This is a genomic window from Streptomyces sp. NBC_01012 (assembly GCF_045162755.1).
Classification (GTDB): Bacteria; Actinomycetota; Actinomycetes; order Streptomycetales; family Streptomycetaceae; genus Streptomyces.
The window spans coordinates 4,620,084-4,677,754 of the sequence record NZ_CP108688.1; the positions used below are offsets into that span (position 1 = coordinate 4,620,084).

The following is a 57,671-nucleotide window of genomic DNA, read 5'->3' on the forward strand; positions in this document are numbered from 1 at the left end:
CACCGTCCTTGAGAGAGGACAGCGAGCCGGAGACCGTCTTCAGGTTGAAGACCTTCTCGACGTCGCCGGGGGTGACCGCGGAGGCCGAGATGTCCTCGCCCTCGCTGCCGCCGGTGAACCAGACGGCTCGCTGGGGGGTGATCGCGGCGACACCGTCGGCCTTGCGCAGCGCGGTGAGGGCCGACGCGTCGAGCGAGTCGCCGCCGGCCATCGAGACCATGTAGTCGGCCTTGATGTTGTCCGTCGTCATCTTGTCGACGGCCTGGCCGAGCGTGACGCCGAGCACCGAGATGCCGGTGACCAGGGTGAGGCCGATCGCCAGGGCGGATGCGGTGGCCCCGGTGCGGCGCGGGTTGCGGACGGCGTTCTGCGCGGCCAGCTTGCCGGAGATCCCGAACATCCCGCTCAGCAGCGGACGTGCCAGGGCGATCACCGGACGCGAGAGCAGCGGGATGAGCACGATGATGCCGACCAGGGCGAAGAAGGCCCCGACACCGAGGATCGTGCGGCCGTCGGAGCCTTCGACGGCCCCGGCCACGATCGCGGCGGACCCGAGCAGGGTGAGCACCCCGCCGATGGAGTTCCGCACGATCAGCGACTTGGTGGTGGCCACCGCGTGCACGCTGCTCATCGCCGCAACCGGTGGGATCTTGGCGGCACGACGGGCGGGCAGCCACGCGGCGAACATGGTGATCAGCACGCCGACGGCGAATGCGGAGCCGACCGCGGTGGGGGAGACGATCAGCGGTCCTGCCGGGATCTTCCCGCCGAACAGGCCCATCGCGGAGCGCAGACCCGTCGCCAGGCCCACGCCGAGGAGGAAACCGGCCACCGATGCGATCAGACCGACCACACCGGCCTCCATCAGGATGGCCCACTTGACCTGCTTGCGGGTGGCGCCGACGGCGCGCATCAGGGCGAGTTCCCTGGTGCGCTGGGCGACGAGCATGGTGAACGTGTTGGTGATCAGGAACACACCGACGAAGAGCGCGATGCCCGCGAAGACCAGCAGCATCGTGGTGAGCGCCGTGAGGCCGGACTCCGTCGACTTGGCGTCGGCGGCCGCGAGGGCCGCGCCCGTCTGCGCCTCGGCGTCCTCGGGGAGCAGGGGCTTCACCGCGTCCAGCAGCTTCTGGTCGGACGTGCCGGCCGCGGCGGTCACGGTGGCGTCCGAGAACTCGCCGGGCCGCAGGTAGAGCTGCTGGGCGACATCGGTGTCGAAGAGGACCAGGCTGCCGCCGGCGTTCACGGCGCCGTCCTCGGTGGTGAAGATGCCGGAGAGGGTGTACTCCTTCACCGGCCCGTTGGTCGCGACCCGCACCGGGCCGCCCACGTGGTAGTCGCCCTTGCTCGCGCTCTCCTTGTCGAGGGCGATCTGGCCGTCCTTCACCGGGCCCGTGCCGTCGGTGAACGTGTACTGCGCGTCCTTGCCGTCGTCGTCGGGGGCGAAGTTGGCACCGGTGTTGGACCAGCCGTTGCCGATGAGCTTTCCGTCGGTGTCGGCGACGCCGGCGAATCCGGAGACCCGTCCGGTGGCCTCTGCCACGCCGTCGAGCGCCCGGATCTTCTCGAGGGTGGCCTCGTCGATGGAGGCGCTGTCCTTGTCGCTCGGGTCGGCCCAGGTCTTGATGGCGACAGCGACGTCGTCGTAGCTCTTGGCGGACTGGTTGCGGAAGGCGTTGCCGAGGGTGTCGGTGAAGACCAGGGTGCCCGAGACGAAGGCGACGCCGAGCATCACGGCGAGCACGGTCATCAGCAGCCTGGCCTTGTGCGCAAGCACATTGCGCACAGCGGTACGGAACATGTCGTCAATTCCTGGGGGGAGTGCGGGAAGCGGAAGGGCGGTGCGGAAGCCTCCGGGGCGTCAGCTGGTGCGGCCCTTCGCGTCGAACGCCTTCATCCGGTCGAGGACTCCGTCGGCGGTGGGGTGCAGCATCTGGTCGACGACCGCGCCGTCCGCGAGGAAGACCACGCGGTCCGCGTAGGAGGCGGCCACCGGGTCGTGGGTCACCATCACCACGGTCTGGCCGAGCTCACGCACCGAGTTGCGCAGGAAGCCGAGCACCTCGGCGCCGGAGCGGGAGTCGAGGTTCCCGGTCGGCTCGTCACCGAACATGATCTCCGGCTTCGAGGCCAGGGCGCGGGCCACCGCGACGCGCTGCTGCTGGCCACCGGAGAGCTCCGTGGGGCGGTGCTTCAGCCGCTCGGAGAGGCCCACCATGTCGATGACCTGCTGGAGCCAGGCGGCATCGGGCTTACGGCCGGCGATGTCCATCGGCAGGGTGATGTTCTCCAGGGCGGTCAGCGTGGGCAGCAGGTTGAACGCCTGGAAGATGAAGCCGATCTTGTCCCGGCGCAGCTGCGTCAGCTGCTTGTCCTTCAGCGTCCCGAGCTCGGTCTCACCGATGCGTACGGAGCCGCTGCTGAAGCTGTCGAGACCGGCCACGCAGTGCATCAGCGTGGACTTGCCCGAACCGGAGGGGCCCATGATCGCGGTGAACTCACCCTGCGGGAAGTCCACGCTCACGCGGTCGAGGGCGACCACCTGGGTCTCACCCTCGCCGTAGACCTTCGACAGCTCCGTCGCGCGGGCGGCGACGGTGGTGGTGCGGTGCACGGTGGTGGTCACAGGGGTACTCCTGGTTCGACAGTTCATGGGGACCCCTTAATCCTCGCCGTCCGGTGCCGCCGAAGCGTCAGTCCCCGTGGCGGTTCCCGGGGCCCTCTTGAGTCGCATCCACCAGCCGGTGGCGTAGTCCTGAGGTAGGAGAGGACCCCGAGAGAGCCGTCGGGCGCTCAGCGGGGCGGGGCGGTGGAGCCGCGGGGCACCAGGCGGGCCGCCGCGTCCTCGAAGCCGGGCGCCGAGCCCTCGGACACCATGGCCAGCAGGGTGCGGGCCGCATGGCTGCCGTACGCGGGGATGTCCCTGCTCAGCGCGGTCAGCGGGGGACGTACGACGCGGGACAGCTGGGAGTCGTCCCAGGCGACGAGCGACAGGTCGGCGGGCACGTCGAGCCCCATCTCCTGGGCGACCGAGAGCCCGGCGACGGCCATGATGTCGTTGTCGTAGATGACGGCGGTCGGCCGCTCGGCCGAGCTGATCAGCCGCCGGGTGGCGTGCGCGCCCTCCTCGCCCGAGTAGTCGGTGTGCACCACCACCGGCTCGCCCAGTCCGAGTCCGGCGCTGATCTCACGCTGGGCGCGGTCGCGCAGCTGTGTGTGGATCAGCTCGGGCAGTCCGGCGACCCGGGCGACGGAGCGATGACCGAGCGCGGCCAGATACGTCAGGGTGTCCCGCAGGGCGGCCGAGTCGTCCGACCACACGGGGGTGAGGGATCCGGCCGCCGACGGATGGCCGATCACCACGGCGGGCATGCCCAGCTCGGCGATGCCCTCGATACGGGGATCGGGGGAGCGCACATCGGCGAGGAACACCCCGTCCACCCGGCCCTCGCCCCACCAGCGGCGGTACATCTCCAGCTCCTGCGCCGGGTCGGTGACGACCTGGAGGAGCAGGGCGCAGCCGCGGGCGGAGAGCTCGGTCTCGATGCCGCTGATCAGCTCCATGAAGAACGGCTCGACCCCGAGCATCCTGGCGGGCCGGGACAGCGCGAGCCCCACGGTGTCGGCGCGCGCGTGGGTGAGGGCGCGGGCCGCGCTGTTGGGCCGCCAGCCGATCTCCTGCGCGATGGCCTTGATGGAGGCGCGGGTCGCGGGGGAGACCCCTGGGCGGTCGTTCAGGGCGTAGGACACCGCGACCTTCGATACCCCGGCGCGGCGCGCGATGTCGGCGATCGTGGGGCGGTGCTTGGACATACGACCTCGCTTAACCGGTTCCTTTTCCATGAGCATCCTAGCCGCAAGCGCCTGACCACAGTCTTCCCCCGCGCGGTCCAGACCTCTCCGGGCACTCACGAGAAAACTGGGAATGGGAGCGCTCCCGCACCCTTGACACGGCTTCGGGGCGCCCATACCTTCACGGCACTTACCCGGTTCAGTAACTCCGCTCGGCAGGGACGGCGCGGGGAAAAAGGAGGGGCTATGGGTACGCGTACCCGGCTGCGGGTCACGACCGCGCTGGCCGTGTTCACACTCGCCGCCACGGCGTGCACGGGAGGCGGCTCGGGGACGGGCGGCGCCGGCGGCCAGGCAGGCAAGGGCGGTTCGCTGCCGCGCGACGAGACGCTCTACACGACCGGCACCCAGTGGGGACCTCCGGCCAACTACAACCCGCTGCGCAACTGGGACCACGCGACCGGCACGAAGGGACTGGTCTACGAGACCCTGTTCCACTTCGACCCGAACGAGGGCAAGCTGACGCCCTGGCTCGCCGAGTCGGGCAGCTGGACCGACGACACGACGTACGAGGTGAAGCTGCGCAAGGGCATCACCTGGGCCGACGGGAAGCCGCTGACCGCCAAGGACGTGGCGTACTCCTACGGCCTCGGCAAGATCGAGGCCTCCTCCTTCCACTCGCTGTGGAGCTGGCTGTCCGACGCGAAGGCGGTCGACGACACCACGGTCCGCTTCACCTTCAAGGACGCCCGCTACCAGGAGTGGGACTACACCCTCTACGGCCAGCCGGTCGTCCCCGAGCACATCTGGAACTCGCGCAGCGACGAGGACATCCTCAACGGAGTCAACGACAAGCCGGTCGGCACCGGGGCGTACAAGCTGAAGAGCAAGACCCAGGACCGGGTCGTGTGGGAGCGTCGCGACGACTGGTGGGGTACGAAGGCGCTCTCCATGACGCCCGCGCCCCGTTACATCGTGGACGTCTCCAACCCGAGCAACGAAGTGGTCATCGGCCAGCTGGGCCAGGGCCAGCTGGACCTCAGCAACAACTTCTTGCCCGGCGCCTCCTCGCTGATCAAGAGCAAGAAGGTCGTGTCGTACTACGACAAGGCCCCGTACATGCTCTCGGCCAACACCGCGTGGCTGGTGCCCAACACCACCAAGAAGCCGATGGACGACGCCGCCTTCCGCCGTGCGCTGGCCGCGTCCGTCGACACCGGGAAGATCGTCAAGGGCGTGTACGGCGATCTGGTCAAGCCCGCGTCCCCGACCGGTCTGCTGCCGCAGTGGGAGCAGTTCGACGACAAGGCCCTCATCGGGGAGAAGGGCTTCACGCACGATGTCGCCGCGGCGAAGAAGGAGCTGGCCCAGGCGGGCTTCAAGGACACGAACGGCGACGGCTTCGTCGAGAACAAGGACGGCTCCGCCATCAGCCTGAAGCTGGCCGTGCCCTCGGGCTGGACCGACTGGATGGAGGCGGCCAAGGTCATCGCCGCCGGGGCCAAGGACGTCGGCATCAAGATCAGCACGGAGTTCCCCGACCAGAACGCCCTCAACGAGCAGCGCTCCAAGGGCGACTTCGACCTGGTCCTCAACAACGAGCGCCAGCTGTCCAACACCCCCTGGACGTACTACGAGTACATGTTCAAGCTGCCGGTCCAGAAGCAGCAGAACACCGTCAACTTCGGGCGCTACGAGAACAAGGAGGCCTGGAAGCTGGTGGAGGAGCTCGGCGGGGTCAAGACCGACGACACCGCGGGCATGAAGGCCGCGGTCTCCGAGCTCCAGGACATCCAGCTGACCGAGATGCCTCTCATCCCCCTTTGGTACAACGGCCTCTGGGCGCAGTCCACCACCGGGACCTGGACGAACTGGCCCTCGGACGCCGAGGGCGCCCCGAAGACGGCGCCTGCCCTGTGGCGCAACTGGCTGGAGATGGGCGGCTTCGAGACGCTCACGCAGATCAAGCCCGCCAAGTGACGCGGCCGCCGCCGACTCCATGACCGCCCCGCTGTGCGCGTGCACCTGACCGCGCGCGCACGGCGGGGCTCTCCACCAGGGGAGCACCCTTGCGCCGCTATTTCGCCCGCAAACTTCTCATCTACGGACTGACGTTCGTCGTCGCCGTCACCGTCAACTGGATGATCCCGCGCTTCATGCCCGGCGACCCGGTCTCCGCCATGGTCGCCCGCGCCCGCGTCTCCCAGCCGGAGGCGGCCGAGGCGATGCGCACCTACTACAACAACCTCTTCGGCTTCGACGAACCGCTGTGGCAGCAGTACCTCCACTTCTGGGGCTCGCTGCTCCAGGGCGACTTCGGGATCTCCATCTTCGTCTTCCCCACGCCCGTCGGAGACGTCCTGCTCGACGCGCTCCCGTACACGCTCGGCCTGATGATCCCTGCCGTCCTGCTCAGCTGGTTCGTGGGCAACTGGATCGGCGCGCTGTCCGCCCGCCGCAAGGTCCTGGACAACACCGTGCTGCCGGCCGGCTATCTGCTGACGGCCATGCCCTACATGTGGATCGCCGTCATCCTCGCCTGGGCGCTGGGTGCGAAGGCCGGCTGGTTCCCCATATCGGGGGGCTACAGCCTGGACATCCAGCCCGGCTGGAACGCCGACTTCGTGCTGGACGCGCTGCACCACTGGGTGCTGCCGTTCCTGTCGCTGTTCCTCGTCGCGCTCGGCGGCTGGGCCATCGGGATGCGCAACATGATCATCTACGAGCTGGAGTCCGACTACTCCTCGTACCTGTCGGCCCTCGGCGCGCCCCAGCGGCTCATCCGCCGCTACGCGTTCCGCAACGCCGTCCTGCCCCAGGTCACGGGGCTGGCACTCCAGCTGGGTGTGCTGGTCGCCGGAGCACTCGTCACCGAGATCGTGTTCGCGTATCCGGGGCTCGGCTCACTGATCCTGTCCGCGATCCAGAACCAGGACTTCTTCCTGCTCCAGGGCGCGTTCCTGTTCATCGTCATCGGCGTACTGATCGCCAACTTCCTCATCGACATCGTGTACGTCGTCGTCGACCCCCGCACCCGTACGGGCATGGCAGGAGGCACGTCATGAGCACACTGCCCGACCCGGCGCCCGAGGCCCCGTCCGCCGAGGTTCCCGCGGCCGAGCCGGGACGCGAGTCGCTGCACTACGCGGTGCGCAACCCCAAGCTGATCATCGGCGTGACCCTGGTCGTCGTCCTGCTCGCGATCGGCGTCGTCGGACCGATGCTGCTCGACAGCGGCAACCCCAACGAATACGTGGGCCCGCAGGCGTCGGCCCCGGACGGCACGTACTGGATGGGCACCACCACCTTCGGCCAGGACGTGTACGCCCAGTTCGTGCACGGGCTGCGCGCCACCTTCCTGGTGGGCGTCGTCGGCGGAGCCATCGCCGCCGTCATCGCCATGGTCGTCGGCTTCCTCGCCGGCTACCGGGGCGGAGTGGTCGACGAGATCCTCAACATGCTCACCAACGTCGTCCTGGTGATCCCCGCCCTCGCGGTCCTGCTGATCATCAACGCCTACATGGGGGTGCGCAGCGTCGCCGTGCAGGGCCTGTTCATCGGCCTGACCTCATGGCCCTGGGCGGCCCGCGCGATCAGGGCGCAGACGTTCTCGCTGCGCACCCGGGAGTTCGTGGACCTGGCCAGGCTCAGCGGGAGCGGCACCTGGCGGATCGTGTTCCGCGAGATCGCGCCCAACATGAGCTCGTACCTCTTCATGATGTTCATCCTGCTCTTCGGCGGGTCCATCCTCATCGCCTCCTCGCTGGACTTCATCGGGCTCGGCCCGACCGAGGGCGTCTCGCTCGGCCTGATGCTCCAGAGCGCCCAGCAGTGGAGCGCGCTCCAACTCGGCATGTGGTGGTGGTTCGTTCCCCCGGGCGCCGGGATCACCGCGATCGTCGGCGCGCTCTACGTCGCCAACGTGGGCCTCGACGAGGTCTTCAACCCGAAGCTGAGGGAGTCCTGAGGACATGACCCTGACCGTCAACGATCTGCGGGTCCACTACCGCACGCTGCGCGGCGACGTCCGGGCCCTGGACGGCGTCGGCTTCGACCTGGCGGACGGCGAGATCCTGGGCCTGGCCGGCGAGTCCGGCTGCGGCAAGACCACCCTGGGCAAGTCCCTCATCAGGCTCGACGGGCGGATGAAGCACGTGGGCGGCACCGTGACGCTGGACGGCGACGAACTGCCGCTGTCCGACGACCGCGCGATGAACGCCTACCGCTTCCACAAGATCTCGCTCGTGCCCCAGTACTCGATGAGCGCGCTCAACCCGACCCGCCGCATCGGACGCATGATCCGCGAGCTCCTCGCCTCGCGCGGCGTCACGGTGGACACCGGCGAACTGCACCGCAGGCTCGACCTGGTGGGCCTCGAACCCGCCGTCCTCGACCGCTATCCGATCGAGCTCTCCGGGGGCATGAAACAGCGTGCCGTCATGGTGATCTCCACGCTGCTCGACCCGTCCGTCCTCATCGCCGACGAGGTCACATCGGCCCTGGACGTCTCCAACCAGCAGGCCGTCGTGGGCGCCCTCACCGGGCTCCGCGACAAGGGCCTGGTCACCAGCATGATCTTCGTGACCCACGACCTCGGGCTCACCTCGCACATCGCCGACTCGATCATGGTGATGTACGCGGGCAAGCTCGCCGAGAAGGCCCCCACGAAGGTGCTGACCACCGCACCCCGCCACCCGTACACCAAGATGCTGATCGGCTCGCTGCCCCAGGTCGGCGCCCGCTACAAGGACAAGCCGCTCAGCGGCATCGAGGGCTCCCCGCCCTCCCTGCTGAATCCCCCGGCCGGCTGCCGCTTCCGGGACCGCTGCCCGCTCGCCGACACCGGGTGCGCCGAGGAGCCGCCGGTCGTCGAGGTCGCCCCCCGCCACACCGTCGCATGCTGGAAGGCGGCCTGATGCTGACCCTCGACCGCGTCACCAAGACCTTCCGGGCCGGCGCCTTCGGCGGCGGCTCCACCACCGCCGTCGACCGGGTCTCCTTCGAGGCGGCCCCCGGCGAACTGGTCTCGCTCATCGGCGAGAGCGGCAGCGGGAAGTCCACCATCGGCCGCATGGTCCTCGGCCTCACCCGGGCCACCTCCGGCAGCCTCACCCTGGACGGCGAACAGGTCCGTCCCGGCAAGGACTTCTACCGCCGCGTCCAGGGCGTCTTCCAGGACCCCTTCAGCTGCTACAACCCCGTCTTCAAGGCGGACAGGGTCTTCGCCCTGGTCCGCCGCGCCTACCACCCGGGTGTCCCGGACAAGGAGTGGGCGGACCGCGTGGAGAAGGCCGTACGGGACGTACGCCTGGACCCCGGGCAGGTGCTCGGCCGCTACCCGCACCAGCTCAGCGGCGGCCAGCTGCAACGCCTGCTCATCGCCCGCGCGCTCCTGCTCGATCTGCGTTTCCTGGTCGCCGACGAGATCACCAGCATGCTCGACGCCTCCACCCGTATCGATGTCCTCAACCTCCTCGCCGGCCTGAAGGAACGCGGCCTCGGTGTCCTCTACATCACCCACGACCTCTCGCTCGGCACCTATCTCGCCGAGAAGACCGTGGTGCTGAGGAACGGCCGTGTCGTCGAACGCGGCGACACCCAGAAGGTCTTCGGCACCCCCCTCCACCCCTACACCCGCACGCTGCTGGCCGCCGTGCCCCGGCTCAACGAGCCCTGGACGTCCGCCGAACCCGTGGAGGCCTGCGCCTACCACGAGGGCGGCGCACGGGACACCGACCTGTACGAGACCGAGCCCGACCACTTCGTCGCCTGTGCCGGACTCCCCGACTGCGGAAGGACCTCCGCGTGACCCCTCGCCACCTGCCCCTGCACGACGGCTGGACGCTCAGTGCCGACAGCGCCGTCCCCGTGGGGCTCCCCACAGGCGGCGTCCCGGCCACCGTCCCCGGCTGTGTCCACACCGACCTGCTGGCCGCCGGGCTGATCGACGACCCCTACCTGGACGACAACGAGACCCGGCTCGGCTGGATCGGCCGCACCGACTGGACGTACAGCACCACGTTCGAGTGGTCCGACGACGGCCACGCCTTCACCGACCTGTGCTTCGACGGCCTCGACACCGTCGCCGCGGTCCGGCTCAACGGCACCGAGGTCGGCACCACGGCCAACCAGCACCGCGGCTACCGCTTCCCCGTCCGGCAGCTGCTGCACGAGGGCCCCAACACCCTCGCCGTACGCTTCACCGCCCCGTACACCTACGCCGAGGCGCTGCGCGACAAGCTCGGCGACCGGCCGGGCGCGTACACCGAGCCGTACAACTTCATCCGCAAGATGGCCTGCAACTTCGGCTGGGACTGGGGGCCGACGCTGGTCACCTCCGGAATCTGGCGGCCCGTCGCGCTGGAGTCCTGGACCGGCCCGCGGCTCGCCTCCGTCAAGGTGCTGGGCGACGTCGACGACGCCGGGGCGCCGCGCCTGGCCGTCACCCTGGATGTGGAGCGCGACGCCCCCGGGGAACTGTCCGGCTCGGTCGAGGTGCTCGGCGCGAGCGCCGTCTTCATCACCTCGCGGGACGAACACCACGTCTCGGTGACCCTCCCCGTCCCCGACGCCGAGCCCTGGTGGCCGCACAGCCACGGTGAACAGCCGCTGTACGACGTCACCGTCCGCCTCGGCGACGAGGTCGCCTGGACCGGCAGGACCGGCTTCCGTGCGGTCACCCTGGAACGCGAGGCGTTCCGCATCTCCGTCAACGGCGAGCCCGTCTTCGTACGGGGCGTGAACTGGATCCCCGACGACTGCTTCCCCGCCCGCATCACCCGGCAGCGGGTCGCCGACCGCCTCGACCAGGCACTCGCGGCGGGCGTCAACCTGATCCGCGTCTGGGGCGGAGGCCTCTACGAGAGCGACGACTTCTACGAACTGTGCGACGAGAAGGGGCTGCTGGTCTGGCAGGACTTCCCGTTCGCCTGCGCGGCCTACCCGGAGGAGCAGCCGCTGTACGACGAGGTGGCCGCCGAGGTCCGCGAGAACCTCGTCCGGCTCGCCCCCCACCCCTCGCTGGTCCTGTGGTGCGGCAACAACGAGAACCTGGAGGGCCACGCCGACTGGGGCTGGCAGGAGAAGCTGGAGGGCCGCACCTGGGGCCACGGCTACTACCACGAGCTGCTCCCCGCCCTGTGCGCCGAGACCGACCCCACCCGCCCGTACTGGCCGGGCTCGCCGTACTCCGCATCCCCCGAACTGCCCCCGAACGACCCGGCCCTGGGCACGGTCCACCTCTGGGAGGTCTGGAACCGGGTCGACTACCGCCACTACGCCGACACCGCCCACCGCTTCGTCGCGGAGTTCGGCTTCCAGGGCCCGCCCGCGTACGCCACACTGCGCCGCGCGGTCAGCGGGGAGCTCGCCCCGGACGCCCCGCTGCTCGCCCACCACCAGAAGGCGGATGACGGCGCCACCAAGCTGCTGCGAGGCCTGGGCGACCACCTGCCACAGCCTGGGGACTTCGACGACTGGCACTGGCTCACCCAGCTCAACCAGGCCCGCGCCGTGGCCTTCGGCATCCGCCACTTCCGCTCGCACACGCCGTACTGCATGGGTGCGATCGTGTGGCAGCTCAACGACTGCTGGCCCGTGGTGTCCTGGGCGGCCGTGGACGGCGACGGCCGCCGCAAGCCCCTCTGGTACGCCCTGCGCGAGGCGTACGCGGACCGGCTGATGGCCGTACGCGACGGAGCCCTGCACCTGGTCAACGACTCCGCCCACGCGTGGGACGGCACCCTGCGGCTGACCCGCCGCTCCCTGGACGGCACGGTCCTGGCCGAGGAGACGGCCGAGGTCACCACGGCCCCCCGTGACATCACCCGGGTCCCCCTGCCGGCCTCGGTCGCCGAGCCGGACGACAGCACCCGCGAGGTGCTGGTGGCGGAGCTGGGCGAGCAGCGGAGGATCGAGTTCTACGAGGAGGACACCCGCGTCGAGCTTCCACCGGCACGCTACGAGGCCACGGTCACCCAGGGTGATGAATCGGGCATCGGCTACCGGGTCACGGTGACGGCACGAACGCTGCTGCGGGACCTCGCGCTCTTCCCCGACCGGCTGGATCCGGCGGCCGAGGTGGACGACCTGCTGATCACTCTGCTGCCAGGCGAGAGCGCCGTCCTCCATGTCACGGGCGCGGTGCTGGAGGCCCCGGAGGCCCTGTGTTCACAGCCCGTTCTCCGGTGTGTCAACGACGCCGTCCACGCTTGAACGGTCGGCCTCCGGCGAACGACGGCGCGGCCCACGGCGGATGGGCCGCGCGAGTGCGGCGACTTTCCGTCATTCCGGTTTGCCGGGGTTCGTACCCCCTGGCCGGGCGGGGCGTGTGCTGATGCGGTACCGGGTGTCTGACGGACCCTCACATGGTCAATAAAATAAGACAACATCGAGTGGATGTTCCGCTGTTCGAGGGATGCCCCCGGATAGGGTCTTGTGCCAAACGCGGAGCCGCGCGCCCACGCCCGGGTGGTGGAATGCAGACACGGCGAGCTTAAACCTCGCTGCCTCCTCGGGGGCGTGCCGGTTCGAGTCCGGCTCCGGGCACCACCGCGCAGCCGGTGGAGCCCGGGACGGCCGCACGGTACTTTAGCCATCAACTTCCTGTGACGCCTTTCGCGCGGGATGAACCCCGGTGTCCATGCGTCACTGTGCGTAGGCCTGCATGTGGCAGGGGCGACTGTCGGCCGCTCCCGGACCTGACGCGGGGAACGTGGGGGGACGTGGGGATGAGACTCCTCGTAAAGATCCTCCCCTGGCAGTAGGGTCATTGTTTTGCCTACCCATTACTCTTGACGCAAGGCCGCGCAGGGTGGCCATGAAGGAGTGAAATGAGGAGCAGCAACCCGGTCTTCTCGCGACGGGGGTTCAGCCGCGACAACGGCAGCGCGGGCTTCAGCGCGGCGCCGCAGGCCGGGGCCGCCGCCGCGGGTGCCAACCCGTACGCGCAGGGCGCCGCCGCCAACCCGTACGCCACGAACCCTTACGCCCAGCAGGGCACCCAGTACGGCGCCCCGCAGGCGCCCGCGCGCTCCGGCGCGATGACGATCGACGACGTCGTCACGCGTACGGCGATGACGCTGGGCACCGTGGTGCTCACCGCCGCGCTGTCCTGGGCCCTGCTGCCGGTCGACGAGGCCAATCTCGGCAAGTCCTACGGCATCGGCATCGGCGCCGCCCTGGTGGCGTTCGTCTTCGCGATCATCCAGTCCTTCAAGCGCAAGGCCTCGCCCGCGCTGATCCTGGCCTACGCGGCCTTCGAGGGTGTCTTCCTCGGGGTGATCTCCAGCACGGTCAGCACCTACATCAGCCCCGGCACGGTGATGCAGGCGGTGATGGGCACCATGTGTGTCTTCGCCGGTGTCCTCTTCGCGTACAAGATGCGCTGGATCCGCGTCACCCGCCGTTTCTACGGCTTCGTGATGGCCGCGGCCATGGGCTTCGTGCTCCTGATGATGGTCAACATGCTGTTCAGCGTGTTCGGCGGCGGTGACGGCCTCGGCTTCCGCAGCGGCGGTCTCGGCATCCTCTTCGGAATCGCCGGCATCATCCTCGGTGCCTGCTTCCTGGCCTTGGACTTCAAGCAGGTCGAGGACGGCATCAACTACGGCGCACCGCGCGAGGAGTCCTGGCTGGCGGCCTTCGGCCTCACGCTGACCCTGGTGTGGATCTACCTGGAGATGCTGCGTCTGCTCTCCATCCTCAACGGGAACGACTGACCCCGCAGAGGCGCGACAACGGGACGGCCCGCAGGCGATGTGCCTGCGGGCCGTCCCGTTTCCTTTGTGCTGGCGGCCGTCCGGTGGGGGCGCGTAGGGTCGCGGCGTGCTCGATACGACGCCCCTGATCACCGCCGTGGACCGTTTCGCCGACCGACTGCGCAGTACGCCGCAGAGCCGGCTCCAGCGTGGCGTGGCCGAAGAGGCCCTGGCGACGGCCAGGGAGCTGTCGGCCCGTGCCCAGCGGGCCGAGGCCCCCGACCAGGAGCCGAGGTTCATGCCGGACGCCGGGATATTCGCGGTGGGGGACCAGCTCGCGGTCGCCGGGCGGGATCTGGCCGTGGCACTGGAAACGGCCTCGTCCCAGGAGCTGGACGAGGCCGTGCGGCGTGTCGAGGAAGCGGCGGCGCGGGCGTTCGCACCCGGGCCGTAGGGCCGGCTGGGGGGCTTTCGCGAGAAGGGCCTAGAACGAGGCGATGACGCGGTCGGCGAGGATGTAGACGTTCTCCTTGCCGCACGAGAACGTCAGCGCGTAGGCGCCGGAGACCCCGGAACCGCCCAGCAGCACCGGCTGTTCACCGGAGCGCAGCGAGTCGGCGAGCCGCTCCGCGGTCTCCCGGTGGCCGGGAGTCATGCAGAGCGTCGTGCCGTCGGCGAAGACGTACACATCGAGGGTTCCCAGCGGGCCGGGGCGCACATCGGTGAGCTCCGTACCGGTGTCGGCGAGCCGCTCCAGGCGGTTCACGGTACGCTCATGGTCGGTGACAACGGGTGTCTGCACGGGGACGAAGTCCGGGTGCGAGGGGTGGCGGCGACGGGCCGCGGCCAGCTCGGGGGAGTCCTCGGGGTACTCCACGTACTCGGCGACCTCGGGCAGGTCGGTGAGTTCGGCCAGCTCCGTCAGCTCGTCCAGGGCGTCTCCGGCTTCGATGTCCATCGCGTCGAGGCCCGCGAAGTCGCTCTGGCGGGGCATGAAGAACGGGACGTCCTCGCCGAACCCGCCCAGCAGGGACGGGGCGTCGGCGGCGTCGCGTGCTTCCTGGGCCGCCCAGAAGGCACGGGCCTCGGCGAGCTCGCGCTCCCGTTCCTCGGCGAGTGCCTCGGCCACGGCCGTGCGTATCTCCTCGGCGGGTGTGCCGGTACTCCGGTTCTGCTGCTCGGGTACGGACGCGTGCAGACTGCGCCCTTCGGCCAGCTCCGTGCGCAGAGCGGTCACCTGCTTGCGCAGCCCGTGAGCAGCGTGCAGAGCGGCGGCGCCGGCAGCCGTGGCAGCGGCGGTGGTCAGCAACAGGGCAAACGGCATGGCGCTCACTGACATACTCCCGGTTTCGATCGACACCCCCGACTTCCTACATCAGCTTGTCCTGTACCGGCGCCTGCTGTCAGTGCATTACGTCACGAATTGGACAGGTCTTTGGGCCCGGTGTTTAGCTCTGTGACTGGTGTGACCTGCGGAAACGACTCTCCCCCGGGATGCACATCACATCCTGGGGGAGATTCGGTCACGATCGGAGCTCAGCCCGGTTCAGGACGGCCTCCGCGCGGGAGCGCTGACCTACGAAAAGCCTGCCGCGCCCGCCGCCCCGGCTCAACTCGGCTCAGCTCAGCCGCTCGATGACCATGGCCATGCCCTGGCCGCCGCCCACGCACATCGTCTCCAGGCCGAACTGCTTGTCATGGAACTGCAAGCTGTTGATCAGCGTGCCCGTGATGCGGGCGCCCGTCATGCCGAAGGGGTGGCCGACGGCGATCGCGCCACCGTTGACGTTCACCTTGTCCAGCGGCAGGCCGAGGTCCCGGTAGGAGGGGATGACCTGGGCGGCGAACGCCTCGTTGATCTCGGCGAGGTCGATGTCGTCGATGGTCAGGCCGGCGCGCTTCAGAGCCTGCTTGCTGGCCTCGACCGGTCCGTAACCCATGATCTCGGGGGACAGGCCGGAGACGCCCGTCGAGACGATGCGGGCCAGCGGGGTCAGACCCAGCTCGCGCGCCTTGGTGTCGGACATGATCACCAGGGCGGCGGCGCCGTCGTTGAGCGGGCAGCAGTTGGCGGCCGTGACGAGTCCGTCGGGGCGGAACACCGGCTTCAGGCCCTGCACGCCCTCCAGGGTGACGCCCGCGCGGGGACCGTCGTCCTTCGCGACGACCGTGCCGTCCGGCGTGGTCACGGGGGTGATCTCGCGCTCCCAGAAGCCGTTCTTGATGGCTTCCTCGGCGAGGTTCTGCGACCGCACGCCGAACTCGTCCATGTCCTGGCGGGTGACGCCCTTGGTCCGAGCGAGGTTCTCCGCGGTCTGCCCCATCGCGATGTACGCATCAGGGACGAGGCCCTCGTCGCGCGGGTCGGTCCAGCTCGTGCCCTCCTGCTCGGCGCGGGCGGCGGTGCGGGCCTCGGCCTCGGCGAAGAGCGGGTTGTGCGTGTCCGGCAGGCTGTCGGAGTTGCCCTTCACGAAGCGGGACACCATCTCGACACCGGCGGAGATGAAGACGTCGCCCTCGCCGGCCTTGATGGCGTGCAGTGCCATGCGGCTGGTCTGGAGCGAGGACGAGCAGTAGCGGGTGACCGTACAGCCGGGGAGGTGGTCCATCCCCATCTGTACGGCGATGATGCGGCCCAGGTTGTTGCCCTGCTCGCCGCCGGGGAGGCCGCAGCCGAGCATCAGGTCGTCGATGTCCTTCGGGTCCAGCTCGGGGACCTTGGCCAGCGCGGTCTTGATGATGGTCGCGGTCAGGTCGTCCGCGCGCAGATCCTTGAGGGACCCCTTGAAGGCCCGGCCGATGGGTGAACGGGCGGCAGAGACGATCACGGCTTCGGGCATCACGCGGCTCCATGAGGGCTGGAAGGCAGGACTGCCTTGGAAGTTACCCGGACGTATAGCTGAGGTCACCCAACAGGCTGTGTGATGCGGACCTCTTTTCTAAGCAACCGCTCAGTCGCTCGCCTTCCTCGCTCATGCCCTCCGCCATGTCGCCCCTGATCCGCGCCCCGATCCGCGCGATCCGCGCCCCTGCCCACGCTCCCGCCCGCGCTCCGGCAGGGGCCCGCCGTCGTGGCCGTCCGTGTCCTTGCCCGTGTCGTCGTGAGGCACCGGTTCCGTATGGGCGGGAAGGCGCCGGCGCCTGCGGTGCTTGAGCAGCGCCCATGGTGCCCGCGCCCCCGTGACCTCGGTGCCCGCCTCCCGTGCGGCACGGGATGCGGCCTTGGCGACCGGCAGCATGCCCTCGCGGCGCGAGACATCCAGGTGGTCCGACTCCGGCCACAGCCCGAGGACCGCGCACAGCGTCGGCAGCATGGCCATCGAAGCGGTCGCGTACCCCTCGGCCGACGGGTGGTAGTTGTCGGGGCCGAAGAGCTCCCGGGGGTTCGCCTCGAACTCGGGGCCCAGCAGGTCGCCCAGGGAGACCGTCCGGCCGCCCTGTTCCACCGAACCGATCGTCTGGGCCGCCGCCAGCTGCCGGCTCACCCGTCGGGCCAGCCACCGCAACGGCTGGTAGACAGGCTCGATCGTGCCCAGGTCGGGACAGGTGCCCACGACCACCTCGGCGCCGGCCGTACGCAGCCTCCGTACGGCGGTGCTCAGACAGCGCACCGACTGTGTGGCCGGCATCCGGTGGGTCACGTCGTTCGCGCCGATCATGATCGCGCAGACGTCCGGCGGCCCTGAAGGATCCGCCAGCACCAGGGAGACCTGCCGCTCCAGATCGTCCGACCTGGCCCCCGGCAGGGCCACGTTGCGCAGATCGACCGGCCGTTCGGCGACCGCCGCGAGACCGGACGCCAGAAGGGCCCCAGGGGTCTGCCCGGCCCTGCGTACGCCCTGGCCGGCCGCCGTCGAGTCACCCAGTATCACGAAGCGCAAAGGATCGGACGGTCCGGCGAACGCCACCCCGTACCGTCCGTCCGCACTCGGCGGGACAGGCGCCTTGCCCCCGCCCACCAGTCGTTTCGCCAACTGCACCTCGGCCAGCACCAGCCCCACTGTCGCCGCCCCGATCAGACCGACGCTGCCGCCCCCATAGGCCGCACCCGCTGCGATCCGCCGTGCCACCCTCGCTCTCGACACAGTCCGGTCCACCTCCTCCGTGCTGTACAGCCGTACAGAGCAGTACCTGCCCCGTGGAGGGCGTAGCTCAATCGCGAAGCCCGATCTCCGGCCCGTACGCATACTCTTGCCTGACCATTACGGAGATCCCGGAGTACACGGTGCAATTCCACGATTCGATGATCAGTCTTGTCGGCAACACCCCGCTGGTCAGGCTGCGCAATGTGTCGGCAGGCATTCAGGCGACGGTCCTGGCCAAGGTCGAGTACTTCAACCCCGGCGGGTCGGTGAAGGACCGCATCGCGCTGCGCATGATCGAGGCCGCCGAGGAGAGCGGCGAACTCGTGCCGGGCGGCACGATCGTGGAGCCGACCAGCGGCAACACGGGCGTCGGCCTCGCCATCGTCGCCCAGCAGAAGGGCTACAAGTGCGTCTTCGTCTGTCCGGACAAGGTGTCCACGGACAAGATCAACGTGCTGCGCGCCTACGGCGCTGAGGTCGTCGTCTGCCCGACGGCCGTCGACCCCGACCACCCGGACTCGTACTACAACGTCTCCGACCGCCTGGTCCGTGAGACGCCGGGGGCCTGGAAGCCCGACCAGTACTCCAACCCGAACAACCCGCGCTCGCACTACGAGACGACGGGCCCTGAGCTCTGGCAGCAGACGGACGGGAGGATCACCCACTTCGTCGCGGGCGTCGGCACGGGCGGCACGATCACCGGTACGGGCCGCTACCTCAAGGAGATCAGCGAGAACGGCGTCCGTGTCGTCGGCGCCGACCCGGAGGGTTCCGTCTACTCCGGCGGTTCGGGGCGCCCGTATCTCGTGGAGGGTGTCGGCGAGGACTTCTGGCCGAGCGCCTACGACCGCACGGTCACGGACGAGATCGTCGCGGTCTCGGACAAGGACTCCTTCCAGATGACCCGCCGTCTGGCCAAGGAGGAGGGCCTGCTCGTCGGCGGATCCTGTGGCATGGCGGTCGTCGCGGCCCTGGAGGTCGCCAAGGGGCTCGGTCCCGACGACGTGGTCGTCGTCCTGCTGCCGGACAGCGGCCGCGGCTACATGAGCAAGATCTTCAACGACGAGTGGATGGCCGACTACGGCTTCCTGGAGGACTCAGGTCCCTCCGCACGGGTCGGTGCGGTGCTGGACTTCAAGGAGGGCCCGCTCCCCTCGCTCGTCCATATGCACCCCGAGGAGACGGTCGGCGAGGCCATCGACGTCCTGCGTGAGTACGGGGTCTCCCAGATGCCGATCGTGAAGCCCGGTGCGGGACACCCGGATGTGATGGCCGCAGAGGTCATCGGCTCCGTCGTGGAGCGTCAGCTCCTGGACGCGCTGTTCACCCAGCGGGCCACCCTGTCCGACCTGCTGGAGAAGCACATGTCGGCCCCGCTGCCGCAGGTCGGTTCGGGCGAGCCCGTCGAGGACCTGATGGCTGTGCTCAGTGGGCCGGACGGTGCCGATGCGGCGATCGTTCTCGTCGAGGGCAAGCCGAAGGGGGTCGTGAGCAGGCAGGATCTGCTGGCCTTCCTGGCGAAGGACACGGCGGCCAGGTCGTAGCGACCGGTTTCCCGGATTCGCGGAATCGGTACGAGCGCGACACGTCGACGCAGCACCGGCTTAACACGGCTCCGGCAGAGTAATGGGTGTCGGCGGGGAAACCAGCCGGCACCCATACGGCGACACGGACTACGGAGCGGCTCCCGGACCTCCACCGTCGCCAGGACGCGAACCCCGGCCCTGACCCGGGACCGCGTCCCTCGCGGGGACCGCCGTCGTCCCGCCCCTCGGGCAACCGGGGGTGCGGCGGTCCCCGCGATCATCCTTCCCAGTCGGACACGTTCCGCGGCCTGCCCCGGGCCCAGGGCCATGCGCGGGCGGCATGCACGGCGTTCACGCCGAAGATCCCCAGCCAGGCCACGACGAGCCCCTCGATCCCGGCGTTCGCGACGCCGATCGCGGACAGGGGGATGGCCAGGACCAGGGACACGACTCCGAAGCCGAACCGCTCCCCGAAGCCGCCGGCGCCGGTCGGCTTGGCGGGCCTTGCGGCGCTCCTGGCGGCGGCCAGCTGCTGCTCGGCCAGATGGCGCCGCGTGCGCTGGTCCTGCGTGCCGGAGAGCCGCTGCTCGACCTTCTCCAGGAACGAGTCGATGAGCGCGGGCTCGTACTCGGGGCCCAGCTCGCCGCGGGCCTGCAGGGTGGCGTCCAGCTCTCGCCTGAGCTCAGGGTCACGGGCTTCCATACGCTTCACGGTACGAACCAGGGGCGCCCGGGTCAGTGGGGTTAGCCCCCGTGTTTCCCGTTTTCGGCCGACGGGCGACGGTCGACGCCCGGAGGTTCACGGGGGTGTGCCCCTGTTCACTGGGGCGTCGCCCCGGCGAGGAAGGCCTCGGGCGTGACCGCGTAGCCCGTGGTGTTGAGGACGGGGACCGGGGTGCGGTCGATCAGGACCGTCGGGGTGGACCGGATGCCGCTTGTCCCGAAGGCGGCCGACACCTGTGCCGCCCAGGGCAGGTAGGTGCGCTCCATGACCTTCTGCCGGAAGCCGTCGGTGTGCAGCGCGTCGACCCCGCCCGCGAGCCGCAGCAAGGTGTCCCGGTCGGCGAAGGCGTCCACGTCCTCACTGGGCTGATCGGCGTAGAGCGCCCGCAGGAAGTGCATGAACGGCTTCTGCCCCTCGTCGGCGGCCGCCCCCAGCGCGGCCAGCGCCTCCATGGAGCCGCTGCCACCCGTGGAATCGTCGATGAACGTGCCGAAATGGTGGTCCACCGCGAACCTGCCCTCGTCCGCGGCCTGCTCCATCACGGCTCCGAGGCCGAGCTCCATGCGCTTGCAGTAGGGGCAGCGCAGATCGGCGTAGACGTTCAGCACGTGCGCGGCATCGGCATCGCCGTAGCGGACGGTGACGCCGCCCTGGCCTCTTGTGTTGGCTGGGATCATGCCCCCAGGGTCGGCAGCGGAGCACGGTCCCGCAATGCGAGCACCCGGGGATGCACCGCGAGAGGTCCGGAGCAGCGGCTGTCCGCGGCGGCTGCATGCGGAGGCTGTATATGGACATTCAGGCTGCTTGCTGGCTGAATGGATCCCCTGGTTACACGGTCGGTACGGCGGAACACTCCGGAGGGGACAGCATGAGCGGGAGCAGCCCGGCTGCGCGGTTGCAGCGGCTCTTCGAGGGGAAGAGGCTCACGCCCACCCAGCGGCGGATCGCGCACTCCATGGTGCGGCGGGCCGCCGACGCCCCGTTCCTGTCGAGCGTGGAGCTGGCCGAACTGGCCGGGGTCAGCCAGCCGTCCGTCACCCGCTTCGCCGTGGCGCTCGGCTTCGACGGGTACCCCGCGCTGCGCAAGCACCTCAGGGAGGTCACCCCGGACGGGGCGGCCGAAGGGGACGGCGCGCAGGAGAGCTTCAACGAGTACCAGCAGGCCGTGCGGGCGGAGATCGAGAATCTGCGGCAGCTGTCCGAACTGCTCGCCGATCCGGCCCCGGTGGAGTGCGCGGGGCGGCTGCTCGCCGGGTCGAGGCCGCTGCTGGTGCTCGGGCTGCGGGCCGCATCGTCGCAGGCCCGGGGGTTCGGGTACTTCGCCGCCAAGGTGCACCCCGATGTACGGGTGCTCGACGAGGGCGGCAGCATGCTGTACGACCGCGTCGACACCGCCAGGCGGGCCGGGGCGAGTGTGCTGATGTGCTTCGCGCTGCCGCGGCACCCGCGTGAGGTCGTGGACGCGCTGGCGTACGCCCGGGAGAAGGGGCTGACCGTCGTGACGGTGGCCGACTCGGCGTTCGCCCCCGTGGCGGCCCACAGCGATCTGCTGATTCCGGCGGCCGTGGGGACCGGGCTGGCCTTCGACACGGCGTGTGCGCCGATGCTGCTGGGGCGGGCGCTGCTGGAGGCCATGTGCGACGGGCTGCCCGAGGCGCAGGCCCGGCTGGAGGAGTTCGACGCGCGGGCCGCGTCGCGGGGGCTGTTCGTCGAGTAGGAGCCGGTCGGCGGGGACCGTTCGTCGTGCGGCAGTCGGTCCGCGGGGGCGTTCTCCGTCGATTCTCAGACATCGCTCATCTGTGCCGATTAATCTCCGCGCCCAGAAGGTCCACAGGGAACCGCGGAAGAGGGGTACGGACGTGGGGCGCGGAGCGCAGTCTTTGGCGAGGGTGGCCGTGATCGTACGGGCCGGGGCCTCGCCGTTGTGGTGGCCCGGGCTGGTGGCGGCGGCCATCGGGGCGTTCATCCCCGGCCTCACCGGGCGCCGGATCGGGCTGCTGGCCGGCGCCGCGCTGTTTTTGGTCACCCTGGCCGTGGTGGCGTTCAGCCGTACGGGCCGCTACGCGGAGCTCGCGAAGGCTGCCACGCGGGCCGGGCGGAGCGACTTCCTCCAGGACCGGGACGTGACCGTACGCAACTGGCGGCGCGGCTACCGCTGGTGGCTGGCCGGTGCGTTCCTCGTGGCGGTAGCGAGCGCGTACGTGCTCCCCGGTGCCGGCGGACTGGTGCTGGCCGGCGCCGGCGCCGGGCTCTGGCTGAAGTCCGTACGGTTCGGGCAGCGGGAGCGGCGGGACGACGTCCTGTACTGGGTGCGCACCGACTGGGCCGAGCGCGGCCGGCCCGTGGGCCGGCGGGTGAAGGGCTTCCGGACGACCGGCCCCATGGCGGGCGACGCCGCACCCGGTGGGGCGCGGCGTCGCCGCCGGTGAGAGAGCCGGAATCCCTGGGCACCAGCCCTCGGCCCGCAGCCCTCGGCCGCTCGGCTCAGACCTCCAGTTCCGCTTCGATCTTCCGCAGCTGATGGCGTGCCATGGCGAGGTTGGCCCGGCCGGAGTCCAGGACGAGGTAGAGGAACAGGCCGTTGTTGCCACGGGTCCTGAGCAGCCGGATCAGGTGGTACTGGGAGCCGAGGGTGATCAGGATGTCCTCGATCTCGTCCTTGATGCCGAGGTGCTCCATGGTCCGCAGCTTCGCCCGGACGACGTCCGTGTTCCCGGCGGCTGCGACCTCCAGGTCGAACTCCTTGCCACCGCCGAGGGTGCCCAGGGCCATGCCGCTGGTGTAGTCGACGAGTGCGACACCGACGGTCCCCTCGATCGACGCCATCGCATCCTTCAGTGACGCTTCGGTGTTGGCCATAGTGTTCGTTCCTTTCCCTGGCCGGCCCGGTGGCCGGTCCGCTGCTGGTGTTCTTCGACTTGCCGGTGCTGCTGGTGCTGCCGGTGCTGCTGGTGCAGGTGTCAGGTGGGATCCGGTGTGGTGGTGCGGCGGGGCAGGGCCTCCGGCTGCTGCGGCCGTGGCGGCGGCGCCGGGCGGTCGGAGCGGTCCTGCGCGGCGTCCACCACTTCGCCGATGCGCGCACCGGCGCGACGGCCTTCGAGGTGGAGGCGGCCGACGTTGATGCGGTCCTCGGCCAGCAGGGTGAGTACGGCGGACGCGCCCGCCGCGTAGGTGGCGATGTAGCCGTTCTCGCCGCGGATCAGGAGCTCGCGGAAGCCGCCGCGCCCGGTGGCGTCGGTCATCCGGATCGAGACGCCCAGCGCGGCGGCGGTCAGCGCGGCGACGCCTTCCGCCTCGATGCCCGGGGTGTCCTGGGCGACGATCAGACCGTCGGTGCTGGCGGCCAGCGCCCCGGTCAGGAGCGGTACCCGGGCGCGTAACCGCTGGAGCTCGTCGAGGACGTCCTGTACCTCTGCCTCGGGCACCATCAGCTGTCTCCTCCCGGCACGCTGTCTGAGCGCGCGTATCACAAGGCCTCCAATGCGTCTCTGAGCCGGCGCAACAGGGCGACGTCGGGGTCGGTCGTGACCTCGGGCAGCGTGATGCGGCTGTGCCCGGACACCGGGGCGGAGCCGTCAGCGGCGGGGCGGACCGCTTCGACCAGGCCTGCGGCCGCCAGCCGGCGCAGGTCGACCAGGATGTGGAACGCCGAGCGGCCCAGCTCCCGGGCGATGTCCGTGGCCGTGCGCTCGCCGTCCACCAGGGCCAGGACGCGACGCTGGCGTGGCGGGACCGGGGCGTCGACCGGGTGGGCCGTGGGGGCGAGCGGTGCGCTGTCGGTGCGTGCGTCGGGCCAGATCCGGTCGAGGAGTTCCCGGCGCCTGAGCGTCTCGCGCTGCACGGCGTGCACGGGTACGGGACGGACCGGGCCGATCCAGTGGGAGACCCCGTAGCGGAAGCGGGCCGGTGTGTGCGTGGGGGCCAGGGCGAAGAACGCCGCGTCGTACAGGGCGCCCAGATGGCAGAGCTCCAGCGCGCCGCCGGGTACCCGGCCGCTGTCCACGAGATAGCGGCCGACCCGCTGTCCGGCACCCGCCTGGGCGACCGCGTCCCACCAGCCCTCGCTGCCCAGGGCCCCGCCCGTGGTGAGCAGGACGTCGATTCCGGGGGTCGCGGGGCTCTCCGCGTGGACGACCTGGCCGTCGGCGAGATACAGGGTGCCGCGGTCGCGCATCAGTGCGCCGGTGGCGCGCTCCGCCTCGAGCCGCTGCAACATCGGGGAGGGCGCGGCCCCTTCGGGCGTACCGCGCCCTTCGGGTGCACCGGGTCTCTCGGGTGCACCGGGTCGCTCGGGTGTGCCGGGCCTGAGGGCGGCGGTGGGTCTCATGCCAGGACCAGCCGCTGCGCGATCTCCCCGAGCCGGATGCGCGCCAGGGCGAGGTTGCCTTCCGCGCGGTCCAGCCAGAGATGGAGGAAGACGCTGCTGTCGAAGGCCGTCTCGACGAAGCGGAGGATGTGGTAGCCGGGGGCGGTGGTGACGATGACGTCCTCGACGGCGGATGCGGGCGGCCCCGGTAAGTCCGTGGGCCGACCTGATAAGCCTGCGGGCACGTCCGACTCTGTGAGGGCCGGCTCTGCGAGGGCCGGCTGCGCGAAGGCCGGCTGCTCGGCGGCCATCCTCGCCACCTCGGCCGTCTCGGCGGCCGTGGCCTCGTGGTCGCCGTTGGGTGACGCGCCGATGGTGCCGAGCGCGAGACCGCTCGTCCAGTCGACCACCGAAGCACCCCGGGCACCGGGCAGCCTCATGACTTCGATCAGGCACTCGTCGATTCCGGGCAACGCGAACTCCCCCCGAAGTGGCGTACGGATGTAGTGGAAAGGCTACGCAACGTGTGCGCGCCTGGTGGGAGTTCTGGCATTTTCCATTGGTACATGCTGCTGGCCGTGTAAAGGACCGCAGGTCGACGTGCGAAGGCCATGCGGGGGCACTGCCTGTTGACTAGGAGTATTCAGGTAGCCAGGATGTGAATAGGAGAGTCACATTCGCGAGGAGGCATCCCCATGTCAGGACCCCGCCCCGTACGGGCACCGCGCGGTACGGAACTGAGCGCCCTGGGGTGGCCGCAGGAAGCCGCCCTCCGCATGCTGCAGAACAACCTCGACCCCGAGGTCGCCGAACACCCCGAGAAGCTCGTCGTCTACGGCGGCACGGGCAAGGCGGCCCGCGACTGGCGGTCCTTCGACGCCATGGTCCGTACGCTGCGGACGCTCAAGCAGGACGAGACGATGCTCGTCCAGTCCGGCCGGCCGGTGGGCGTCATGCAGACCCACGAATGGGCTCCGCGCGTCCTGATCGCCAACTCCAACCTGGTCGGCGACTGGGCCAACTGGGAGGAGTTCCGCCGTCTCGAGGCCCTCGGGCTCACCATGTACGGGCAGATGACCGCCGGTTCCTGGATCTACATCGGGACGCAGGGCATCCTCCAGGGCACCTACGAGACCTTCGCCGCCGTCGCCGCCAAGCGGTTCGGCGGGACGCTCGCCGGCACCATCACACTGACCGCGGGACTCGGCGGCATGGGCGGGGCCCAGCCGCTGGCCGTCACGATGAACGACGGCGTCGCCCTCTGTATCGACTGCGACCCGCGCGCCATCGAGCGCCGCATCGAGCACCGCTTCCTGGACGTACGGGCCGACTCCCTGGAGCACGCGCTCCAGCTGGCCGTCGAGGCCCGGGACGCGCGGCGCCCGCTCTCCATCGGTCTGCAGGGCAACGCGGCGGAGCTGCTGCCCCGGATGCTCGCCGAGGGTGCACCCGTCGACATCGTCACGGACCAGACCAGCGCGCACGACCCGCTGGCCTATCTGCCCGTCGGCGTCGACTTCGACGACATGGCCTCCTACGCGGCCGAGAAGCCCGCCGACTTCACCCGGCGCGCCCGGGAGTCGATGGCCGCGCATGTCGAGGCGATGGTCGGCTTCATGGACGCGGGGGCCGAGGTCTTCGACTACGGCAACTCGATCCGGGGTGAGGCCCAGCTCGCCGGGTACACGCGGGCGTTCGACTTCCCAGGCTTCGTGCCCGCCTACATCCGGCCCCTCTTCTGCGAGGGCAAGGGGCCCTTCCGCTGGGCGGCGCTGTCGGGTGAGGCATCGGACATCCACAAGACGGACAAGGCCCTGCTCGAACTCTTCCCGGAGAACGAGTCCCTGCACCGCTGGATCAGGATGGCCGGTGAACGGGTCCACTTCCAGGGCCTCCCGGCCCGGATCTGCTGGCTCGGCTACGGCGAACGCGACCTGGCGGGCGAGCGGTTCAACGACATGGTGGCGAGCGGTGAGCTCGCCGCGCCGCTGGCCATCGGGCGCGACCACCTGGACTGCGGATCGGTCGCCTCGCCCTACCGGGAGACCGAGGCCATGCTCGACGGCTCCGACGCCATCGCGGACTGGCCCCTGCTCAACGCCATGGTCAACGTGGCCTCCGGGGCGTCCTGGGTGTCCCTGCACCACGGGGGCGGTGTGGGTATGGGCCGCTCGATCCACGCGGGACAGGTCACGGTCGCCGACGGCACGGAACTCGCCGGCGAGAAGATCCGGCGGGTGCTGACGAACGACCCGGGGATGGGCGTCATCCGGCATGTCGACGCGGGGTACGACATCGCGGAGTCGGTCGCATCGGACAAGGGCGTACGGGTCCCGATGACGGAGGACGAAGCCCGGTGACCGGACCTACGGAACAGGGGCCGACGTCTGGGCAGGGACAGGTGCAGGGACAGGCGCAGGCCGGGGTGCGGCCCGTGTCCTGGAGGCATCCCGAGCCGGAGTCCTTCCTGTCGATGTGGCGCGGCCTCGCGCCTCTCGGGCTGGACCCCGGCAGCGGCGGCTACCGCCGCTACGCCTGGACCGCCGCCGACCAGGACTGCCGCGCGTGGTTCCGCGCCCAGGCCGAGTCCCGCGGGCTCGTCCACGAGGTCGACCGCAACGGCAACCAGTGGGCCTGGCTCGGTGATCCGCTGGCCGGGGACGCCGTGGTCACCGGGTCTCATCTCGACTCCGTGCCCGACGGCGGCGCCTTCGACGGCCCCCTCGGTGTGGTGTCCTCCTTCGCCGCCCTGGACGAACTGCGCCGCAGGGGAGTGGAGTTCACCAAGCCCTTCGCCATCACCAACTTCGGCGACGAGGAAGGCGCCAGGTTCGGGCTCGCCTGCGTCGGCTCCCGGCTCGCCGCAGGACAGCTGACCGTCGAGGGCGCGCACCGGCTCCGTGACGGCGACGGCGTCTCGCTTCCCGCGGCCATGGAGGCCGCGGGGTACGACCCCGACGCGATCGGGCCCGACCCCGGGCGCCTGGCCCGGATCGGCGCGTTCGTCGAGCTCCATGTGGAACAGGGCCGCGCCCTGGACCTGAGCGGGGACCCGGTCGGTATCGCCTCGGCCATCTGGCCGCACGGCCGCTGGAGGTTCGACTTCCGCGGTGAGGCCAACCACGCCGGTACCACCCGCCTCGCGGACCGGCGCGACCCGATGCTCACGTACGCCGAGACGGTGCTCGCGGCCCGGCGTGAGGCTGAGCTCGCCGGGGGCCTGGCGACCTTCGGCAAGATCGCGGTCGAGCCGAACGGGGTCAACGCGATCCCCTCCCTCGTGCGGGGCTGGCTCGACTCACGGGCCGCCGACCAGGCCACTCTCGACGCCGTGGTGAGCGGTGTCGAGCGGGCGGCGCGGGAGCACGCCGAGCGGGCCGGGATCGATCTCGAGGTCGTGCGCGAGTCGTTCACACCGGTCGTGGACTTCCAGCACGCCCTGCGCGACGAGATCCGCCGCGTGCTGGACGAGCGGGGCCGGGACGGCGCGGAGGCCGGAGGGCGCCCCGTGCCCGTGCTCGGCACGGGGGCGGGACACGATGCGGGTATTTTGTCCGCTTCCGTGCCGACCGCCATGCTGTTCGTACGGAACCCCACCGGGATCTCGCACTCACCCGCAGAGCACGCCGCGGAGGACGACTGCGTGGCCGGAGTGAGGGCACTCGCCGACGTACTGGAAGGTCTCGCGTGCAGCTGACAACGCAACCGACGGGCACACCGGTCACCGCGACCTACTGGATGTCGCACGCCTGGCTCGGCACCCATGTCGAGCCCGGTGTCCTCCTGGACGTGGCCGGCGGACGCATCGCGGGTGTCCGGACCGGCATCGACACGCCACCGCCCGGCGCCACCGTGCTGGAGGGGCTGACCGTCCCCGGACTGGCCAACACCCACTCGCACGCCTTCCACCGCGCCCTGCGCTCCACCGTCCAGGTGGGTTCCGGCACCTTCTGGACGTGGCGCGAGCTGATGTACCGGACGGCCTCCCGTCTCGACCCCGACACCTACTACGACCTGGCCCGTGCCACGTACGCCGAGATGGCGCTCGCCGGGATCACGGCGGTGGGCGAATTCCACTATCTGCACCACGCGCCCGGCGGGACGCCCTACGACGAGCCGAACGCCATGGGCGAGGCGCTCATCGCGGCGGCGGCCGATGCGGGCATCCGCATCACGCTGCTCGACACCGCCTATCTCGCCGCCGGATTCGGGGAGAAGCCGAGCCGGCACCAGCTGCGTTTCTCGGACGCCACCGCCGACGCCTGGGCCGAGCGTGCCTCCCTCCTCAAGGGCGACGGCGACCTGGTGGTGATCGGCGCCGCGATCCACTCCGTACGCGCCGTCCCCGCGGGACAGCTCGCCACCGTCGCGCAGTGGGCGCAGGAGCGGGAGGTCCCGCTGCACGTCCACCTCTCCGAGCAGACGGCGGAGAACGACGCCTGCCTCGCCGCGCACCGCCGCACCCCCACCCGGCTCCTCGCCGACCACGGGGTCCTCGGCCCGTACACCACCGGCATCCACAACACACACCTCACCTCCGAGGACATCGGGCTCCTCGGCTCCTCCCGGACGGGCACCTGCATGTGCCCCACGACCGAACGCGACCTCGCCGACGGCATCGGACCCGCCGCCGCACTCCAGGGCGCGGGATCCCCTCTCTCGCTGGGCAGCGACAGCCATGCCGTGATCGACCTCTTCGAGGAGGCCAGGGCGATGGAGCTCAACGAACGCCTGCGCACCCACGCACGCGGTCACTGGACGGCGGCGGCTCTGCTCAGGGCGGCCTCCGCCACGGGGCACGCCGCGCTCGGGCACCCGGACGCGGGCGTGCTCGAACCGGGCGCGCCGGCCGACCTGGCCACCGTCGCGCTGGACTCCGTCAGAACAGCGGGGCCGGTGCCTCGCATGGCAGCCGAAGCAGCCGTATTCGCCGCGACCGCCGCCGATGTGCGGCACACCGTGGTGGCGGGCCGGCACATCGTCCGGGACGGCCGGCACACCCGGATCCAGGACGTGCCGGCCGCGCTCGCATCGGCCGTCGCCGCCGTGTACCGCTGAACGCCCCGCCGAGCCCCGCCCCCTGAACCCGGGCACGCCCCGGGTCCGAGCCGACAGAAAGCTGTGCCCGGATGACGACGACCGCGACGAACACGACGACCGCCCTCACCCACATCGCGAACCTGGTCACCAATGACCCCTCCCTCGGAGACGGGACCCCCCTGGGCCTGATCCAGGACGCGGCCGTCGTCATCGAGGGCGACCGCGTCGTGTGGACCGGTGAATCCAGCAAAGCACCCGCCACTGACAACGCCGTCGACGCGGGCGGCCGAGCCGTGATCCCCGGCTTCGTGGACTCCCACTCCCATCTGGTGTTCGCCGGAGACCGCACCGCCGAGTTCCATGCCCGTATGTCCGGGCGCCCCTACTCGGCGGGCGGCATCCGCACGACCGTGGCCGCCACCCGCGCCGCCTCCGACGAGGAGCTCTCCGCCAACGTCGCGCGCTATCTGGCGGAGGCGCTGCGGCAGGGCACCACCACCTTCGAGACCAAGTCCGGCTACGGCCTCACCGTCGAGGACGAGGCACGCGCCCTGCGCATCGCCGCCCGTCACACCGACGAGGTCACCTTCCTCGGCGCCCACATCGTGTCCCCCGACTACGCCGACGACCCCGCCGGCTACGTCGACCTCGTCACCGGACCGATGCTGGACGCCTGTGCCCCGCACGCCCGTTGGATCGACGTCTTCTGCGAGCGGGGTGCCTTCGACGAGGACCAGGCACGCACGATCCTCACCGCGGGCGCCGCCCGGGGCCTGCACCCCCGCGTCCACGCCAACCAGCTGGGCCACGGCCCCGGCGTCCAGCTGGCCGTCGAGCTGGACGCGGCCTCCGCCGACCACTGCACCCACCTCGACGACGCCGACCTCGACGCGCTCGGCCAGGGCTCCACCGTCGCCACCCTGCTCCCCGGCGCCGAGTTCTCCACCCGCGCCAACTGGCCCGACGCCCGGCGCATCCTCGGCGCGGGCGCCACCGTCGCCCTGTCCACCGACTGCAACCCCGGCTCCTCGTTCACCTCCTCCATGCCGTTCTGCATCGCCCTCGCCGTACGGGACATGGGCATGACCCCCGACGAAGCGCTCTGGTCGGCCACCGCCGGGGGCGCCGCCGCGCTGCGTCGCACCGACGTCGGCCGCATCACCCCGGGCGCCCGCGCCGACCTCGTGATCCTCGACGCGCCGAGCCATGTCCACCTCGCGTACCGGCCGGGGGTCCCGCTGGTCGACGCGGTGTGGCGGGGTGGAGAGAGGGTTCTGTGACGCTCCGGACCCGACGGACCCGACGGACCCGACGGACCCGACGGACCCGATGGACCTGATGGACCTGATGGATCCGATGGACCCGATGGACCCGATGGACCCGATATTCACCGGTCGGTCGTGAGATGTCGCGGCTGTCTACCGCGGAGTGACCTCGCCCGGTACCGTTCTGGGCAGCGTGGCTCAGGGGGTAGGACCGGGGGGTTCTTGTGAGCAGCAGGCGCATACGTGTGGTCAGGCCCGGAGATCTGGGCGCGGGGGACATCGAGAGCTGGCGGGAGCTGCGGGCGAAGTCCGGCGCCCCGGCCCATCCGTTCATGGAACCGGAATTCGCCCTTGCCGTCGGCCGCGTCCGGCCGCACGCACGGGTGGCGGTGATCGGCGAGGACTCCGGAGGGCCCGCCGGGCCTGCGGGCTTCCTCCCCTTCGAGCGGGGTCCGCTCGGCCACGGCCGGGCCATCGGCCTCGGGGTCTCCGACGTCCAGGGCGCCGTGCTGCGCCCCGGTCTCGGTCTCGAGGCGAAGGAGCTGCTGCGGGCCTGCTCCCTGTCCGCCTGGGAGTTCGACAACCTCGAAGAGGGCCAGAGCCTCTTCGAGCCGGATGCCGCGAGCGCGTACGCCTCGTACGTCATCGATGTCGGCGACGGTTACGCGAGCTACGAGACGGCGCTGCGCGCACGGTCGCCGAAGTTCCTGCGGACCACGCTCGCCAAGGAGCGCAAGCTCGGACGCGACGTGGGAGAGGTGCGGTTCGTCCTCGACGAGCGGGATCCGGCGGCGCTGGAGACCCTGATGGGGTGGAAGTCCGCCCAGTACCGCAGGACCGGCCGCAGGGACCGCTTCGCCAAGGCGTGGATCCGCGACCTGGTGGAGTTCCTCTTCCACACCAGGGCGCCCGGATGCTCGGGCCTGCTCTCCGTCCTGTACGCGGGTGACCGCCCGGTGGCGGCCCACTTCGGGCTGCGCTCGCGGACGGTGCTCTCCTGCTGGTTCCCGGCGTACGACCCGGCGTTCGCGAAGTTCTCGCCCGGCCTGATCCTGCATCTGGGGATGGCGCGGGCGGCGGCGGACGACGGCATCGGGATGCTCGACATGGGGCGCGGGGCCGCCGAGTACAAGGAGGCCCTGAAGACCGGCGAACTCACGGTCTACGAGGGTGCGTCGGTCCGGCCGGGCGTGGGCGCCGCGCTGCACTGGATCGGCCGCGAGCCCTCCCGCCGCGCGCACGGCTTCGTGCGGCAGCGGCCCCGGCTGGCGGGCCTGGCACAACGCGGTCTCGAACGGGCCGGCCGACTGCGCGAACCGAAACGTCCATAGCGTCCGGCACCACGACAGCACAGGCACCACGACAGCACAGGCACCACGACAGCGCCCGCGTCGTGACAGCACAGGCGTCAGCGGCAGCACAGGCGTCACGACAGTGCCCGCACCACGACAGCGTTCAGCATCACGACCGGGGGGACCGGATGCCGTACAGGAACGAACAGACCGAAAGAGCAGCACGGTTACCCGGCATCGGCCGCCTCGCCGGCCTGGCCGTCGCCGACCTGGAGCTCGACGCCGCCGACGGTACGGGCGTACGACTGCGGCCCGTGCCCGGCGGGCCGACCCTGGACACCGCCCCGCGGGACGGTGACGACCAGCGCTTCTTCGCCCTCGTACGGCTGCGCGGTCGCCCGGTCGGCACGGTGGTCGGGCGCGTCAGGGCGGGCGACGACCCGGCCTCCGTGCTCGCCAAGCAGGCCGCGGACGAGATCGTCGTCCCGGATGCCCCGGAGCGGCCACCGACCGGGGAGGTGCCCAGGGCGACGGTCGTCGTCGCGACCCGGGAGCGCCCCGCGCAGCTGGCCCGTGCCCTGGACTCGCTGCTCGCCCAGGACCACCCGGACTTCGAGATCGTGGTCGTCGACAACGCCCCGGCCACCGGTGCCACCCGCGAGCTCGTCACCTCCGCCTACACCGGCCGGGGCGTGCGTTACGCCCTGGAACCGGTGCCAGGTCTGGCCGCCGCGCACAACAGGGGCGTGGCCGTCGCCGGTGCCGACGTCCTGGCCTTCACCGACGACGACGTCCTGGCCGACCCGCACTGGCTCACCGCCCTCACCCGGCCGTTCGGCGACGACCCCAGGACGGCCTGCGTCACCGGCCTGATCCTGCCGGCCAGGCTGACCACGCCGGCACAGGTGCTGCTGGAGAGCCACGGCGGATTCGCCAAGGGCTTCACCACGCGCCGCTACGACCCCGCGCACCCGCCCGCCGACGAGCCGCTGTTCCCGTTCACCGCCGGACGGTTCGGCTCCGGTGCCAACATGGCGTTCCGCGCGGGACCGCTGCGCGCGGTCGGCGGTTTCGACCCCGCCACCGGCACCGGCACCCCGGCCAAGGGGGGCGACGACCTCTACGCCTTCGTGCGGCTCCTCGCCGATGGCCACCCGCTGCACTACACCCCCGAGGCGATCGTCTGGCACCACCACCGTGAGCGCTGGGCGGACCTGTGCGCCCAGGCGTACGGCTACGGCGCCGGCCTCACCGCCTGTCTCACCGCGCTCCTGGTCCGCAGACCGGCCCTGCTGCCGCCGCTCCTGGCCAGGCTGCCGAAAGGCCTCGCCCATGCCCGCACGATGACGGCGTCGCGTACGGCCGATGCCGCGGGGCGCGCCGGTGCTCCGGGCGAGCACGGCGCCCACACCTACCCGTGGCCCCGGCATCTGTCCCGTCTGGAGCGCCGGGGCCTGCTGTACGGCCCTCTCGGATACGTACGTGCCCGGCTCGCCGTCCGGGGCGCCTCACGCCCGTGGGAGGGGGCGGGATGAGCGCGCGCGGACCCGAGGGGCGTGCGACGGGCGCGTCCCGGATACCCGTGCTGCTGTACCACGCGGTGATGGATGACCCGCCGGAGTGGATCGCCGAATTCACCGTCGCGCCGCGGGCGTTCGCCGTGCAGCTCGACGCGATCCGGGCCTGCGGCCGTACGCCGGTCCCGGTCGGCGCGCTCGTGGCCCATCTCGCGGAAGGTGAGCCGCTGCCTGACCGGCCGGTCGTCCTGACCTTCGACGACGGCTTCGCTGATCTGCCGGGGCCGACCGCCGATGCGCTCGCGGGCAGGTCGATGCCGGCCACCGCGTATCTCACGACCGGCGCGCTGGGTCGGTCCGGTGGGGGCAGCCTGCTGCCGCCCGGCCCGATGATGCGCCTGGAACAGGCGCCCCTGCTGGAGCAGTACGGCATGGAGGTGGGCGGCCACACCGTCACCCACGCGCAGTTGGACACCCTGCCGGCCGCGGCGCTCCGCTCGGAACTCGTCGACTCCAAGAAGGCGTTGGAGGACGTCCTGGGCCATGAGGTGGCCCATCTCGCCTATCCGCACGGATACAACAGCGCGCGGGTGCGCCGCGCCGCCCGTGCGGCGGGTTACGAGAGCGCGGTGGCGGTGCGGCACGCGCTGAGTTCCGGCCGGGACGAGCCGTACCGGATCGCGCGGCTCATCCTGCGGCGCAGCCATACGGTGCGGGACGTCGAGCGCTGGATGGCGGGCGAGGGGGCCCGCGTCGCACCGTTCCCCGACTCGCCGCCGACTGTGGGCTGGCGATGGTACCGACGGGCCAGGGCCGCCGCGCGGGGGCCGGTGTTCGCGGGGTGAGACGCCCGAGGAACCGGGGTGGGGCGGCCACGGAGAAGGGGGCGGGACTCCGGAGGAACCGGGCGAGACCCTGGAGGAACCGGGCGAGAGCGCCCCGATGTCAGAGCACCTTCCTATAGTTCACTTAAAGGACAGCGGCGTGACGGCCGCGACCACATCCGTGGGGGGAGTCGCACCGTGCCACAGCATGTGCCCGCGCCGGTCAAGGGGGACACCGGGAGCGCCGAGCAGGCGCATCCTCCTGGGCAGCCGCCCGGCGTGGCATCCGGCGGGACGGGCGGTGCGCCCCGCCTCCCGGACGCCCTGAGACCCCAGGCGCTCCTCACCTGGCTGCCGTTACTCCTGGCGGCCGTCCTCTGGATCTTCTCGCTGCCGCACATCGGGTTCCGCTCGATGGGTGAGTACGGCCTTCTGGACCGGCTGCCCGTCACCTACTACCTCTCGCTGCTCGTCCTGACCGCGGGCTTCCTGGTCAGCCTCCGCCGCGCCGGCACGGCCCCCTGGTGGCCCGCCCTGTACTGCGCAGGCCTGCTGATGGCCATCAAGGGCGTCCCCGCCGTGCTGTACGACTCGGAGCGCTACCCCTGGGCCTCCAAGCACGACGCCGTCATCAATCACCTGCTGGCCAACGGCGATCTGCGCCCGGGCGAGGGCCTGTCGGGCAACATGTCCGCCTACGACCAGTGGCCCGGCTTCTTCACGTTCAACGGCGGACTCGTCCGTACCTTCGGGGTGGACAGCGCCGCCACTTATCTGAACTGGGCACCCGTCGTCCTCGGCCTGCTGATGATGCCGGTGCTGATCCTGATCTACCGCACCTTCAGCGAGGACTGGCGCCTCGTGTGGGCCGCCGTCTGGATCTTCCAGCTCGCCAACTGGGTGGGCCAGGACTATCTCGCCCCGCAGGGCCTCGCCTTCCTGCTCCACCTCGCGGTACTCGCCGTCGTCCTGCGGCACTTCGTGCGCCCCGGTTCAGCCGGACGGCTGCGCTCGCGCGCCTGGCTCGACCCCGCCGCCGCGGCCGTCCCGCCGCCCACCGGCACCCGACAGCGGGCGATCTGTGTCGCGGTCCTCGTGCCTCTGCTCGTGGCGATCAACGCGGTGCACCAGCTGACCCCGGTGATGCTCTGCGTCACCCTGATCGCGCTCAGCCTCACCCGCCGCTACCGCAACCTCGGACTCCTCGCCGCGGCAGGCCTGCTCATGCTGGCCTGGGACCTCACCATGGGCCGCCCCCTGTTCACCGAGACACTGGGCACGCTGCGCGACTCCCTCGGCCGGCTCACCGAGAACTCCCGTGCCGGATACGCCGGAGAGCTCACGGGTGCGGGCCCGGAGCTCGCGGGGCGGGCCGGTGTCCTGATGGTGCTGGCCGTCGCGGTCCTCGCGGGCGCGGCCCTCCTGCTGCGGCGCCGTCTGGCGCACAGCGCCCTGCCGCTCCTGCTGGCCTCCGTCGCGCCCGTGCCCCTGTTCGTGGTCAACGACTACGGCGGCGAAATGCTCTTCCGCGTCTATCTGTTCGCGCTCCCCGGCGCCGCCTTCTTCGCCGCCGCGGCGCTCGTCCCGGCCGCCGGAGGCACCGGAGCGCACCGGATCCGCCCCGCCGTGCGCCGGATCTGCGCCGTCGCACTCCCGGTGACGCTGGCCGCGCTGCTGGCGGGCTTCATGCCCGCGTACTACGGCAAGGAGCGGATGAACTACACCCCGCCCGAGGAGACCGCGCTCGTCACCCGCACCATCGACCGAGCCCCCGCAGGGTCGCTGATCCTCGCCACCACGGGCTCCTTCCCCCAGGCGCTGCACCGCTACGACCATCTTGAGCACTGGTTCTTCGCCGAGCAGGAGCTCCCCGAGAACACCGCGATGCTCAAGGACCCGGCGCACTACCTCTCGACCCGGCTGCCGCCGGGCACCACGGCCTACGTCCTCCTCACCCGCACCCAGGACATCTACACCGCGGGCGAGGGGCTGCTGCCCCCGGGAGGCTTCGCCTCCCTGACGCGGGACCTCAGCGCATCGCCGCTCTTCGATGTGGTCGAGCGGACCGAATACGGCGTCGTCCTGCGCTACGACAGCTGAGACACAGCCGAGACACCCACGACGACAACCCCTGAGACACCGCCCGGACCAGGAAGGCAGCCACGTGTCCGAGAACAGGCAACCGCGACCGGCCCACCCCGCCCGGCGGATCCTGCCCAGAGCCGCCCTGGCGCTTTCCGGATGGGTGGCGCTCGCCGCGACCGTGCTGCCGGGCGGCTCGCCCCTGCGCTGGGCCCCCGTGCTCCTCTTCGTCTGCTTCGGCCCCGGCCTTGCCCTGCTGTGTCCGCAGCCCGGACAGCTCAGGCCGGGCGCCCGCATCGAGGCGGCGGCGCTCGCCGCGCCCGTCGGGCTGTCGCTGGCCGTCATCGTGGCCACCTCGCTGTTCCTGGTGAAGGGCTTCTCGGGGACCGCGTTCCTGGTGTCGCTCGCCGCGTTCACCACCCTCGCCTCGGCCTTCCCCGGGCTGCCGTTGCCCGCCGCCACCCGGGGCGCGGTCGAGCGGTCCCGGGTGACACCCGTGAGGCGCCGATGACTCCCCGCCGCGCGCCGATGACTCCCCGCCGCGCGCCGATGACTCCCCGCCGCGCGCCGATGACTCCCCGCCGCGCGCCGAGGGAGCGCCGCCCCCGTGCGTACGTGCTGCTCGCCCTGTCCGCCGTCGTGGCGCTGCTGACCGGACTGCTCGCCTGGTTCGGCCCGCCCTCGTCGGACGACGAGGACGGTGTGCCGTCCGCCGGCGCACTCCCCTCCGACGCCGCCACAGGACCGGTGCCCGGTGGGAGGTGCGCCCCCACCGCCACGCTCGTCCCGCCGTGCGGGGCCTGGTGGGGCGCCTACATCCCGTACGCCGAGAACGGCTCGCTGAAGGACGCGGTGTACGCCTTCGAGGAGAAGATCGGCCGGAAGCTCGACCTCCTGTACACCTACCACGACATGTCGAACACCGACCTCGACGGACAGCTCCTGACCCCCGACGAGCAGATACTCGGCCGGGACCGGCTGCTGATGCTGGCCTGGGAGTCCACGGTGTGGCGCGAGCCCCACCACGCCAACTGGACCGAGGACCAGCTCGGCTGGGCGAAGCTCGCCTCGGGGGCGTACGACCGCGAGATCATCGATCCGCAGGCGCGTCGCATCAAGGCGTACGGGAAGCGGGTGTTCTTCTCCTTCGACCAGGAGGTCGACGCCCGGGTCGGCGACGCGGGCACCCCCGAGGAGTACGTCGCCGCCTACCGCCACCTCCACGACCGGTTCGATGAGCTCGGTGTGGACAACGTGGTGTGGGTGTGGACGGTCTCCGGCTTCCTCGCGTCGGCGAAGCTCTTCGAGCGCCTCTACCCGGGCGACGCCTACGTCGACTGGATCGGCATGGACCAGTACAACTACTTCACCTGCCACGACACCACGGACTGGAAGGACTTCGACCGCAGCCAGCGGCCGACGTACGAGTGGCTGCGCAGTCACATCAGTGCCGAGAAGCCGCTGATGTTCGCCGAGTTCGCCACGGTGCCCGATCCGGCGGACGAGGACCGTCAGCGCGAGTGGTACGAGAGGATCCCCGAGGTGGCCAGGACCATGCCCGATGCCAAGGCGCTGGTGCACTGGAACAGGGCCGTCCCCGGCAAGGGCTGCGACCTCACGGTCAACGAGGGCCCGGGGCTGGAGGGTTACCGCACGGCAGGCCAGGACGCGTACTTCAAGCAGCCGGTGCCCGGCCGCTGACCCGCCCCCGTACTCCGTACGCCACCGCAGTGGCCGCGAACAGCCCGAGGAACACGGGCAGCGCGGCCGAGGCGAAGGCGTCCTGCGCGACCCACCCGGCCACCGCGAGCACCCACACCAGGGCGGCGGTGGCCCGCCCGTCGGCCCCGGCCGTCCGCAACAGCACCGCGCACAGCGCCAGGCAGAGCAGCTGGAGCGCGAACGGCAGGGCCCGGAGCACCCCCGCCGGGGAGTCCATCCCCACGGCGCCGGCGAGGAAGTCGGCGAGCGTCCCGTGCCACTCCCGGGAGGCGGCGGCCGGCCGGACGCCGAGGAGGAGCGGCGCGGAGTGCAGCGCCCCGACCGTCAGCAGCAGCGTCGCGCCCAGCAGCGCGGGCCGGGTCCTGCGGAGCGTGAGGGCAGCGCTGTGGACGACGATCAGGAGCACCCCTGCGGCCACGGTGACCGGAGGCAGGGCGTCGATCAGCTCCCTGCCGGTCAGATGCGCGAGCCCGGGGTGCGCCGAGCGCGCCAACGGCACCCAGAACAGCCCGGCCGCGAGCCCGAGCAGCGCCCAGAGCCACACCGCATCGCCGCGCCCGGGCCGCCGGGTGTCCGCCTTCGCAGCCGGGTCACGCTGCGCCGCGAGCCGGGCCCAGCTCGTCCCGAACTCCTCGCTCCCCGGCCTCGGCCGCCGCGGGACCCGGCCGGACCGCGCATGCCCCGGTGCTCGCCCCGACCGCACACGCCGCAGGCCCCCGTCCCGTGATGCGCGCCCGGTGAGGGCCGAGCGCAGTCCCACCGCGGACACGAGCGCCACCGCCGTCATGGCCGTCAGCACCGCCCAGCCCGCTCCGGCGATCCCGGCCGGGCCGAGCAGCACGGCGGCAGAGCCCAGGACGAGGACGCACATCGCACCCTGAAGGACGGCCAGCGCACCGGTGCGGCCCTGCACGCGCAGGACCCCGATGTACAGCTCGACCACGACCCTGGGCAGGGCGGCCGCGGCCAGCAGCCGCAGGACCAGGGCCCCGTGGCGGGCGTACTCGGGGCCGAAGGGGCTGAGGATCTGCGGGGCGAAGAGGACCAGGACGACCACGACGGGAACCAGCAGCACGGCCATGCGGCGCAGCGCCCCGCGTACGCCTTCGGCCAGCCGGCCGGGGCTGTGCGAGGCGTGCGCGGTGAGGGAGGAGGCCATGTTGATGGCCATGAACTCCATGGTGCCGCCGACGGTGTACGCGATGTAGAAGAAGCCGTTGTTCGCGGCGTCGAAGCGCACGGCCACCATCACCGGCAGCAGGTTGATCATGGCCAGGCTGAAGAGCGCGCCGACGGAGTCACCGGCCAGGAACCGGCCGATCTCGCGCATCCGGGGCGGTTCGCGGTCACGGTCGGCCCCGGCCTGACGCGGGATCAGCCTGCGGAAGATCAGCCAGCCGAGCGGCAGCACGGACAGTGCGATGGCCACGGCCCAGGACACGAAGACACCGAGGACGGGCAGGGCGGTGGCGAAAACGGCGAGGAGCAGCAGCTTGCCGAGGGAGAACACGGCGTTGCCGACGGGCACCCAGACGGCCTTGCGCAGTCCGGTCAGCACCCCGTCCTGGAGGGTGAGGATCGCCCAGGCGACGCAGGCACCGGTGAAGACGAGCCCGGCGGACAGGGTCCCGAGCGGGGCGTACGAGTCACCCCACAGATCAAGGGTGAGCAGGAAGACCGCGCAGGCCAGGGTGACGACGACGGAGCTGACCAGATAGGTACGGACGACCAGGGATCCGGTGGCGCGCCCGGCGCGGGGCACGTAGCGCACGACGGCGCCGATCATCGTGGTCGCGGTGACCGAGGCGAGGAGCCGCATTGCCGCGATGGCCGCGGAGCCCTGGCCGACGGCCTCCTCCGTGTAGTAGCGGGCCGCGACCAGCCAGAAGCCCAGGCCGAGCGCGGCGGACACCCCGGTGGAGAGCATCAGGGCGTAGGCGTTGCGGAACATCGAGTCGCCGTCGGCCGCGGCCTCCGGGGCCGGTGAGGGCGCCGCCACGGCCTCCGGCAGGCCGGCTCTCGCGGTGTCAGTCACCGGGCAGCTCTCGCGCGGCCCTGGCACCCGCCGATGCCAGGACGTCGATGACCCGGCCGGCGCGCAGCGGGTCGACGGGCAGGGCGTGCCGGGCGAACCAGGCCGCGTCGGCGGGGGAGTGGGACGGGTCGGTGAACGGCGTGCCCGCGTAGCTGTCGAGCGGCGGGTCGTAGAGATAGCCGACGGTGATGCGCCGGCGTGCGAGCGCGGCGACGGCCGCGTCCCGGTCGGCCACCAGCAACGGCACCCGGAACAGCGGCTGTACGGGGGCGCCGGCGGCGACCGGCGGCGCCCAGGGGGTCCGGAGGAGGCGCTCGGTGCCCGCCCGGTGCGCGGCGAGCCGCCCGTCGAGGCCGGCCAGCAGACGCCGGATGCGGCTCAGCCGTAATCGCCCCGGAGCGATGCGGTAGTCGTGCATGTCGACGCGGACCCAGGAGTGGAAGGCCGCCAGCGAAGGCGCGGACCGCAGCGCCTCGCGCAGCTCCGCGGGCCGCAACGGCATCCGGATCTCCTCCCGTTCCTGGAGCCCGAGGAGCCGCAGGGCCCACCAGGCGGCCGGGGCGAGCCGCAGTCCGCGGACGGCCGACTCCGCGTACGGGCGTACGGCGTAGGCGAGTTCGGCGGTGAGGCGGGCCGGGTCGAGCAGGGCGTCCCTGGCGTGCTCCAGCGGGGCGCGCAGGGCGGGGTCTGCGACGGCGAGGAAGCCTCCGGCCTTCGCGCCGACGTGTTTGGAGAGGCTGAAGACGGCCGCGTCCCCGAAGGAGCCGACCGGCTTCCCGTCCGTGACACTGCCGATGGCGTGCGCCGCGTCCTCGATCAGCGGGATGCCGAGGCGGTCGCAGCGCTCGCGGAGCCGCAGGGCCGGGTCCGGATTTCCGTACAGATTGGTGGTGAGGACGGCGCACAGGCCGTTCCACACGGCGTCGGGCACGGCGTCCACGTCGATCGAGCCGTCCGCCGGGGACAGCGGGGCCTGGACGGGGCGCAGACCGGCGGCGAGGACGACGAAAAGGATGACGTCGTCGTTGACCGGGGACATCAGGACCCTGCCGCCGGGTTCGCACCAGTGGCGGAGCGCCAGGTAGAGACCGAGCCGGCAGGACGGGACGTACAGGCAATCCCGGCCGAGCCGGACGCCCATCGCCTCTTCCACCGCTTGCGGTACGGCACGGCCGACAGGGCCGCTCTCCCCACGATGCATGTGTTCCCCCCAGAACCCCGCCCAATGTCGCCCAGTCCGTGGCACTTCGTCAACAATGCGGAAGGACCCGCCCGTTCGGGCAGGTCCTTCCGCAATGATCACGTACGGGGGGTGGGGTGACGTCGGGTCACTCCTCCACGGTCAGGCCCTTCCTGAGCTTGGCCAGGGTCCGCGAGAGCAGCCGGGACACGTGCATCTGCGAGATGCCGAGCTCCTCGCCGATCTCCGACTGCGTCATGTTCGAGACGAACCGCATCGAGAGGATCGTGCGGTCGCGCAGCGGGAGCGAGGCGATGAGCGGCTTGAGGGACTCGACGTACTCGATGCCTTCGAGCCCGTGGTCCTCGTAGCCGATGCGGTCCGCGAGGGCGCCCTCGTTGCCTTCGGTGTGCTCGTCGGGCTTGGCGTCCAGCGAGCTCGCGGTGTACGCGTTGCTCGCGGCCATGCCCTCGACGACCTCGTCCCTGCTGAGGCCGAGCCGGTCGGCGAGTTCGACGACCGTGGGCGAGCGGTCCAGCTTCTGGGCCAGCTCGTCGCCGGCCTTCGCCAGGTCGAGCCGCAGCTCCTGGAGCCGGCGCGGGACACGCACGGACCAGCTGGTGTCACGGAAGAAGCGCTTGATCTCGCCGACGATGGTGGGCATCGCGAATGTCGGGAATTCGACGCCCCTGCTGAGCTCGAAGCGGTCGATCGCCTTGATCAGGCCGATGGTGCCGACCTGGACGATGTCCTCCATGGGCTCACTGCGGGAGCGGAACCGCGCGGCGGCGAACTTGACCAGGGCCAGATTCAGCTCGACGAGGGTGTTGCGTACGTACGCGTACTCGTGGGTGCCCTCTTCCAGGGCTTCGAGCCGCGCGAAGAGCGTCTTCGACAGCGCCCTGGCGTCCAGCGCGCCCACCTCGGCGTAGGGCGGGATCTCGGGAAGGCCTTCCAGGCCTTCGAACTCCTCGGCCGGGAGGTCGGGGAGGTGGTCGTCGGCGGTCAGGCCGGTGGTGCTGAGGGTGCTGGTGCGCGGGCCGGGGACGGCGCTCGCGGCAGCGGAGTCGGAATCGGTCGGTCCCTGAGGACATGCCGACGTCGCGATGTGGGTACGCGATACGTCGAGCCGGGGTGACATGGTTCTCCTCCATCGTTCTCGGCATATGGCTGCCGATGCCCATACGTCTTCCTGCGGTGAAGCGGCGCCTCCGAAGCCGATCGAAATTCCTGGTGCAGATGTCCCTGCGGATGTCCCTTCTACCCTTACCCGTTTCCAGCCATGAGTTACAAGCGCCAAATACGCCTATATGTCCGGTTTGTTGAGTTCTTCGACTACCGTGTGGCGAGGGAAACGCGTAATGTTTTACGCACGTCGGGGGCAGCCACGATGAAGCCGCGTACACAGGGACGTGGGTAGTGACGGACGGCGAAGAGGGACAGTCAATGGACCGCGGGACGGTCGGCAGTGCGAACCGGGGTCGGCTGAGTGTCGGCGTCCGGACCGAGGGGCGGAGCGAGGTCGTGACGCCGGTGGGTGAGCTCGATCACCACACCGCCGATCTGCTCCGGGAGCCCCTGGAGAGCGCGGTCGAGGCAGGGCGTGCGCGCCTGGTGGTCGACTGCTCGGGACTCGACTTCTGTGACTCCACCGGGCTCAATGTGCTGCTCGGCGCGCGTCTGAAGGCCGAGGCAGCCGGAGGAGGGGTGCATCTGGCCGGAATGCAGCCCGTGGTGGCTCGCGTCTTCGAGATCACGGGGGCGGAGGCGGTCTTCACCGTCCATGCCTCGCTCGCAGACGCTCTGAGCGACTGACAGCGGCGGCGTTCCGCATGCGTGTCCCCGGCCTCGGAAGCCCCGGATGTCGCGCGCGTCACGCTCTTGGCGTAGGCGAAAAGGGTGTTGTCACCATTCGGCCGGGCAGGAGACATCCCGTCGGGGTCATGGAACCCGCACACTCTGTATCTGAATCAGTTCTGTTCGATGGCAACACGGTGAATCGGTGAGGTGAAGCGCTGATGAGCACCACCCGGCAGCATCCGCCGGGCGGCCTCGGCCGCGAGCCGGACGGCACGGGCGGCACCGCCTCTGCCGTACCCGCTGACCGGCAGTGGCGCACGCTCTCGCTGAGACATGCCAGCGGCATCGTGCCGATGGCCCGCGACTTCGCCCGGCAGGCGCTGCACGACTGGGGCTGGCTGCCCGCGTCGGGAGCGGACCGGCGGGCCGCCGCGGAGGACGTCCTCCTGGTCGTCTCCGAGCTCGTCACGAACGCCTGTCTGCACGCGGACGGCCCCGACGAGCTCCGTATCGGCTGTTCGGCCAAGATGCTCAGGGTCGAGGTCGTCGACGCCGGTGCGGGCCAGCCGTCACCGCGCACCCCGCACCGCGCGGGGCGGCCCGGCGGGCACGGCATGTTCATCGTGCAGCGGCTCTGTCTCGACTGGGGCGTCACGCGCACGCCCGAGCGGCCGGGCAAGACGGTCTGGGCGGAGCTCGCGGCGCCCGCCTGAACGGCTTTCTGCTTCCTACTTCCTGTTTCCTGTTTCCTGTACGCACGGCACAGGTACGAACGGCCTCGGGGCCCGCACCGGACGGTGCGGGCCCCGAGGCCGTTCAGGCGGTCCGGTCAGCGGACGTCGCCCATGAGCTTCTTGACCTTGCCGCGGTACATGAAGATCGCGACACCCGCGAGGACCGCGAGCGCGGCCTGGAGCGCCACCACCGAGTTGCCGTTGAGTTCGACACCCGCGAGGGACAGCAGCCCCGTGGTGCAGTCGCCGGCGGTCACGGCCAGGAACCAGACACCCATCATCTGGCTGGCGTACTTGGCCGGGGCCATCTTGGTGGTGACCGAGAGGCCGACCGGGGAGAGCGTCAGCTCGCCGACGGTCTGCACGAAGTAGATCGCGACCAGCCACATCGCGGCGGCCTTGTGCCCGTCGCCCGCGATGGCCAGGGGCGCCAGGAACAGGAAGAACGACGCACCGACCAGCACCAGACCCGAGCTGAACTTCACGATCGTGCTCGGCTCCTTGCCCCGCCGGTTCAGCGCCATCCAGAAGGCGGCGAAGACCGGGGCCAGCGCCATGATCAGGACCGGGTTGACCGACTGGTACCAGGAGACCGGGAAGTCCCAGCCGAGCACCGAGTTCTCCGCCGAGGAGTCGGCGAAGATCGCCAGGGTCGAACCACCCTGGTCGTAGATCATCCAGAAGATGGCGGCGGCCACGAAGAACCAGATGTAGCCGGACATCTTCGCCTGCTCCGCCTTGCTGAGCTCCTTGTCGCGCTTGATGCGCGCCAGGACCATGACGGGGATGACGAGACCGGCGACCGTGATCGGGACCAGTAGCCAGTTCAGTGTGTAGACGCCGGTGACGACCGTGCCGATGTAGAAGACGGCCGCGACGCCCAGCCAGATCATCGACTTGCGCAGCGTGGCGGCGCGCTCGTCGGCGGAGAGCGGCTTGGGCACGATGTGGCTGCGCTGGTCCAGGTGGCGGGTGCCGAGCAGGAACTGGGCGACACCGAGCGCCATGCCGAGGGCGGCCAGGGCGAAGCCCAGGTGCCAGTTCACGTTCTCGCCGACGGTGCCGATGGTCAGCGGGGCGGCGAAGGCACCGAGGTTGATGCCCATGTAGAAGATCGTGAAGCCACCGTCACGGCGCGGGTCGTCCGGGCCGTCGTAGAGATGGCCGACCATCGTCGAGATGTTGGCCTTCAGCAGACCGGAACCGATCGCCACGAGGCCGAGGCCCGCGAAGAAGGTGCCCTCCGCGGGCAGCGCCAGCACCAGATGGCCGAGCACGACGACGCCGCCCGCGATGGCGACGGTCTTGCGCGGGCCCCAGACACGGTCGCCGAACCAACCGCCGGGCATCGTGAGCAGGTACACCAGCGACAGGTAGACCGAGTAGATCGCGGTGGCCGTGGCGGGGTTCATGTGAAGCCCGTTGGGAGCGATCAGGTAGAGCGGGAGAAGGGCGCGCATGCCGTAATAGCTGAAACGCTCCCACATCTCCGTCATGAAGAGAGTGGCCAGGCCGCGGGGGTGGCCGAAGAAGGTCTTTTCCGCACCAGGAGTACGGGACGAGTCCTTCGTCAGGCTGGACGCCATGGTCGATCCTTGCTGGTCGGGACGCGTCGCCTCGTGAGCGGTACGCGCCCGGTGGGGGGTGGCCGGCACCGGGCGGACACGCCCCGACCCCCGACGCCTCGAGGGATCCGATCCGCCCACAGCTCCGGGGGAGCTCAGGGACGGGATCGTGGGACAGACCGCTCCGGGATCCACGCCCGGCACGCGTCCTCGCGCTCCGGGCCCGGCCCACAGGTCATTCACTGGTCGGGGCCGGCGGGAACCGGCCCGTACACAAAAGAGACCCTTGGCGCTAAAAGCTGCCCAAAGGTCCTTCGGCGGTGCAACAGGCGTCGAGCAACCATACGACACGACACGCGGGGATATGGAAGGACTTGAGAGATGGATCACAGGTGGCTATGGAGCCACACTCCCATATTCAAAGGAGGATGACCGTTTTGTGGCGCTGACCCGCAGGGCTCAGCCGGTGCCGCACCCCGCAGGGCCTGCGCGGACTACCATCACCCCATGACCCGTGTACTGCTCGCCGAGGACGACGCATCCATCTCGGAGCCACTGGCCCGCGCCCTGCGCCGTGAGGGTTACGAGGTCGAGGTCCGTGAGGACGGCCCGACCGCCCTCGACGCCGGACTCCAGGGTGGCATCGACCTGGTCGTCCTCGACCTGGGGCTCCCCGGGATGGATGGCCTGGAGGTCGCCAGGCGGCTGCGGGCCGACGGCCACGCCGTACCGATCCTGGTGCTCACCGCCAGGGCCGACGAGGTCGACACGGTGGTCGGCCTGGACGCCGGGGCCGACGACTACGTCACCAAACCCTTCCGCCTCGCCGAACTCCTCGCCCGGGTCCGCGCCCTGCTGCGCCGCGGCGCCACCGAGCCCGCCCCGCAGCCCGCCACCCACGGCGTCAGGATCGACGTCGAGTCCCACCGTGCGTGGATGGGTGACGAGGAACTCCAACTCACCGCCAAGGAGTTCGACCTCCTGCGGGTCCTCGTACGGGACGCGGGACGGGTCGTCACCCGCGACCAGCTGATGCGTGAGGTCTGGGACACCACCTGGTGGTCCTCCACCAAGACGCTCGACATGCACATCTCCTGGCTCCGCAAGAAGCTCGGCGACGACGCGGCCAATCCGCGCTACATCGCCACCGTCCGGGGCGTCGGCTTCCGGTTCGAGAAGAGCTGACGTACAGAACAGTCATGCGCCGCCGACTGATCAACTCCACGCTCGCCGTGGTGCTCGTCGTGATCGCCGTCTTCGGCGTCTCCCTCGTCATCGTCGAGACCCGCACCATCAGCAGCAGCGCCCAGGAGACCGTCGACTCCGAGACCTTCCGGCTGATCAGCGTCGTCGAGAGCCGGCTGCTCGGCGCCGAGCGGATCACCCCCCAGGTCCTCGCCGAGCAGGTGGACCCCAGCCGCTACGCCCGCGTCGAGATCCCCGGGCGCGCCCCCATCGAGGTCGGCGAGCGCCCCACGGACGGCAACACCATCCGCAGCACGGAGACGGGGGAGCAGGGCGAGAAGGTCACCGTCGAGCAGTCCCGGTCCGTCGTGACCCGCGAGGTCGGCAGGACCCTGCTGATCATCGGGGCGGTGGCGCTGCTCGCCATCGTCTCCGCCGTGCTCCTCGCCGTACGCCAGGCCAACCGGCTCACCTCCCCGCTCATCGACCTCGCCGAGACCGCCGAACGCCTCGGCTCCGGCGACCCGCGCCCCCGGCACAAGCGGTACGGGGTGACGGAGCTGGACCGGGTCGCCGATGTCCTGGACTCGTCCGCCGAGCGGATCGCCCGGATGCTGACCGCGGAGCGGCGCCTCGCCGCGGACGCATCGCACCAGCTGCGTACGCCCCTGACCGCCCTCTCCATGCGGATCGAGGAGATCTCCGTCACCGACGACCCGGACACGGTGAAGGAGGAGGCGAACATCGCGCTCACCCAGGTCGAGCGGCTCACGGACGTGGTGCAGCGGCTGCTGACCAACGCCCGGGACCCGCGCACCGGCTCCGCCGTCGTCTTCGACCTCGACGAGGTCGTCAAGCAGCAGATCGAGGAATGGCGCCCCGCCTACCGCAGCGCCGGCCGTGCCGTCGTCTGCTCGGGCAAGCAGGGTCTGGAGGCCGTCGGCACCCCCGGCGCCGTGGCCCAGGTGCTCGCCGCGCTGATCGAGAACTCGCTGATGCACGGTGGCGGCACGGTCGCACTGCGTACGCGCGTCACCGGCAACCAGGTCGTCATCGAGGTCACGGACGAGGGCCCAGGGGTCCCCGTCGATCTCGGGGCGCGGATCTTCGAGCGCTCCATCAGCGGCCGTAACTCCACCGGGATCGGCCTCGCCGTCGCCCGTGACCTCGCCGAGGCCGACGGGGGACGGCTCGAGCTGCTCCAGCAGCAGCCGCCGGTGTTCGCCCTCTTCCTCAGCCGGGTCGCGCCCAGCCGCAAGGAATCCGTACGCCCGGTGCGCTGAGCGGGTGCGTGGCGCCGGACGACGTCAGCGGGACACCGGGCCCGGGGTCACCTCGTCGGCGGGCCGCCGCTGCCCCAGAAACCGTTCCGCGCTGAGCACGGCCTCCTTGGCAGGCAGCGTCCTGAACACCCAGGTGCGGTAGGACCAGAAGCGGAACAGGGTCGCGATCCCGATTCCGAGGATCTTGAAGACGTTGCTCTGCACCGGGCTGTTCCACCCGAAGCCGTACGTCGCCAGATACAGGACGCCCGTCTCGATCACCGCGCCGGCGGCGCTGAACAGCAGGAACAGCACCAGCTCCCGGGTCCGGCCGCTCTTGTCGCGGTCCCGGTAGGTCCAGTAACGGAAGCCGACGTAGTTGAAGAGGATGGCGACGACCGTCCCCATCAGCCCGGCCCGCACCACCGGGATGTCCGTGGTGCGCCAGATCAGGTTGGAGACGACGATATTGACGACCAGGCCGAGTGCGCCGACCGCGCCGAACTTGGCGACCTCCCGGGCCAGCAGATCAAGCCGGGTCCGCAGTGCGCCCCGTTCGCTCATAGTGGTCGCTCAGCCCCGTCCGGTCGGTTTCGTCAACCTGGCCATGCTAACGGCCTGGTGTGCGAAGGCGAGCGGTCACCGGGGCGGGGCCGCGCAGCGTGCGGGTGGTCCCGCACGGCCCGATACTCTGGAAGCGTGACGTTCCCTGTAGTCGGTATGGTCGGCGGCGGTCAGCTCGCCCGCATGACCCACGAGGCGGGCATCCCCCTCGGCCTGAAATTCAAGCTCCTCAGTGACACCCCCCAGGACTCGGCCGCCCAGGTGGTCGGCGAGGTCGTCGTCGGCGACTACCGCGACCTGGAGACACTGCGCGCCTTCGCCCGCGGCTGTGACGTGATCACCTTCGACCACGAGCATGTGCCGACCGAGCACCTGCGGGCCCTGGAGGCGGACGGGATTCCCGTACGCCCCGGCCCCGACGCGCTGGTGCACGCCCAGGACAAGGGGGTGATGCGCGCGAAGCTCACCGAGATCGGCGCGCCCTGCCCCCGTCACCGCATCGTCGCCGACCCGGCGGACGCGGCGGCCTTCGCCGACGAGGTGGGAGGCTTCCCGGTCATCCTCAAGACGGTCCGCGGCGGGTACGACGGCAAGGGCGTGTGGGTGGTCCGCTCCGAGGCGGACGCCGCCGAGCCGTTCCGTGCCGGTGTTCCCGTGCTCGCCGAGGAGAAGGTCGACTTCGCGCGGGAGCTGGCGGCGAACATCGTCCGCTCGCCGCACGGCCAGGCAGTCGCCTACCCGGTCGTCGAGTCCGTCCAGGTCGACGGGGTCTGCGACACGGTCATCGCCCCGGCGCCCGGTCTGGACGAGCGACTCGCGGGCGAGGCCCAGCAGCTCGCCCTGCGGATCGCCGCCGAGCTGGGCGTGGTCGGCCACCTCGCGGTCGAGCTCTTCGAGACCCGTGATGGTCGCATCCTCGTCAACGAGCTCGCGATGCGTCCGCACAACTCCGGGCACTGGACCCAGGACGGCGCGGTCACCTCGCAGTTCGCCAACCACGTACGGGCCGTCCTCGACCTCCCGCTCGGCGACCCGCGTCCGCGCGCCACCTGGACGGTCATGTGCAACGTACTCGGCGGCGACTACCCGGACATGTACCAGGCGTACCTGCACTGCATGGCCCGCGACCCGCAGCTCAAGATCCATATGTACGGCAAGGACGTGAAGCCGGGCCGCAAGGTGGGCCACGTCAACACCTACGGCGACGATCTGGCGGACGTGCGGGAGCGCGCCCGGCACGCGGCCGACTACCTGCGAGGAACGATCACCGAATGACCGCACCAGGCTCCGCCCCCGTCGTCGGCATCGTCATGGGCTCGGACTCCGACTGGCCCGTGATGGAAGCGGCCGCCAAGGCCCTCGGCGAGTTCGAGATCCCCTACGAGGTCGACGTCGTCTCCGCCCACCGCATGCCGCACGAGATGATCGCGTACGGCGAGACGGCCGCCGACCGCGGCCTCAAGGCGGTCATCGCGGGAGCGGGCGGCGCCGCCCACCTGCCCGGGATGCTCGCCTCCGTGACCCCGCTGCCCGTGATCGGCGTCCCGGTGCCGCTGAAGTACCTCGACGGCATGGACAGCCTGCTGTCCATCGTCCAGATGCCGGCCGGGGTCCCCGTCGCCACGGTCTCCGTCGGCGGCGCCCGTAACGCGGGCCTGCTCGCCGCCCGCATCCTCGCCGCCCACGACGGCGAGCTGCTGACCCGGATGAAGGACTTCCAGCAGGAGCTCAAGGAACAGGCGACGGAGAAGGGAAAGCGGCTGCGCGCCAAGGCGCAGAGCGCGGACTCATTCGGCTTCGGGAAGTAGGGCGACCCCATGACGAACACCGGCAACCTGGACCGCGCCCGGCGGCTCCTCGCCGACCACCCCGTCGTCGACGGCCACAACGACCTCCCCTGGGCCCTGCGCGAGCACGCCGGGTACGACCTCGACGCCTGCGACATCTCCCATGACCTGACCGGCACCCTGCACACCGACATCCCCCGGCTGCGGGCCGGCGGCGTCGGCGCCCAGTTCTGGTCGGTCTACGTCCCGTCCAGCCGTGCCGGTGACGACGCGGTCAGCGCCACGCTGGAACAGATCGACGTGGTCGGCGAGATGCTGGCCCGCTATCCGGACGACCTGCGGCGCGCCCTGACCGCCGACGACATGGAGACGGCCCGCGCCGAGGGCCGTATCGCCTCCCTGATGGGTGCCGAGGGCGGCCACTCCATCAACAACTCCCTGGCCACCGTGCGCGCGCTGCACACGCTCGGTGTCCGCTACATGACGCTCACGCACAACGACAACACCGACTGGGCGGACTCGGCGACCGATTCCCCGCGCGTCGGCGGACTGTCCGAGTTCGGCCGTGAGGTCGTGCGCGAGATGAACCGCGTCGGCATGCTGGTCGACCTCTCCCATGTGGCGGCCACCACGATGCGCGACGCGCTCGCCACCTCCGTCGCGCCGGTGATCTTCTCGCACTCCTCCGCCAGGGCGGTCTGCGACCACCCGCGCAACATCCCCGACGACGTGCTGCGGATGCTCGCGGCCAACGGCGGCGTGGCCATGGCGACCTTCGTCCCGAAGTTCGTCCTGCCCGAGGCCGTCGAGTGGACGCTCGCCGCCGACCGCAACATGCGGGAGCACGGCCTGCACCACCTGGACACCAGCCCGGCCGCCATGCGGATCCACGCGGACTTCGAAGCGGTCAACCCGCGCCCGATGGCCACCGTGGCGACGATCGCCGACCACCTCGACCACATGCGCGAGATCGCCGGGATCGACCACATCGGCATCGGCGGCGACTACGACGGCACGGCGTTCCTCCCGCTGGAGCTCGAGGACGTCTCGGGCTACCCGCACCTGATCGCGGAGCTGCTCACCCGCGGCTGGTCGGATGCGGACCTGGCCAAGCTGACGTGGCAGAACGCCGTGCGGGTCCTGCGTGACGCGGAGGCGGTCGCGGGCGAGCTGAGCGCGGTGCATGGCCCGTCACACGCCACGATCGAGGCCCTGGACGGCCCGCTCAGCCGATGAGGGGCGGCCGGGGCCCCCGCGGGGGCCCCGGCTCAGGCCTGCGGGCGGCCCATCGCGCGGTACGTCCAGCCGGCCGCGCGCCACACCGTGGGGTCCAGCGCGTTGCGGCCGTCCAGGATGATCCGGCGCCCGGCGGCCTCGCCCAGCGCGGCGACGTCCAGCTCGCGGAATTCGCGCCACTCCGTCAGATGCAGCACCACGTCCGCACCGCGCACCGCGTCCAGCGCCGTGTCCGCGTAGCCGAGCGTGGGGAAGAGCTGCCGGGCGTTGTCCATGCCCTTCGGGTCGAAGACCGTGACCTGGCCGCCCTGGAGGTGGATCTGCCCGGCGACGTTCAGGGCCGGTGAGTCGCGTACGTCGTCCGAGTCCGGCTTGAAGGTGGCGCCCAGCACCGCGACCCGGGTGCCGAGGAACGACCCGCCGCCCACGGCCTCGCGCGCCAGCTCGACCATATGACCGCGCCGGCGCATGTTGATGGAGTCGACCTCCCGCAGGAAGGTGAGCGCCTGGTCGGCGCCCAGCTCACCGGCGCGCGCCATGAAGGCCCGGATGTCCTTGGGGAGGCAGCCGCCGCCGAAGCCGATACCGGCCCGCAGGAACTTCTTCCCGATGCGCTCGTCGTGGCCGATCGCCTCGGCGAGCTTCACCACGTCGCCGTCGGCGGCCTCGCAGACCTCGGCCATCGCGTTGATGAAGGAGATCTTGGTCGCGAGGAAGGAGTTGGCCGAGGTCTTCACCAGCTCGGCCGTCGGGAAGTCCGTCACCACGAAGGGCGAGCCCTCGGCGAGCGGCCCCGCGTACACCTCACGCAGCAGCTTCTCGGAGCCCTCGCTCTCCACCCCGATGACGATCCGGTCCGGGTGCAGGGTGTCCTTGACCGCGAAGCCCTCGCGCAGGAACTCCGGATTCCAGGCCAGCTCCGCGCCCGTACCCACCGGGGCGAGCTCGGCCAGCCGCTCCGCCAGCCGTGCGGCGGAGCCCACCGGGACGGTGGACTTGCCCACGACCAGCGCGGGCCGGGTCAGCTGCGGGGCGAGCGATTCGAAGGCGCTGTCCACATAGCTCATGTCGCAGGCGTACTCGCCGTGCTTCTGCGGAGTGTTCACACAGACGAAGTGCACATCGCCGAAGGCGCCGACCTCCTCCCAGGAGGTGGTGAAGCGCAGCCGGCCGGTGGAGCCCTCGATGCCCGCGACGTGCTTCCGCAGGATCTCCTCGAGCCCCGGCTCGTACATCGGCACCCTGCCGGCCGAGAGCATCTCGATCTTCTCGGGCACCACATCGAGCCCGAGGACTTCGAAGCCCAGTTCCGCCATGGCCGCGGCATGGGTGGCGCCGAGGTAGCCGGTGCCGATCACGGTGATCCTGAGGGCCATGGGTGCTCCTGAACGGTGCGGACAGATGTGCGGAGCCGAGCATATCCGGGCATGCGGAACCTGGTTTTCCGGGCGTCTCGCGGGGGCGTCCCGGGCTGTTCCAAGGCCTTCTTCCGGGCTGCTGTTCCAGGCCCGCTTCCCGGGCTGTCGGCAAGCTCACGTACCCCGCCCGTATGCCTCCGTTCGGCCTGCGCACTAAAATCAGGTTACTTAACGGTAGTTAGCATCCTTGGGGAGTGAGCGTCTTGGCGGGTTCGACCGATTTCGACCTGTACCGTCCGGCCGAGGAGCACGACATGCTCCGCGAGGCGATCCGTTCGCTCGCCGAGGCGAAGATCGCCCCGCATGCCGCCGTGGTGGACGAGGAGGCGCGCTTCCCGCAGGAGGCCCTGGACGCCCTGGTCGCCTCGGACCTGCACGCGGTGCATGTCCCGGAGGAGTACGGCGGCGCGGGCGCCGACGCGCTCGCCACGGTCATCGTGATCGAGGAGGTGGCCCGTGTCTGCGCGTCCTCCTCCCTGATCCCGGCCGTGAACAAGCTGGGCTCGCTCCCGGTGATCCTCTCCGGCTCCGAGGACCTGAAGAAGAAGTATCTGGGCCCGCTCGCCAAGGGCGACGCGATGTTCTCGTACGCCCTGTCCGAGCCGGACGCCGGCTCCGACGCGGCGGGCATGAAGACCAAGGCCGTGCGCGACGGTGACTTCTGGGTCCTCAACGGTGTGAAGCGCTGGATCACCAACGCAGGCGTCTCCGACTACTACACGGTCATGGCCGTGACCGACCCGACGAAGCGCTCGAAGGGCATCTCTGCCTTCGTCGTCGAGAAGGCCGACGAGGGTGTCTCCTTCGGCGCCCCGGAGAAGAAGCTCGGCATCAAGGGCTCACCGACGCGCGAGGTCTACCTCGACAACGTCCGTATCCCCGCCGACCGCATGATCGGCGAGGAGGGCACCGGCTTCGCCACCGCGATGAAGACCCTGGACCACACCCGCATCACGATCGCGGCCCAGGCTCTCGGCATCGCGCAGGGCGCCCTCGACTACGCCAAGGGCTACGTCCAGGAGCGCAAGCAGTTCGGGAAGCCGATCGGCGACTTCCAGGGCATCCAGTTCATGCTCGCCGACATGGCGATGAAGCTGGAGGCGGCCCGCCAGCTCACCTACTCGGCGGCGGCCAAGTCCGAGCGCCTCGACGGTGACCTGACCTTCTTCGGCGCCGCGGCCAAGTGCTTCGCGTCCGACGTCGCGATGGAGGTCACCACCGACGCCGTCCAGCTGCTCGGCGGCTACGGCTACACCCGTGACTACCCGGTGGAGCGCATGATGCGCGACGCCAAGATCACGCAGATCTACGAGGGCACGAACCAGGTGCAGCGCATCGTCATGGCCCGCAACCTGCCGTAGGGCAGGGAGATGTGACGGGAGGCCCCTGCCGGATCCGGCAGGGGCCTCCCGTCTGTCGTCAACTTTCGTACGCCGTAATGAAGTTGATGCACAGTCCCGGTAAGTAGTCTGATTATGCGTGTGGATCCAGGGTAGGTGGGGCAGCTGAGCCGTAGGTGACGAGTACGAACAGGACCCCGTCAGTGTCAGATTCCGTGCCTGCACTGCCTGACCGCGATGCTTTTGTCGCGTACGCAGACAGGTATGGCCCCCGCCTTCTGCTGTGGGTCTGGGACCGGGCGGAGGGGGAGGTGGACCGCCATGTCTCCTGCGCCGGCTTCGGCTCGCTCCAGAGCATCCCCATGAGCGCCGTCCGGCTCCTCGTCGACCGACTGTGCGCCGAGGAGCTGATCGACTCCGTCGGCGGACCCGGCCCGACGGTCGGGGCCCCGGTGGTCATGCTCCGGGCCGCGGGCGCGACGCAGGCCCGCAGGCTCCAGGCGCTGCGTGCCAACGCCGCCGAGCGGACCCGCCACGCGGCGCGCGCCATACTGCACTGGAGCCACGCCAACACGCACCGGCAGCCGCTGCGGATCAGCGGGTTCCTCGACTCGCCCGATGTCTTCTTCCTCGGCGAGGCGCTCTCCCGGAGCGAGGTCGCCCGTGCTCTCACCTATCTGGCCGCCGAAGGGCTGATCATCTGCGAGGGGCCGCCGTTCCACCACGACGTCGGCTCGCACGTGGCGCTCACCTCGCAGGGCGTGGAGGCCGTGCTGGCCGGAGCCACGGACCTCGGCGCGTACGTGGCGCAGCAGCGCGAGTACCGCCGGCCCACCCAGCACACCCACATCGAGGCCAGGACGATCGAGCACCTCACGCAGGGCGACTCCGACCACAGCGTGCACACCGCGATCGAGATGCACACCGCGCTTCCGCCCGCCGGTCTCGCACGGCTCATCGCGGAGCTGGCGCCGGCGCTCGACCTCGACCCGGAATCGTTCGCGGCTCTCCAGCGCAGCCTGGACGCCCTGGCGGGTGGCGGCGGTCCTGACGACGAGCCGCCACCGGACCGGCAGCGGGGCCTGATGGAAGGGATCCGGCGCATGCTCGGCTCTGCTCCCGACACGGTCGGCCGGCAGCTCCTCCTGGACGCGGTCGGTCAGGCGCTGGGCAGGCTGCTCGGCGGCTGACGGCCGGGGGAACGGGACGGGCGAGGGGACGTGCGGCACCGGAACAGAGGACGAAGGCGGAACGGGGGATGAGCGATGGGGACGCTTTTGTACGCACGGGATCCGCTCTTGCACGGGCTGGTTCCCAGACTGGTCGGCCTGGCGCCCGACCGGCGGGAACTGGTGCCCCAGGAGCACCGTGACGACTTACCCGTGACGCTGGTCTCCGGGCGGCACGGCATGGGCGGTACCGCGGTGCTCGACGCCCTGGACCAGGCCTACCGCGGGCGGATCCCGCTCGGCAGGGTCGATGCCGCGCGCATCGAACAGGCCCGCTGGTCCGGCTCGGCGGCCGCCAACACCTCGGCCGTGGTCGAGATCATGGAGCGCCTGGTGTGCGAGCTCGCACCGGCGGTCCCGGGCGGGGCACGGATCCGCTTCTCCCGGCTGTTACCCGGGCTGTTCGCCGTGTCCAGCTGGCACCGCGGTGACGAGGAGGAACAGGCGCTGGCCCGCGGGCGGATCGCCCGCCTGCTCGTCGCATGCGGCCTGGGGCGGAGCGCGGAGGGTGGCGACGGGGGCGGCACGGACTGGACGTACGACGTCAGTGAGCGCCTGGCCGACCCGCAGCAGCGGCAGCATGACCTGGCCCCCGTCACCGAGGCGGTCGTCCAGCAGTATTTCGCGCGGCACACGCGCACCCGCGCCGAACGGTTCGTGCAGAGCTGGTACCACGACCGTTCCAGCGGCTCGGAGGACGGCGAGTCCGCCCTGATCCGGCTGAGTCTGCGCTTCCATCAGGGCGGTGACTTCCAGGACGTCGTCGAACGCACCCTGACCGCCGCCTTCCTCGAAGACCTCGCCGACGCCTATGGCCGGTGGCAGCGCGTCAACCGCACTCCCCGCCCCATGATCCTGCTGGACGACACGCACACCGAGGCCGGGCGGCGCCTCCTCGGCCTGCTGCTCGACCACCGGGCCGAGTCGGGGACCGCCGTCCGCGACTCCCTGGTCGTCGTGGCGACCAGACGGGGCGGTGCGGCCTCCCTCTACCCGGACGCGACGACACGGGAGCTGCCCGAGCTCACCCATGTGTCCGGCTGGAAGCGGAACGTCGCCTCCTCACCCTCGGCCGGAGTGCTGATGGTCCCGCTGACCCCGCTCAGCCGCAGCGATCTCCTGCTGATGCTCGACCCCGCCCAGGGGCCCCTGCCCCGCCATCTCCCGTCGGCCCTCCACTCCCTCACCCGCGGACATCCGCTGGGCAGCAGGGTGCTGTGCGAGGCGGTCGTCCGCGCCGGCGGCGAAGGCGCCGTCGAACCGGGGGCCCTGCTCGACCTGCCGGCGGGCGAGGGCAGGACGGCGGGCGAGGTGCTGCTGGAGGCGCTGATACCGCAGCCCCAGCTGCGCGCCCATCTGGTGCCGCTCGCGCTGGCCCGTGACCGGGCGGCCGCCCATGCCCTGTCGGCGGTCGCCGTCCCGGGCGACGGCGGACTCCCCGCCGGGGGGCTCCCGACCGCGGCCCTCTATCTGGAGGAGGAGCACTGGACGGACGGCGCGGAGGACGGTCCGGACGGCGGGGAAGCGGAGGGCGGTGCGGGCGCGGGATTCGTGACCGATCCCTTCCTGCGTGCCCTGCTGGTCCATGAGGCCCGCCGGGTGTGCGCCGTGGCCGAACCCGGACGGCGCTGGGCCGACCTGCACGGCGTTCTGAAGGAGCATCACCGGGAGCGCGGCGCCGGCCACGAGCCTGACGTCCTGCGGCACACCCTGGCACTCGGGGACGCGGAGCCGGTGGTGGGCGCACTGACGGAGTACTTCGGCGACTGGCCGGCGGACCGCTGGCTGAACGCCCTTCCCTATGTCGCCGCTGCTCCGCGCCCTCCGTCGGAGGAGTGGACCGACGACCGTGTCGAGATCGCACGCGGCGCCCACGACCTCAGGTACGCCGACGCCGACGACATACACCGGTCCGTCAACAGGCTGCTGCACGCGCTCTGGTACCTGTCCGAGACGTACGCGGAGCCGCTGGACGACCTGTACGACGACATCGGTTCCGAGCTGGCTTTTCTGTCGATGCGGCACACGTCGGGCCGTGCGGTGCTCAACGAGGCCGCACGCTCCTGGCCGGCCGCCGTGCGCGAACACAGGCCCTGGCCGACGACGAGACCCGAGTACGGACGCGGCCTTCTCCGCGGCGAGGAGTGAGAACTGTGCTGGATCGTTTCCGGAACCGGGCTCTGGGCCCGGCCGACAAGGCAGTCGTCCTGGCCGTGAGCGTCCTGCTGATCGCGGCGGTCGCCTTCGTGGTCGTGCGGATGCTGCCCGACAAGTGCGGTGACGGCCTGGAGTCCGCGGGCGACGAATGCGTCGGCGTCACCGCGGGAGTCCTGGAGGGCGACCCGGAACTCTCGGGCCTGATACAGGCGGTGGCGGACGAGAACGCCCGGGTCGAGAAGGACTGGAAGGACCCGGAGAACGGCCAGGCCCGCATTCCCTATGTGCGCATCGCTCTCATGA

At 70.9% G+C, this 57,671-nt stretch carries 50 protein-coding genes and 1 tRNA gene (2 of these 51 cut by a window edge); 33 read left to right on the plus strand and 18 right to left on the minus strand.

Translation table 11 applies throughout. The features are described from left to right. The 3 genes from OG623_RS20890 to OG623_RS20900 form a co-directional block, all read right to left on the minus strand. On the minus strand, positions 1-1,804 hold the 5' portion of the coding sequence (locus OG623_RS20890) for an ABC transporter permease (RefSeq protein WP_406148365.1). Its footprint begins 728 nt before the window's first position; 1,804 of the gene's 2,532 nt are visible here — the first part of the coding sequence; the start codon lies at positions 1,802-1,804; its stop codon lies off the left edge, out of view. A 60-nt stretch (positions 1,805-1,864) separates the two neighbouring features. Next, entirely contained in the window at positions 1,865-2,629 is a 765-nt protein-coding gene (locus OG623_RS20895; protein ID WP_406148366.1) for an ABC transporter ATP-binding protein, read from the minus strand. A gap of 167 nt (positions 2,630-2,796) precedes the next feature. Beyond that, positions 2,797-3,816 (minus strand): LacI family DNA-binding transcriptional regulator, encoded by a 1,020-nt coding sequence (locus OG623_RS20900; RefSeq protein WP_406148367.1) that lies wholly within the window; start codon positions 3,814-3,816, stop codon positions 2,797-2,799. A gap of 225 nt (positions 3,817-4,041) precedes the next feature. On the opposite strand from OG623_RS20900, the gene OG623_RS20905 reads away from it, so the two are divergent. From OG623_RS20905 to OG623_RS20945, 9 genes are all read left to right on the plus strand, one after another. Beyond that, positions 4,042-5,775 (plus strand): ABC transporter substrate-binding protein, encoded by a 1,734-nt coding sequence (locus tag OG623_RS20905; RefSeq protein WP_406148368.1) that lies wholly within the window; start codon positions 4,042-4,044, stop codon positions 5,773-5,775. Between the two features lie 89 nt (positions 5,776-5,864). Further along, entirely contained in the window at positions 5,865-6,860 is a 996-nt protein-coding gene (locus OG623_RS20910; protein ID WP_362889715.1) for an ABC transporter permease, read from the plus strand. Further along, positions 6,857-7,762, plus strand: a complete 906-nt coding sequence (locus tag OG623_RS20915) for an ABC transporter permease (RefSeq protein ID WP_406148369.1) — start codon at positions 6,857-6,859, stop codon at positions 7,760-7,762. The genes OG623_RS20910 and OG623_RS20915 overlap by 4 nt, the downstream gene beginning before the upstream one ends. Positions 7,763-7,766: 4 nt before the next feature. Then, the gene (locus tag OG623_RS20920) at positions 7,767-8,711 is read left to right on the plus strand and encodes an ABC transporter ATP-binding protein (RefSeq protein WP_406148370.1); all 945 of its coding nucleotides are present in this window, start codon (positions 7,767-7,769) and stop codon (positions 8,709-8,711) included. After that, a complete protein-coding gene (locus tag OG623_RS20925) occupies positions 8,711-9,604 on the plus strand; it encodes an ATP-binding cassette domain-containing protein (protein WP_406148372.1) in 894 nt (297 codons plus the stop codon). The genes OG623_RS20920 and OG623_RS20925 overlap by 1 nt, the downstream gene beginning before the upstream one ends. Further along, on the plus strand, positions 9,601-12,009 hold the full coding sequence (locus OG623_RS20930; protein ID WP_406148373.1) for a glycosyl hydrolase 2 galactose-binding domain-containing protein: 2,409 nt from the start codon (positions 9,601-9,603) through the stop codon (positions 12,007-12,009). Before OG623_RS20925 ends, OG623_RS20930 begins: the two co-directional genes overlap by 4 nt. A 249-nt stretch (positions 12,010-12,258) precedes the next feature. Next, positions 12,259-12,345 (plus strand) — tRNA-Leu (locus OG623_RS20935). A 281-nt stretch (positions 12,346-12,626) separates the two neighbouring features. Then, positions 12,627-13,514, plus strand: coding sequence for a Bax inhibitor-1/YccA family protein (locus OG623_RS20940; RefSeq protein WP_406148374.1), 888 nt, complete (start codon positions 12,627-12,629; stop codon positions 13,512-13,514). A 106-nt stretch (positions 13,515-13,620) separates the two neighbouring features. Further along, positions 13,621-13,947, plus strand: a complete 327-nt coding sequence (locus tag OG623_RS20945; protein ID WP_406148375.1) for a hypothetical protein — start codon at positions 13,621-13,623, stop codon at positions 13,945-13,947. A 30-nt stretch (positions 13,948-13,977) separates the two neighbouring features. On the opposite strand, the gene OG623_RS20950 is transcribed toward OG623_RS20945, so the two are convergent. The 3 genes from OG623_RS20950 to OG623_RS20960 all read right to left on the minus strand — a co-directional run bounded on the left by OG623_RS20950 (position 13,978) and on the right by OG623_RS20960 (position 17,563). Continuing rightward, positions 13,978-14,817, minus strand: coding sequence for a hypothetical protein (locus OG623_RS20950; RefSeq protein ID WP_406148376.1), 840 nt, complete (start codon positions 14,815-14,817; stop codon positions 13,978-13,980). 295 nt (positions 14,818-15,112) lie between these two features. Continuing rightward, a complete protein-coding gene (locus OG623_RS20955) occupies positions 15,113-16,333 on the minus strand; it encodes an acetyl-CoA C-acetyltransferase (RefSeq protein ID WP_406148378.1) in 1,221 nt (406 codons plus the stop codon). A gap of 132 nt (positions 16,334-16,465) precedes the next feature. Then, positions 16,466-17,563 (minus strand): SGNH/GDSL hydrolase family protein, encoded by a 1,098-nt coding sequence (locus OG623_RS20960; RefSeq protein WP_406151938.1) that lies wholly within the window; start codon positions 17,561-17,563, stop codon positions 16,466-16,468. A 155-nt stretch (positions 17,564-17,718) separates the two neighbouring features. On the opposite strand from OG623_RS20960, the gene OG623_RS20965 reads away from it, so the two are divergent. Next, a complete protein-coding gene (locus OG623_RS20965) occupies positions 17,719-19,122 on the plus strand; it encodes a cystathionine beta-synthase (protein ID WP_406148380.1) in 1,404 nt (467 codons plus the stop codon). 259 nt (positions 19,123-19,381) lie between these two features. Here the strand turns inward: OG623_RS20965 and OG623_RS20970 are convergent, their stop codons facing one another. Together OG623_RS20970 and OG623_RS20975 are read right to left on the minus strand one after the other, a co-directional pair. Beyond that, positions 19,382-19,807 (minus strand): hypothetical protein, encoded by a 426-nt coding sequence (locus OG623_RS20970; RefSeq protein WP_406148381.1) that lies wholly within the window; start codon positions 19,805-19,807, stop codon positions 19,382-19,384. A 116-nt stretch (positions 19,808-19,923) separates the two neighbouring features. After that, positions 19,924-20,505 carry a thioredoxin domain-containing protein gene (locus OG623_RS20975; RefSeq protein WP_406148382.1) on the minus strand — a complete coding sequence of 194 codons (582 nt, stop codon included), beginning with the start codon at positions 20,503-20,505 and terminating at the stop codon, positions 19,924-19,926. A gap of 191 nt (positions 20,506-20,696) precedes the next feature. On the opposite strand from OG623_RS20975, the gene OG623_RS20980 reads away from it, so the two are divergent. Both OG623_RS20980 and OG623_RS20985 read left to right on the plus strand, forming a co-directional pair. After that, positions 20,697-21,545 carry a MurR/RpiR family transcriptional regulator gene (locus tag OG623_RS20980; protein ID WP_406148384.1) on the plus strand — a complete coding sequence of 283 codons (849 nt, stop codon included), beginning with the start codon at positions 20,697-20,699 and terminating at the stop codon, positions 21,543-21,545. A 172-nt stretch (positions 21,546-21,717) separates the two neighbouring features. Further along, a complete protein-coding gene (locus OG623_RS20985; RefSeq protein WP_406148386.1) occupies positions 21,718-22,257 on the plus strand; it encodes a hypothetical protein in 540 nt (179 codons plus the stop codon). A gap of 55 nt (positions 22,258-22,312) precedes the next feature. Here OG623_RS20985 and OG623_RS20990 read toward each other — a convergent pair whose 3' ends face one another. The 4 genes from OG623_RS20990 to OG623_RS21005 all read right to left on the minus strand — a co-directional run bounded on the left by OG623_RS20990 (position 22,313) and on the right by OG623_RS21005 (position 24,607). Continuing rightward, positions 22,313-22,687: a hypothetical protein gene (locus OG623_RS20990; protein WP_406148388.1), complete on the minus strand. Its 375-nt coding sequence runs from the start codon at positions 22,685-22,687 to the stop codon at positions 22,313-22,315. Between the two features lie 101 nt (positions 22,688-22,788). Continuing rightward, entirely contained in the window at positions 22,789-23,256 is a 468-nt protein-coding gene (locus OG623_RS20995) for a roadblock/LC7 domain-containing protein (protein WP_406148389.1), read from the minus strand. Positions 23,257-23,294: 38 nt separating this feature from the next. After that, positions 23,295-24,044 (minus strand): winged helix-turn-helix domain-containing protein, encoded by a 750-nt coding sequence (locus tag OG623_RS21000; RefSeq protein WP_406148390.1) that lies wholly within the window; start codon positions 24,042-24,044, stop codon positions 23,295-23,297. A 107-nt stretch (positions 24,045-24,151) separates the two neighbouring features. After that, positions 24,152-24,607, minus strand: a complete 456-nt coding sequence (locus tag OG623_RS21005; RefSeq protein WP_406148391.1) for a hypothetical protein — start codon at positions 24,605-24,607, stop codon at positions 24,152-24,154. 222 nt (positions 24,608-24,829) lie between these two features. Between OG623_RS21005 and hutU the strand changes: the two genes are divergently transcribed. The 10 genes from hutU (at position 24,830) to OG623_RS21055 (ending at position 37,855) form a co-directional block, all read left to right on the plus strand. Further along, a complete protein-coding gene (gene hutU, locus OG623_RS21010) occupies positions 24,830-26,494 on the plus strand; it encodes a urocanate hydratase (protein WP_406148392.1) in 1,665 nt (554 codons plus the stop codon). Between the two features lie 113 nt (positions 26,495-26,607). Next, positions 26,608-27,831, plus strand: a complete 1,224-nt coding sequence (locus OG623_RS21015) for an allantoate amidohydrolase (protein ID WP_406151939.1) — start codon at positions 26,608-26,610, stop codon at positions 27,829-27,831. Beyond that, entirely contained in the window at positions 27,822-29,192 is a 1,371-nt protein-coding gene (locus OG623_RS21020) for a formimidoylglutamate deiminase (protein WP_406148393.1), read from the plus strand. Before OG623_RS21015 ends, OG623_RS21020 begins: the two co-directional genes overlap by 10 nt. A 71-nt stretch (positions 29,193-29,263) precedes the next feature. Beyond that, positions 29,264-30,454, plus strand: a complete 1,191-nt coding sequence (hutI, locus tag OG623_RS21025) for an imidazolonepropionase (RefSeq protein WP_406148394.1) — start codon at positions 29,264-29,266, stop codon at positions 30,452-30,454. A 224-nt stretch (positions 30,455-30,678) separates the two neighbouring features. Continuing rightward, positions 30,679-31,770, plus strand: coding sequence for a GNAT family N-acetyltransferase (locus tag OG623_RS21030; RefSeq protein WP_406151941.1), 1,092 nt, complete (start codon positions 30,679-30,681; stop codon positions 31,768-31,770). 215 nt (positions 31,771-31,985) lie between these two features. Continuing rightward, a complete protein-coding gene (locus OG623_RS21035; protein ID WP_406151942.1) occupies positions 31,986-33,266 on the plus strand; it encodes a glycosyltransferase in 1,281 nt (426 codons plus the stop codon). After that, the gene (locus OG623_RS21040) at positions 33,263-34,093 is read left to right on the plus strand and encodes a polysaccharide deacetylase family protein (protein WP_406148395.1); all 831 of its coding nucleotides are present in this window, start codon (positions 33,263-33,265) and stop codon (positions 34,091-34,093) included. Before OG623_RS21035 ends, OG623_RS21040 begins: the two co-directional genes overlap by 4 nt. Before the next feature lie 177 nt (positions 34,094-34,270). Further along, complete coding sequence (locus OG623_RS21045; protein WP_406148396.1) at positions 34,271-36,172, plus strand: hypothetical protein; 1,902 nt, start codon at positions 34,271-34,273, stop codon at positions 36,170-36,172. 64 nt (positions 36,173-36,236) lie between these two features. Next, positions 36,237-36,665 (plus strand): hypothetical protein, encoded by a 429-nt coding sequence (locus OG623_RS21050; RefSeq protein ID WP_406148398.1) that lies wholly within the window; start codon positions 36,237-36,239, stop codon positions 36,663-36,665. A gap of 59 nt (positions 36,666-36,724) precedes the next feature. Continuing rightward, the gene (locus tag OG623_RS21055) at positions 36,725-37,855 is read left to right on the plus strand and encodes a glycoside hydrolase family 26 protein (RefSeq protein WP_406148399.1); all 1,131 of its coding nucleotides are present in this window, start codon (positions 36,725-36,727) and stop codon (positions 37,853-37,855) included. Here OG623_RS21055 and OG623_RS21060 read toward each other — a convergent pair. The 3 genes from OG623_RS21060 to OG623_RS21070 all read right to left on the minus strand — a co-directional run bounded on the left by OG623_RS21060 (position 37,830) and on the right by OG623_RS21070 (position 42,232). Continuing rightward, positions 37,830-39,827 carry a lipopolysaccharide biosynthesis protein gene (locus OG623_RS21060; RefSeq protein ID WP_406151944.1) on the minus strand — a complete coding sequence of 666 codons (1,998 nt, stop codon included), beginning with the start codon at positions 39,825-39,827 and terminating at the stop codon, positions 37,830-37,832. The two genes, OG623_RS21055 and OG623_RS21060, sit on opposite strands and share 26 nt — an antisense overlap. A gap of 76 nt (positions 39,828-39,903) precedes the next feature. Further along, positions 39,904-41,052 (minus strand): DegT/DnrJ/EryC1/StrS family aminotransferase, encoded by a 1,149-nt coding sequence (locus tag OG623_RS21065; RefSeq protein WP_406151946.1) that lies wholly within the window; start codon positions 41,050-41,052, stop codon positions 39,904-39,906. 187 nt (positions 41,053-41,239) lie between these two features. Continuing rightward, the gene (locus OG623_RS21070) at positions 41,240-42,232 is read right to left on the minus strand and encodes an RNA polymerase sigma factor SigF (protein ID WP_406148401.1); all 993 of its coding nucleotides are present in this window, start codon (positions 42,230-42,232) and stop codon (positions 41,240-41,242) included. Positions 42,233-42,537: 305 nt separating this feature from the next. Here OG623_RS21070 and OG623_RS21075 point away from each other — a divergent pair, with 305 nt between their 5' ends. Next, complete coding sequence (locus tag OG623_RS21075) at positions 42,538-42,906, plus strand: STAS domain-containing protein (RefSeq protein WP_406148402.1); 369 nt, start codon at positions 42,538-42,540, stop codon at positions 42,904-42,906. Positions 42,907-43,109: 203 nt separating this feature from the next. Then, positions 43,110-43,604 (plus strand): ATP-binding protein, encoded by a 495-nt coding sequence (locus OG623_RS21080; RefSeq protein WP_406148404.1) that lies wholly within the window; start codon positions 43,110-43,112, stop codon positions 43,602-43,604. Between the two features lie 116 nt (positions 43,605-43,720). On the opposite strand, the gene OG623_RS21085 is transcribed toward OG623_RS21080, so the two are convergent. Then, positions 43,721-45,211 carry an oligopeptide:H+ symporter gene (locus tag OG623_RS21085; RefSeq protein ID WP_406148405.1) on the minus strand — a complete coding sequence of 497 codons (1,491 nt, stop codon included), beginning with the start codon at positions 45,209-45,211 and terminating at the stop codon, positions 43,721-43,723. Positions 45,212-45,697: 486 nt separating this feature from the next. On the opposite strand from OG623_RS21085, the gene OG623_RS21090 reads away from it, so the two are divergent. Both OG623_RS21090 and OG623_RS21095 read left to right on the plus strand, forming a co-directional pair. Further along, complete coding sequence (locus tag OG623_RS21090) at positions 45,698-46,375, plus strand: response regulator transcription factor (RefSeq protein ID WP_099177243.1); 678 nt, start codon at positions 45,698-45,700, stop codon at positions 46,373-46,375. Positions 46,376-46,389: 14 nt separating this feature from the next. Then, positions 46,390-47,658, plus strand: coding sequence for an ATP-binding protein (locus OG623_RS21095; RefSeq protein WP_406148407.1), 1,269 nt, complete (start codon positions 46,390-46,392; stop codon positions 47,656-47,658). 24 nt (positions 47,659-47,682) lie between these two features. Here OG623_RS21095 and OG623_RS21100 read toward each other — a convergent pair whose 3' ends face one another. Continuing rightward, positions 47,683-48,201: a GtrA family protein gene (locus OG623_RS21100; protein WP_406148409.1), complete on the minus strand. Its 519-nt coding sequence runs from the start codon at positions 48,199-48,201 to the stop codon at positions 47,683-47,685. A 135-nt stretch (positions 48,202-48,336) separates the two neighbouring features. Here OG623_RS21100 and OG623_RS21105 point away from each other — a divergent pair, with 135 nt between their 5' ends. The 3 genes from OG623_RS21105 to OG623_RS21115 are packed head-to-tail and all read left to right on the plus strand — an operon-like array spanning position 48,337 to position 51,224. After that, on the plus strand, positions 48,337-49,476 hold the full coding sequence (locus OG623_RS21105; RefSeq protein WP_406148410.1) for a 5-(carboxyamino)imidazole ribonucleotide synthase: 1,140 nt from the start codon (positions 48,337-48,339) through the stop codon (positions 49,474-49,476). Then, the gene (gene purE, locus OG623_RS21110; RefSeq protein ID WP_406148411.1) at positions 49,473-50,009 is read left to right on the plus strand and encodes a 5-(carboxyamino)imidazole ribonucleotide mutase; all 537 of its coding nucleotides are present in this window, start codon (positions 49,473-49,475) and stop codon (positions 50,007-50,009) included. The genes OG623_RS21105 and purE overlap by 4 nt, the downstream gene beginning before the upstream one ends. A 9-nt stretch (positions 50,010-50,018) precedes the next feature. Beyond that, the gene (locus OG623_RS21115) at positions 50,019-51,224 is read left to right on the plus strand and encodes a dipeptidase (protein WP_406148412.1); all 1,206 of its coding nucleotides are present in this window, start codon (positions 50,019-50,021) and stop codon (positions 51,222-51,224) included. 32 nt (positions 51,225-51,256) lie between these two features. Here OG623_RS21115 and OG623_RS21120 read toward each other — a convergent pair whose 3' ends face one another. Beyond that, on the minus strand, positions 51,257-52,600 hold the full coding sequence (locus OG623_RS21120; RefSeq protein WP_406148413.1) for a UDP-glucose dehydrogenase family protein: 1,344 nt from the start codon (positions 52,598-52,600) through the stop codon (positions 51,257-51,259). Positions 52,601-52,845: 245 nt separating this feature from the next. Here OG623_RS21120 and OG623_RS21125 point away from each other — a divergent pair, with 245 nt between their 5' ends. From OG623_RS21125 to OG623_RS21140, 4 genes are all read left to right on the plus strand, one after another. Next, positions 52,846-54,003, plus strand: coding sequence for an acyl-CoA dehydrogenase (locus OG623_RS21125; RefSeq protein ID WP_406151947.1), 1,158 nt, complete (start codon positions 52,846-52,848; stop codon positions 54,001-54,003). A 290-nt stretch (positions 54,004-54,293) separates the two neighbouring features. After that, positions 54,294-55,172 carry a hypothetical protein gene (locus OG623_RS21130; protein WP_406148414.1) on the plus strand — a complete coding sequence of 293 codons (879 nt, stop codon included), beginning with the start codon at positions 54,294-54,296 and terminating at the stop codon, positions 55,170-55,172. 75 nt (positions 55,173-55,247) lie between these two features. Beyond that, positions 55,248-57,359, plus strand: coding sequence for an ATP-binding protein (locus tag OG623_RS21135; protein ID WP_406148415.1), 2,112 nt, complete (start codon positions 55,248-55,250; stop codon positions 57,357-57,359). A gap of 5 nt (positions 57,360-57,364) precedes the next feature. Then, positions 57,365-57,671, plus strand: partial view of an ABC transporter substrate-binding protein gene (locus OG623_RS21140; RefSeq protein ID WP_406148416.1) — the 5' portion only. It continues 1,289 nt past the right edge of the window; the window shows 307 of its 1,596 coding nt (coding positions 1-307); the start codon lies at positions 57,365-57,367; its stop codon lies beyond the right edge, outside the window.

Excerpts from the sequence above, each read along its gene's own strand:
- purE (WP_406148411.1), top strand. The coding sequence starts at position 49,473 with ATGACCGCACCAGGCTCCGCCCCCGTCGTCGGCATCGTCATGGGCTCG.
- OG623_RS21015 (WP_406151939.1), top strand. The coding sequence starts at position 26,608 with ATGTGGCGCGGCCTCGCGCCTCTCGGGCTGGACCCCGGCAGCGGCGGC.
- OG623_RS20950 (WP_406148376.1), bottom strand. The coding sequence starts at position 14,817 with ATGCCGTTTGCCCTGTTGCTGACCACCGCCGCTGCCACGGCTGCCGGC.
- OG623_RS21065 (WP_406151946.1), bottom strand. The coding sequence starts at position 41,052 with ATGGGCGTCCGGCTCGGCCGGGATTGCCTGTACGTCCCGTCCTGCCGG.
- OG623_RS21100 (WP_406148409.1), bottom strand. The coding sequence starts at position 48,201 with ATGAGCGAACGGGGCGCACTGCGGACCCGGCTTGATCTGCTGGCCCGG.
- OG623_RS20920 (WP_406148370.1), top strand. The coding sequence starts at position 7,767 with ATGACCCTGACCGTCAACGATCTGCGGGTCCACTACCGCACGCTGCGC.
- OG623_RS21135 (WP_406148415.1), top strand. The coding sequence starts at position 55,248 with ATGGGGACGCTTTTGTACGCACGGGATCCGCTCTTGCACGGGCTGGTT.
- OG623_RS21060 (WP_406151944.1), bottom strand. The coding sequence starts at position 39,827 with ATGTTCCGCAACGCCTACGCCCTGATGCTCTCCACCGGGGTGTCCGCC.
- OG623_RS21090 (WP_099177243.1), top strand. The coding sequence starts at position 45,698 with ATGACCCGTGTACTGCTCGCCGAGGACGACGCATCCATCTCGGAGCCA.
- OG623_RS21040 (WP_406148395.1), top strand. The coding sequence starts at position 33,263 with ATGAGCGCGCGCGGACCCGAGGGGCGTGCGACGGGCGCGTCCCGGATA.
- OG623_RS20900 (WP_406148367.1), bottom strand. The coding sequence starts at position 3,816 with ATGTCCAAGCACCGCCCCACGATCGCCGACATCGCGCGCCGCGCCGGG.
- OG623_RS21120 (WP_406148413.1), bottom strand. The coding sequence starts at position 52,600 with ATGGCCCTCAGGATCACCGTGATCGGCACCGGCTACCTCGGCGCCACC.
- OG623_RS21075 (WP_406148402.1), top strand. The coding sequence starts at position 42,538 with ATGGACCGCGGGACGGTCGGCAGTGCGAACCGGGGTCGGCTGAGTGTC.
- OG623_RS20940 (WP_406148374.1), top strand. The coding sequence starts at position 12,627 with ATGAGGAGCAGCAACCCGGTCTTCTCGCGACGGGGGTTCAGCCGCGAC.
- OG623_RS21000 (WP_406148390.1), bottom strand. The coding sequence starts at position 24,044 with ATGTTGCAGCGGCTCGAGGCGGAGCGCGCCACCGGCGCACTGATGCGC.
- OG623_RS20980 (WP_406148384.1), top strand. The coding sequence starts at position 20,697 with ATGAGCGGGAGCAGCCCGGCTGCGCGGTTGCAGCGGCTCTTCGAGGGG.
- OG623_RS20915 (WP_406148369.1), top strand. The coding sequence starts at position 6,857 with ATGAGCACACTGCCCGACCCGGCGCCCGAGGCCCCGTCCGCCGAGGTT.
- OG623_RS20925 (WP_406148372.1), top strand. The coding sequence starts at position 8,711 with ATGCTGACCCTCGACCGCGTCACCAAGACCTTCCGGGCCGGCGCCTTC.
- OG623_RS20905 (WP_406148368.1), top strand. The coding sequence starts at position 4,042 with ATGGGTACGCGTACCCGGCTGCGGGTCACGACCGCGCTGGCCGTGTTC.
- OG623_RS21070 (WP_406148401.1), bottom strand. The coding sequence starts at position 42,232 with ATGTCACCCCGGCTCGACGTATCGCGTACCCACATCGCGACGTCGGCA.
- OG623_RS20955 (WP_406148378.1), bottom strand. The coding sequence starts at position 16,333 with ATGCCCGAAGCCGTGATCGTCTCTGCCGCCCGTTCACCCATCGGCCGG.
- OG623_RS21055 (WP_406148399.1), top strand. The coding sequence starts at position 36,725 with ATGACTCCCCGCCGCGCGCCGAGGGAGCGCCGCCCCCGTGCGTACGTG.
- OG623_RS21115 (WP_406148412.1), top strand. The coding sequence starts at position 50,019 with ATGACGAACACCGGCAACCTGGACCGCGCCCGGCGGCTCCTCGCCGAC.
- OG623_RS20975 (WP_406148382.1), bottom strand. The coding sequence starts at position 20,505 with ATGATCCCAGCCAACACAAGAGGCCAGGGCGGCGTCACCGTCCGCTAC.
- OG623_RS21080 (WP_406148404.1), top strand. The coding sequence starts at position 43,110 with ATGAGCACCACCCGGCAGCATCCGCCGGGCGGCCTCGGCCGCGAGCCG.
- OG623_RS20970 (WP_406148381.1), bottom strand. The coding sequence starts at position 19,807 with ATGGAAGCCCGTGACCCTGAGCTCAGGCGAGAGCTGGACGCCACCCTG.
- hutU (WP_406148392.1), top strand. The coding sequence starts at position 24,830 with ATGTCAGGACCCCGCCCCGTACGGGCACCGCGCGGTACGGAACTGAGC.
- hutI (WP_406148394.1), top strand. The coding sequence starts at position 29,264 with ATGACGACGACCGCGACGAACACGACGACCGCCCTCACCCACATCGCG.
- OG623_RS20995 (WP_406148389.1), bottom strand. The coding sequence starts at position 23,256 with ATGGTGCCCGAGGCAGAGGTACAGGACGTCCTCGACGAGCTCCAGCGG.
- OG623_RS21095 (WP_406148407.1), top strand. The coding sequence starts at position 46,390 with ATGCGCCGCCGACTGATCAACTCCACGCTCGCCGTGGTGCTCGTCGTG.
- OG623_RS20990 (WP_406148388.1), bottom strand. The coding sequence starts at position 22,687 with ATGGCCAACACCGAAGCGTCACTGAAGGATGCGATGGCGTCGATCGAG.
- OG623_RS21085 (WP_406148405.1), bottom strand. The coding sequence starts at position 45,211 with ATGGCGTCCAGCCTGACGAAGGACTCGTCCCGTACTCCTGGTGCGGAA.